The sequence below is a fragment of the Polymorphospora sp. A560 genome (genome assembly GCF_045781765.1).
GTDB classification, from domain to species: domain Bacteria; phylum Actinomycetota; class Actinomycetes; order Mycobacteriales; family Micromonosporaceae; genus Polymorphospora; species Polymorphospora lycopeni.
In genome coordinates, this window is sequence record NZ_CP122282.1 from 1,488,856 (window position 1) to 1,540,000 (window position 51,145).

At 72.8% G+C, this 51,145-nt stretch carries 47 protein-coding genes and 2 tRNA genes (2 of these 49 running past the window's edge); 31 read left to right on the forward strand and 18 right to left on the reverse strand.

What is annotated here, in order from left to right:
• A protein-coding gene (locus tag QCD66_RS06885; protein ID WP_375734657.1) for an ATP-dependent DNA ligase crosses the window boundary here: on the forward strand, positions 1–83 show its end. The gene continues 1,498 nt to the left of window position 1, outside the view; only the last 83 of its 1,581 coding nucleotides appear in the window; its start codon lies beyond the left edge, outside the window; its stop codon occupies positions 81–83.
• A gap of 14 nt (positions 84–97) precedes the next feature.
• Here QCD66_RS06885 and QCD66_RS06890 read toward each other — a convergent pair whose 3' ends face one another.
• Positions 98–925 carry an SURF1 family protein gene (locus QCD66_RS06890; protein ID WP_375734658.1) on the reverse strand — a complete coding sequence of 276 codons (828 nt, stop codon included), beginning with the start codon at positions 923–925 and terminating at the stop codon, positions 98–100.
• Between the two features lie 192 nt (positions 926–1,117).
• On the opposite strand from QCD66_RS06890, the gene QCD66_RS06895 reads away from it, so the two are divergent.
• Entirely contained in the window at positions 1,118–2,809 is a 1,692-nt protein-coding gene (locus QCD66_RS06895) for a cobyrinate a,c-diamide synthase (protein WP_375734659.1), read from the forward strand.
• Complete coding sequence (locus tag QCD66_RS06900; protein ID WP_364220633.1) at positions 2,806–3,375, forward strand: GNAT family protein; 570 nt, start codon at positions 2,806–2,808, stop codon at positions 3,373–3,375. The genes QCD66_RS06895 and QCD66_RS06900 overlap by 4 nt, the downstream gene beginning before the upstream one ends.
• Positions 3,376–3,713: 338 nt before the next feature.
• Here the strand turns inward: QCD66_RS06900 and QCD66_RS06905 are convergent, their stop codons facing one another.
• Entirely contained in the window at positions 3,714–5,873 is a 2,160-nt protein-coding gene (locus QCD66_RS06905; protein ID WP_407567045.1) for a transglycosylase domain-containing protein, read from the reverse strand.
• A 154-nt stretch (positions 5,874–6,027) separates the two neighbouring features.
• Between QCD66_RS06905 and cobC the strand changes: the two genes are divergently transcribed.
• Genes cobC through cobA form a run of 3 tightly spaced genes read left to right on the forward strand, consistent with a single transcriptional unit; the run spans position 6,028 to position 9,540 of the window.
• Positions 6,028–7,131: an Rv2231c family pyridoxal phosphate-dependent protein CobC gene (gene cobC, locus QCD66_RS06910; protein WP_375734661.1), complete on the forward strand. Its 1,104-nt coding sequence runs from the start codon at positions 6,028–6,030 to the stop codon at positions 7,129–7,131.
• Positions 7,124–8,248, forward strand: a complete 1,125-nt coding sequence (locus tag QCD66_RS06915; RefSeq protein ID WP_375734662.1) for a nicotinate-nucleotide--dimethylbenzimidazole phosphoribosyltransferase — start codon at positions 7,124–7,126, stop codon at positions 8,246–8,248. The genes cobC and QCD66_RS06915 overlap by 8 nt, the downstream gene beginning before the upstream one ends.
• Positions 8,245–9,540 carry a uroporphyrinogen-III C-methyltransferase gene (cobA, locus tag QCD66_RS06920; protein ID WP_407567046.1) on the forward strand — a complete coding sequence of 432 codons (1,296 nt, stop codon included), beginning with the start codon at positions 8,245–8,247 and terminating at the stop codon, positions 9,538–9,540. Before QCD66_RS06915 ends, cobA begins: the two co-directional genes overlap by 4 nt.
• Before the next feature lie 34 nt (positions 9,541–9,574).
• Here the strand turns inward: cobA and otsB are convergent, their stop codons facing one another.
• The gene (gene otsB / locus QCD66_RS06925; RefSeq protein ID WP_375734687.1) at positions 9,575–12,136 is read right to left on the reverse strand and encodes a trehalose-phosphatase; all 2,562 of its coding nucleotides are present in this window, start codon (positions 12,134–12,136) and stop codon (positions 9,575–9,577) included.
• A 41-nt stretch (positions 12,137–12,177) separates the two neighbouring features.
• The gene (locus tag QCD66_RS06930) at positions 12,178–13,578 is read right to left on the reverse strand and encodes a trehalose-6-phosphate synthase (RefSeq protein ID WP_357542560.1); all 1,401 of its coding nucleotides are present in this window, start codon (positions 13,576–13,578) and stop codon (positions 12,178–12,180) included.
• Positions 13,579–13,809: 231 nt separating this feature from the next.
• Between QCD66_RS06930 and QCD66_RS06935 the strand changes: the two genes are divergently transcribed.
• The 5 genes from QCD66_RS06935 to QCD66_RS06955 all read left to right on the forward strand — a co-directional run bounded on the left by QCD66_RS06935 (position 13,810) and on the right by QCD66_RS06955 (position 18,083).
• Entirely contained in the window at positions 13,810–14,436 is a 627-nt protein-coding gene (locus QCD66_RS06935) for a hypothetical protein (protein ID WP_364220619.1), read from the forward strand.
• Positions 14,437–14,535: 99 nt separating this feature from the next.
• Positions 14,536–16,212, forward strand: a complete 1,677-nt coding sequence (gene ettA, locus QCD66_RS06940) for an energy-dependent translational throttle protein EttA (RefSeq protein WP_375734664.1) — start codon at positions 14,536–14,538, stop codon at positions 16,210–16,212.
• Entirely contained in the window at positions 16,205–16,669 is a 465-nt protein-coding gene (locus tag QCD66_RS06945) for a thioesterase family protein (RefSeq protein ID WP_357542554.1), read from the forward strand. Before ettA ends, QCD66_RS06945 begins: the two co-directional genes overlap by 8 nt.
• Positions 16,669–17,367, forward strand: coding sequence for a hypothetical protein (locus QCD66_RS06950; RefSeq protein ID WP_375734666.1), 699 nt, complete (start codon positions 16,669–16,671; stop codon positions 17,365–17,367). The genes QCD66_RS06945 and QCD66_RS06950 overlap by 1 nt, the downstream gene beginning before the upstream one ends.
• Before the next feature lie 131 nt (positions 17,368–17,498).
• Positions 17,499–18,083: a YbjN domain-containing protein gene (locus tag QCD66_RS06955; protein ID WP_357542550.1), complete on the forward strand. Its 585-nt coding sequence runs from the start codon at positions 17,499–17,501 to the stop codon at positions 18,081–18,083.
• A gap of 101 nt (positions 18,084–18,184) precedes the next feature.
• Here QCD66_RS06955 and QCD66_RS06960 read toward each other — a convergent pair whose 3' ends face one another.
• The 4 genes from QCD66_RS06960 to QCD66_RS06975 form a co-directional block, all read right to left on the reverse strand.
• Positions 18,185–19,441 (reverse strand): PKD domain containing protein, encoded by a 1,257-nt coding sequence (locus tag QCD66_RS06960; RefSeq protein WP_375734667.1) that lies wholly within the window; start codon positions 19,439–19,441, stop codon positions 18,185–18,187.
• Between the two features lie 109 nt (positions 19,442–19,550).
• A complete protein-coding gene (locus QCD66_RS06965; RefSeq protein ID WP_357542546.1) occupies positions 19,551–20,003 on the reverse strand; it encodes a globin in 453 nt (150 codons plus the stop codon).
• 49 nt (positions 20,004–20,052) lie between these two features.
• Positions 20,053–21,441 carry an MFS transporter gene (locus QCD66_RS06970; protein ID WP_364220606.1) on the reverse strand — a complete coding sequence of 463 codons (1,389 nt, stop codon included), beginning with the start codon at positions 21,439–21,441 and terminating at the stop codon, positions 20,053–20,055.
• A gap of 260 nt (positions 21,442–21,701) precedes the next feature.
• Positions 21,702–22,754 (reverse strand): mechanosensitive ion channel family protein, encoded by a 1,053-nt coding sequence (locus QCD66_RS06975; protein WP_375734688.1) that lies wholly within the window; start codon positions 22,752–22,754, stop codon positions 21,702–21,704.
• A 337-nt stretch (positions 22,755–23,091) separates the two neighbouring features.
• On the opposite strand from QCD66_RS06975, the gene QCD66_RS06980 reads away from it, so the two are divergent.
• Positions 23,092–23,625, forward strand: coding sequence for an HNH endonuclease (locus QCD66_RS06980; protein ID WP_375734669.1), 534 nt, complete (start codon positions 23,092–23,094; stop codon positions 23,623–23,625).
• A gap of 48 nt (positions 23,626–23,673) precedes the next feature.
• Here the strand turns inward: QCD66_RS06980 and QCD66_RS06985 are convergent, their stop codons facing one another.
• Both QCD66_RS06985 and QCD66_RS06990 read right to left on the reverse strand, forming a co-directional pair.
• Entirely contained in the window at positions 23,674–24,495 is an 822-nt protein-coding gene (locus QCD66_RS06985; RefSeq protein ID WP_364220603.1) for a class F sortase, read from the reverse strand.
• Entirely contained in the window at positions 24,488–25,003 is a 516-nt protein-coding gene (locus QCD66_RS06990) for a hypothetical protein (protein ID WP_375734670.1), read from the reverse strand. Before QCD66_RS06990 ends, QCD66_RS06985 begins: the two co-directional genes overlap by 8 nt.
• A 330-nt stretch (positions 25,004–25,333) precedes the next feature.
• Here QCD66_RS06990 and QCD66_RS06995 point away from each other — a divergent pair, with 330 nt between their 5' ends.
• Together QCD66_RS06995 and QCD66_RS07000 are read left to right on the forward strand one after the other, a co-directional pair.
• Entirely contained in the window at positions 25,334–25,612 is a 279-nt protein-coding gene (locus QCD66_RS06995) for a hypothetical protein (protein WP_364220748.1), read from the forward strand.
• Positions 25,599–26,009, forward strand: a complete 411-nt coding sequence (locus QCD66_RS07000; protein ID WP_364220597.1) for a DUF5130 family protein — start codon at positions 25,599–25,601, stop codon at positions 26,007–26,009. The genes QCD66_RS06995 and QCD66_RS07000 overlap by 14 nt, the downstream gene beginning before the upstream one ends.
• Before the next feature lie 108 nt (positions 26,010–26,117).
• Here the strand turns inward: QCD66_RS07000 and pepN are convergent, their stop codons facing one another.
• Positions 26,118–28,664 (reverse strand): aminopeptidase N, encoded by a 2,547-nt coding sequence (gene pepN, locus QCD66_RS07005; protein ID WP_375734671.1) that lies wholly within the window; start codon positions 28,662–28,664, stop codon positions 26,118–26,120.
• Between the two features lie 221 nt (positions 28,665–28,885).
• On the opposite strand from pepN, the gene QCD66_RS07010 reads away from it, so the two are divergent.
• The 5 genes from QCD66_RS07010 (at position 28,886) to QCD66_RS07030 (ending at position 33,305) form a co-directional block, all read left to right on the forward strand.
• Positions 28,886–29,512, forward strand: coding sequence for a disulfide bond formation protein DsbA (locus QCD66_RS07010; protein WP_375734672.1), 627 nt, complete (start codon positions 28,886–28,888; stop codon positions 29,510–29,512).
• A gap of 692 nt (positions 29,513–30,204) precedes the next feature.
• A complete protein-coding gene (locus tag QCD66_RS07015; protein ID WP_375734673.1) occupies positions 30,205–30,525 on the forward strand; it encodes a hypothetical protein in 321 nt (106 codons plus the stop codon).
• 116 nt (positions 30,526–30,641) lie between these two features.
• Positions 30,642–31,862 (forward strand): DUF1015 family protein, encoded by a 1,221-nt coding sequence (locus QCD66_RS07020; RefSeq protein WP_375734674.1) that lies wholly within the window; start codon positions 30,642–30,644, stop codon positions 31,860–31,862.
• A 4-nt stretch (positions 31,863–31,866) separates the two neighbouring features.
• Positions 31,867–32,775, forward strand: coding sequence for an alpha/beta hydrolase (locus tag QCD66_RS07025; RefSeq protein WP_375734675.1), 909 nt, complete (start codon positions 31,867–31,869; stop codon positions 32,773–32,775).
• A 62-nt stretch (positions 32,776–32,837) separates the two neighbouring features.
• Positions 32,838–33,305 carry a ribose-5-phosphate isomerase gene (locus QCD66_RS07030; protein WP_375734676.1) on the forward strand — a complete coding sequence of 156 codons (468 nt, stop codon included), beginning with the start codon at positions 32,838–32,840 and terminating at the stop codon, positions 33,303–33,305.
• A gap of 11 nt (positions 33,306–33,316) precedes the next feature.
• Here QCD66_RS07030 and QCD66_RS07035 read toward each other — a convergent pair whose 3' ends face one another.
• Both QCD66_RS07035 and QCD66_RS07040 read right to left on the reverse strand, forming a co-directional pair.
• Positions 33,317–33,724, reverse strand: a complete 408-nt coding sequence (locus QCD66_RS07035) for a hypothetical protein (protein ID WP_375734689.1) — start codon at positions 33,722–33,724, stop codon at positions 33,317–33,319.
• Positions 33,725–33,924: 200 nt separating this feature from the next.
• Complete coding sequence (locus QCD66_RS07040) at positions 33,925–35,151, reverse strand: GNAT family N-acetyltransferase (protein WP_375734677.1); 1,227 nt, start codon at positions 35,149–35,151, stop codon at positions 33,925–33,927.
• A 172-nt stretch (positions 35,152–35,323) separates the two neighbouring features.
• On the opposite strand from QCD66_RS07040, the gene QCD66_RS07045 reads away from it, so the two are divergent.
• The 4 genes from QCD66_RS07045 (at position 35,324) to QCD66_RS07060 (ending at position 40,013) form a co-directional block, all read left to right on the forward strand.
• Positions 35,324–35,878, forward strand: a complete 555-nt coding sequence (locus tag QCD66_RS07045; protein WP_375734678.1) for a hypothetical protein — start codon at positions 35,324–35,326, stop codon at positions 35,876–35,878.
• Between the two features lie 89 nt (positions 35,879–35,967).
• Positions 35,968–37,029 carry a glycosyltransferase family 2 protein gene (locus QCD66_RS07050; RefSeq protein WP_364220576.1) on the forward strand — a complete coding sequence of 354 codons (1,062 nt, stop codon included), beginning with the start codon at positions 35,968–35,970 and terminating at the stop codon, positions 37,027–37,029.
• On the forward strand, positions 37,026–38,804 hold the full coding sequence (locus QCD66_RS07055; RefSeq protein WP_375734679.1) for a hypothetical protein: 1,779 nt from the start codon (positions 37,026–37,028) through the stop codon (positions 38,802–38,804). The genes QCD66_RS07050 and QCD66_RS07055 overlap by 4 nt, the downstream gene beginning before the upstream one ends.
• 177 nt (positions 38,805–38,981) lie before the next feature.
• Positions 38,982–40,013: an NAD-dependent epimerase/dehydratase family protein gene (locus QCD66_RS07060; protein ID WP_407567047.1), complete on the forward strand. Its 1,032-nt coding sequence runs from the start codon at positions 38,982–38,984 to the stop codon at positions 40,011–40,013.
• A 22-nt stretch (positions 40,014–40,035) separates the two neighbouring features.
• Here the strand turns inward: QCD66_RS07060 and QCD66_RS07065 are convergent, their stop codons facing one another.
• On the reverse strand, positions 40,036–40,824 hold the full coding sequence (locus QCD66_RS07065; RefSeq protein ID WP_375734681.1) for an AbfB domain-containing protein: 789 nt from the start codon (positions 40,822–40,824) through the stop codon (positions 40,036–40,038).
• Between QCD66_RS07065 and QCD66_RS07070 the strand changes: the two genes are divergently transcribed.
• A complete protein-coding gene (locus QCD66_RS07070) occupies positions 40,811–41,779 on the forward strand; it encodes a LacI family DNA-binding transcriptional regulator (RefSeq protein ID WP_375734682.1) in 969 nt (322 codons plus the stop codon). The two genes, QCD66_RS07065 and QCD66_RS07070, sit on opposite strands and share 14 nt — an antisense overlap.
• On the opposite strand, the gene QCD66_RS07075 is transcribed toward QCD66_RS07070, so the two are convergent.
• Positions 41,768–43,165, reverse strand: a complete 1,398-nt coding sequence (locus tag QCD66_RS07075) for an acyl-CoA synthetase (RefSeq protein ID WP_375734683.1) — start codon at positions 43,163–43,165, stop codon at positions 41,768–41,770. The two genes, QCD66_RS07070 and QCD66_RS07075, sit on opposite strands and share 12 nt — an antisense overlap.
• 236 nt (positions 43,166–43,401) lie before the next feature.
• Here QCD66_RS07075 and QCD66_RS07080 point away from each other — a divergent pair, with 236 nt between their 5' ends.
• A complete protein-coding gene (locus QCD66_RS07080; protein ID WP_375734684.1) occupies positions 43,402–44,400 on the forward strand; it encodes an Acg family FMN-binding oxidoreductase in 999 nt (332 codons plus the stop codon).
• A 151-nt stretch (positions 44,401–44,551) separates the two neighbouring features.
• Here QCD66_RS07080 and QCD66_RS07085 read toward each other — a convergent pair whose 3' ends face one another.
• Complete coding sequence (locus tag QCD66_RS07085; RefSeq protein WP_375734685.1) at positions 44,552–45,133, reverse strand: DoxX family protein; 582 nt, start codon at positions 45,131–45,133, stop codon at positions 44,552–44,554.
• A 173-nt stretch (positions 45,134–45,306) separates the two neighbouring features.
• A tRNA-Gly gene (locus QCD66_RS07090) sits at positions 45,307–45,377 on the reverse strand.
• A gap of 142 nt (positions 45,378–45,519) precedes the next feature.
• Here QCD66_RS07090 and QCD66_RS07095 point away from each other — a divergent pair.
• From QCD66_RS07095 to QCD66_RS07120, 6 genes are all read left to right on the forward strand, one after another.
• Positions 45,520–45,593, forward strand: a tRNA-Pro gene (locus QCD66_RS07095).
• A 113-nt stretch (positions 45,594–45,706) separates the two neighbouring features.
• The gene (tig, locus tag QCD66_RS07100) at positions 45,707–47,047 is read left to right on the forward strand and encodes a trigger factor (RefSeq protein ID WP_407567048.1); all 1,341 of its coding nucleotides are present in this window, start codon (positions 45,707–45,709) and stop codon (positions 47,045–47,047) included.
• A gap of 172 nt (positions 47,048–47,219) precedes the next feature.
• Positions 47,220–47,864: a ClpP family protease gene (locus QCD66_RS07105; protein WP_212821860.1), complete on the forward strand. Its 645-nt coding sequence runs from the start codon at positions 47,220–47,222 to the stop codon at positions 47,862–47,864.
• Between the two features lie 11 nt (positions 47,865–47,875).
• The gene (locus QCD66_RS07110; protein ID WP_364220551.1) at positions 47,876–48,538 is read left to right on the forward strand and encodes an ATP-dependent Clp protease proteolytic subunit; all 663 of its coding nucleotides are present in this window, start codon (positions 47,876–47,878) and stop codon (positions 48,536–48,538) included.
• Positions 48,539–48,908: 370 nt separating this feature from the next.
• A complete protein-coding gene (gene clpX, locus QCD66_RS07115; RefSeq protein WP_212821858.1) occupies positions 48,909–50,207 on the forward strand; it encodes an ATP-dependent Clp protease ATP-binding subunit ClpX in 1,299 nt (432 codons plus the stop codon).
• A gap of 46 nt (positions 50,208–50,253) precedes the next feature.
• Positions 50,254–51,048 (forward strand): carbon-nitrogen hydrolase family protein, encoded by a 795-nt coding sequence (locus QCD66_RS07120; RefSeq protein WP_357544449.1) that lies wholly within the window; start codon positions 50,254–50,256, stop codon positions 51,046–51,048.
• Between the two features lie 62 nt (positions 51,049–51,110).
• Here the strand turns inward: QCD66_RS07120 and QCD66_RS07125 are convergent, their stop codons facing one another.
• Positions 51,111–51,145 carry the final stretch of a hypothetical protein gene (locus tag QCD66_RS07125; RefSeq protein WP_375734686.1) on the reverse strand. The gene runs 181 nt beyond the window's last position, so 35 of the gene's 216 nt are visible here — the last part of the coding sequence; the start codon falls outside the window, past its right edge — the gene reads right to left on this strand; the stop codon is at positions 51,111–51,113.

A 51,145-nucleotide genomic window follows, 5' to 3' on the forward strand; every position in this document is an offset into this window, starting at 1 on the left:
CGCGGGTGGTCCGCTACCGCGACGACAAGTCCGCCGGCGAGGCCGACACCATCGACACCGTACGGGCGATCCACCGCGGCTGAGCCGGCCGGACCGCTCAGTCGCGGGAGCCGGCGACGGGCGGCGACACCGCCGCGACCTCCAGCCGGTCGCCGCGCGGCCGGCGCTTCCCGCTGCGGGTGTGCGCCTCCCGGCGGGCCACGTAGCCGTAGCCGACCAGGGCCATCCCGGCGAACAGCCACCACTGCACCACGTAGCCGCCGTTCTGCCAGTTGTTCTCGTGCCGGATCGGGATCGGGGTGAACGCCGGGTCGGCGGCCGGGGTCTGCTCGTCGACCAGCAGATAGGCGCCGTACGTCGGATGTGGCAGCTCGGCGGCCAGCTCCGGTACGCCGATGCGGCGGGTCTCGATCCGCCCGTCCCGCTGGCTGACCGAACCCGCCATGCTCTCCGACAGGTGCATTCGCCCGACGACGGTCACCTCGCCCTCCGGCGTCGGCGGCAGTTCGGGCTGCGCGGCCGCGCCACCCGGCGCGGGCGGCACCCAGCCCCGGTCGACCAGCACCGCGGTCCCGTCGGCGAGCACCAGCGGTACGACGATCTCGAACCCGACCCGGCTCTCGACGGTGCGGGACCGGACCAGGACGACGTTGGCGCTGTCGTAGCGGCCGGTGACGGTGACCCTGGTCCACGCCGCGTCGGGGTGCGGCGCCGGGCCAACCGTGCCGGCCGTGGCGGGCGGCGTGAGGACATCGGTGAGCGGGACCGGATCGAGCCGGGCGGCCGCGTCGATCCGCTCGTTGATCGCCGACCGATCCTGGTAGCGACTCAACTGCCAGTTGCCGAGCATGACCATCACCACCGACGCGGCCAGCGTCAGCGCGAGTATGCCCAGCCAGCGCGGGGTCAGCAGGAACCGGTACACAGCACGAGGTTACCCGTGTGACCCGAGCCACTACTCTGGTGCCCGGATCGGCGCCCCCGCGTCGTTGCCCCTACCCGGTATGGTCGCCCGCGGCGGGCGGTCGCGTCGATACCGGCGGCGGCCGGCAGCCGACTCCGCACCCGATCCACGACAGCCGTAGCGGGGCTGTCCGATGACCTCGAGGAGCCGACGATGACCGCCGTACCACGCGTGGTGGTGAGCGCCCCGTCATCCGGCCACGGCAAGACGGCCGTCGCCGTCGGCCTGCTCGCCGCCTGCGCCGCCCGGGGGCTGACCGCCGCCGGATTCAAGGTCGGCCCCGACTACACCGACGCCGGCTACCTCGGGCTGGCGGCCGGCCGGGTCGGCCGCAACCTCGACCCCCGGCTGGTCGGTCCGCAGCGGGTCGCCCCGCTGTTCGCACACGGCAGCACGGGCGCCGACATCGCGGTCGTCGAGGGCACCATGGGCCTGTTCGACAGCCTCGCCGGCCGGGCCGAGAGCGACTCGACCGCCGGGGTGGCGTCGGTGCTGCGGGCGCCGGTCGTGCTCGTCGTCGACGTCGCCGCGATGGGCCAGTCGGTGGCCGCCCTGGTGCACGGCTTCCGGGCGTACGACGAACTGCTCTGGCTCGGCGGCGTGATCCTCAACCGGGTCGCGTCCGACCGGCACGAGCAACTGCTGCGCGACGCGCTGGAGGACATCGGCGTGCCGGTCTTCGGCGCGCTGCGTCGCCGCGACCTGCCCGCCGTCCTGCCGTCCCGCCAGCACGGCGTGGTGCCGATCGCGCACCGCACGGTCGAGGCACTGCGGGCCGTACGCCGGCTCGGCGAGGCCATCGCCGGTGCCGTCGACCTCGACCGCCTGCTGGCCGTGGCCCGGTCGGCGCCGCGACTGTCCGGCGAGGCGTGGTCGGCCACCGCGTCGTTCGCCGACGCGCCGCCGTTGCCGGCCAACCCCGGCGGCCGCCGCCCGGTGGTCGCGGTCGCCGGCGGCTCCGCCCTGTCCTACGGATACGCCGAGACCGCCGAGCTGCTCGCCGCGGCCGGGGCGACCGTGGTGGCCGTCGACCCGCTGGTCGACGAGGCCCTGCCGGCGGGGACCGACGCGCTGGTGATCGGTGGGGCGCTGCCGGAGACCTACGCCGAGGAGCTGTCGGCCAACCGGCGGCTCTGCGCGGCCGTGGCCGAGCTGGCCCGGTCGGGTCGGCCGGTGCTCGCCGAGGGCGCCGGCCTGCTGTGGCTGGCCCGCGAGTTCGACGGCCGGCCGATGTGCGGGGTGCTGGACGCGACCGGGGTGAGCATGGACCAGATCGTGGTCGGCTACCGCGAGGCGACCGCGCGGGCGTCGACGGCGGTCGCGCCGCTGGGCGCCCGGCTGACCGGTTACAAGCACCACCGCGGGGTGGTCAACCCGCGGGCCGGCCAGGCGCCGGCGTGGACCTGGGCCGCCGGGGCACCCGAGGGGTTCGTCTGGCGGCGGGTGCACGCGTCGCAGCTGACCCTGCACTGGGCCGGCAACCCGGAGATCGCGCACCGGCTGGTCGCGGCCTCGACGCCGACGTCGCCCGTGCCGGCCCAGGGCGGCGCCCCGGCCCTGGCCCCGACCCCGGCTCCCGCCCCGGCGAACGGCGCCCCGGCGCTGGTGAAGTCCGGTCCCGCTGGTGCGGTGCCCGGCCCGGCGGTTCCGGTGTCGGGCGCCGTGGCACCCGGCCCGGCCCCGGTGTCGGGTCCGACGGCCGCGCCCGGCGCGGGCGACCCCGCCGACGAGCCGACGGCCGACATCCGCCCGCCGGCCGCCGGCCCGGACACACCCGCCGCCACCGGCACACCCGTCCCGGGCAAGGGGGCGTCGCCGGCCGGCCCGGCCGAGGAGCAGGCGTGAGCGGCCACGTCGCGGTCCGGCGGTTCCCGACGCTGACCGTGTCGGCGCCCCGGATGCACGTACGCCCCCTCGACGCCGGTGACGCCAAGGCGGTCACCGAGGTGTTCGCCGACAAGCAGACCCAGCGCTGGCTGCCGTTCCCGCGTGAGTACGGCCAGATCGAGGGCCTGGCCTGGTGCACCGAGATGGCCCAGGAGCGGCGGGACAGCGGCAGCGGCGACCACTACGGGGTGGTCCGGCGCGAGGATGACCGGCTGGTCGGCTGCCTGTGGACCAAGCGCACCGACTGGGTGGGCCGGGTGACCGAGGTGTCGTACGCGATGGCGCCGCACGCCCGCGGGTTCGGCATGGCGGCCGAGGCGGTCGACGCGCTGGCCATCGCGCTGATCCTGGAGCACGGCTTCCAGCGGATCGAGTTGCGGGTCGCGCCGGGCAACGTGGCGTCCCGGCGGGTCGCGGAGAAGGCCGGCTTCACCTACGAGGGCCTGCTCCGCAACGCGGGCCACGTGCACAGCGGCCGGGTCGACCTGGAGGTGTGGTCGTTCGTGGCGGCCGACCTGCGCTGATCGTCGCGGTCCCGCCCGTGCGGTCCCGCCCCGCCCGATCGCGGACCGACCACCCCTGGCCCGGCCGCCCTCCGTCACGTCGCGGCGGGTAGGTCGCTGTTCCGGGCCACAGCGAATTCGCTGTGGATACGCCGAATTCGCTGTGGGCCGCGACAGCAGTACGCCGTCGCGGCGGCGGGCTCCCAGGGGGAGCCGTAGAGGCCGATGTTGCGCCGCTCGGCACCGCCCGGCCGGACGCCCTGGACGGCCCGGGAGCCGGAACCGGCGCGGCTGTCCTCCTCGACGTGCCGGCCGCCGGATCAGGGCGTGGCGGCCGGCCGCGGGCAGCCGGGGCGCCGTCAGCTGATGATGGCCGACGAGGGTGGCACGAAGTCGCGTACCGGCCGGTCCTTCAGGGCCTCCCGCAGGGTCGTCGCGACCGAGTCGATCGGCTTGTTCGACTGCCAGTCACCGACCGCGTTGAACGGGTTGTCCGGATCGGCGATGAAGCTGGCGGCCGCCAGTTCCGGGGTGAAGCCGACGAACCACGCCGACCGGGTGCTGTCCGTCGTACCGGTCTTGCCGGCGACCGGGCGCCCGACCGTCCCGCGTACCGAGTCCGCGGTCGACCAGCCGCCGCAGGAGCCGGCGGCCGGGCGGTCGGCGACCGGGCAGCGGGCCGCGTCGGCCGCCGCCCGCGCGACGTCCTTGCTGACCTCCTGCCGGCACCGGGGCTTCGCCACGTCGACCTGTTCCCCCTGGGCGTTGGTGAACTTCGCCTGCGCGCCGTCGGGTCCCAGCACCGACAGCACCGGCATCGGCTCGCAGTAGAGCCCGTCACCGGCGACGGTGGCGTACGCGTTGGCCATCTCCAGCGGCGTCGCGTCGGACACCCCGAGGGTGAACGCGCCCCACCCCTTGGCCCGTTCCGGTGACGCCTGGTTGCGGTCGACGTCGGTCCGCCACCGCAGGCCGAGCCGTTCGGCCATCTTCACCACCTTGTCCGCGCCGACCGACTGTTCGAGCTGGACGAAGTAGGTGTTGACCGACTGGCCGAACCCGGACCACATGGCGTGCCGGCCGGTCATCGCGGCGCTGGCGTTCGACGGGCACCAGTAGCCGCCGCAACTCGACGGGCCGCCGTCACCCGGATAGATGGACCGGATCCGGTACGGCGAGTTGTAAGCCGTCGACAGCGGCTTGCCGGCGTCGAGGGCGGCGAGCATGGTGAACATCTTGAACGTCGAACCGGCCTGGTAGCCGGGCATGTCGCCGCCGCCGAGCAGCGGGTTGACGGTGTTCGGATAGTTGCCCTTCATCCGGGCGCGTTTCTTGGGGTCGGAGTGGCTGCCGTTCTCGCTCTGGTCCAGCGAGTAGACGCGGTTGACCGCCATCGCCTTGACGCTGCCGCTGCCCGGCTCGACCAGGACGATGCCGTGCGCGAAGCGGCTGTCGATGGACTCCCGGCCGCTGACGTTGTCCTCCGCGATCTCCTGCACCTTCGGGTCGAGCGAGGTGACGATCGTGTAGCCGCCCCGGCGCAGCTTGTCCTCGCGTTCCAGCGGGTTGCCGCCGAACGCCGGCTGGGCTCCCCACCAGTTCTTGAAGTAGTCGCAGAAGAAGCCCCAACTGTTCTGCGCCTTCGCGATGGAGGCGCAGTCGTTGGGCGGGGTGGTCAGCTTCAGCGTGATCGGTTCGGCCTTGGCCTGCGCCGCGGCGTCCGGGGAGATGTAGCCGATGGCGGTCATCCGGTCGATGACGTAGTTGCGCCGCTCGGTGGCGGCCGCCTTGTCCCGGGTGGCCGGGTCGTACTCGGACGGGGCCTTGACCAGGCCGGCGAGGGTGGCCGCCTCGATGACGGTGAGGTCCTTCGGCAGCTTGGAGAAGAAGACCTCGGCGGCGGCGTAGATGCCGTAGGCGCGGTGCCCGAAGTACGCCGAGTTGAGGTAGCGCTCCAGGATCTCGGTCTTGGAGATCTGCTTCTCGAGTTCGGTGGCGAGCCGCATCTCGCGGATCTTGCGCCCGCTGGTCTGTTCGGTCGCGGCCTGCACCTCGACCGGGCTCTGGGCGCTGTCCCGCAGCGCCATCCGGACGTACTGCATGGTCAGCGTCGAGGCGCCCTGGGAGACCGCGCCGGACTGCTGGTTGGCGACGAACGCGCGGGCGATGCCCTTGGCGTCGACGCCGTTGTGCTCGTAGAACCGCGAGTCCTCGGACGCGACGATGGCCTGCTGGATGTGCGGCGACATCTGGGAGATGGGGGTGTAGCGCCGGTGCTCCTCGTAGAACATCGTCAGCAGCGTCTTACCGTCGTTGGCGTAGACGTACGTGGTCTGTGCCGGGGGCACCGTACGCAGTTCGCGGGGCATGTTCTGGATGATCTCGGCGCCGGCCTTGGCGCCCAGCCCACCGATCGCGACCAGCGGATACGCGACCGCCGACACGACCACCCCGGCGATGAGACCGGCGCGGAGGAGGGGTGCGAGCCGTCCGAGAACATGAAGGGTGCGGTTCATCACCCTTTGAAGGTATGACAAATGCTGCTATGACCTGATTAAAAGGACCAAACAAGCCGCAGGTCAGCCGCCCCGTCGCACGGCCGGGAACACCGCCTCCCGCATGCTGTACCCCGACGGCGCCCGGCAGGGCGGAGGAAGGGGTGGAAGGCGACCGATGACCGCCGAAGATCTGGCCCACCACGGCGACGCGGAGGCCACCCCCGGACTGGTCGACCTCGCGGTCAACGTCCGACGCGACCCGATGCCGTCCTGGCTCGCCGAGCCGATCGCCGCGACCCTGCACGACCTCGCCGGCTATCCCGACGCCGGCCCCGCCACCGCCGCCGTCGCCGCCCGCCACCACCGGCCCGCCGCCGAGGTGCTGCTCACCGCCGGCGCCGCCCAGGGCTTCGTGCTGCTGGCCCAGGCGCTGCGCGACGCCCGCCGGCCGGTCGTGGTGCACCCGCAGTTCACCGAGCCCGAGGCGGCGTTACGGGCCGCCGGGCACCGGGTCGAGCGGGTCCTGCTGCCGGCCGGCACCGGCTTCCGGTTGGACCCCGCGCTCGTACCGCCCGACGCCGACCTCGTCTTCGTCGGCAACCCCACCAACCCGACCTCGGTGCTGCACCCCGCCGCCGACGTCGCCGCCCTGGCCCGGCCCGGCCGCGTCCTCGTCGTCGACGAGGCGTTCGCCGACACCACCGGGCCGGGCGAACCCGAGTCGCTCGCCAGCCGGCGCGACCTTCCCGGCCTGGTGGTGCTGCGCAGCCTCACCAAGACCTGGGGGCTGGCCGGACTGCGGATCGGCTACCTGCTCGCCGCCGCCGACCTGATCACCCGGCTGGCCGCGGCGCAGCCGCTGTGGGCGGTGTCGACCCCCGCGCTCGCCGCCGCCACCGCCTGTGCCGGACCGCGGGCGGTCGCGGCCGAGCGGGAGATCGCGGTACGCCTCGCCGCCGACCGGGACCATCTGGTCGACCGCCTGCGGGCACTGCCCGGGGTGACCGTCGCCGGCCGGCCGGCGAGCGCGTTCGTGCTGATCAACATCGCCGGCGCCGACCGGGTCCGGCTGGCGCTGCGCGAGCGCGGCTACGCCGTACGGCGCGGCGACACGTTCCCCGGTCTGGGCGCCGACTGGCTGCGCGTCGCCGTCAGGGACACTGCCACCACGGACGGCTTCGTCGCCACGCTCGCCGAGGTGCTCGCCGACACCGGCCCGGCCACCGGCGCCGGCCCCGGACGGCCCGACGGCCCCGACGGAAGGACTGAGGATGCGTGAGACCCTGGCGGCGATCCGGCCGCTGGACACCGACGCGATGGCGGCGGCCCGCGCCCTGCACGCCCGGCTGACCAAGCCGGCCGGCTCGCTCGGCACCCTGGAGGAGCTGTCGGTACGCCTCGCCGGCCTCGCCGGGACCTGCCCGCCCCCGCTGCCCGGGCCGGCCGCTGTCGGGGTCTTCGCCGGTGACCACGGCGTACACGCCCAGGGGGTCACCCCGTGGCCGCAGGAGGTGACCGCCCAGATGGTCACCAACATCCTCGCCGGCGGGGCCGTGATCAACGCGTTCGCCCGGCAGGTCGGCGCCCGGGTCACCGTCGTCGACGTCGGCGTCGCCGGCCCGCCCGCCGGAGCCACCCCCGGACCTGCCGGCGGAGCCGCCGCCGAGCCTGCCCCGGCCGGGCCGATCGGTGCCGGCCCGCCCGGGGACGCACCGGAACTGGTCCAGGCCCGGGTCCGGGCCGGCACCCGGGACATGACGGTCGAGCCGGCCCTGACCCGTGACGAGGTCGTCGCCGCCGTCGCGGTCGGCATCGACACCGCCGACCGGCTGGTCGACGCCGGTGCCGGCCTGCTCGTCACCGGCGACATGGGCATCGCCAACACCACGCCGGCCGCCGCCCTCGTGGCCGCGTTCACCGGCGCCGACCCGCTCGACGTCACCGGCCGGGGAACTGGGATCGACGACGGGACGTACGAGCGCAAGGTGGCGGTGGTGCGGGCCGCGCTCGCCCGCCACGCCCCGGACCCCGCCGACCCGGTCGGCGTCCTCGCGGCGGTCGGCGGGCTGGAGCACGCCGCCCTGGCCGGCTTCGTGCTGGCCGGCGCCGCCCGCCGGGTACCGGTGCTGGTCGACGGGGTGATCGCGGCGGCCGGGGCGCTCGCCGCGGCGGCCCTGGCCCCCGACGCGCGCGGGGCGATGGTCGCCGGGCACCGCTCGGCGGAGCCGGGCGCCACGGTCGCCCTGCGCCACCTGGGCCTCACCCCGCTGCTCGACCTCGGGATGCGGCTCGGCGAGGGCTCCGGCGCCATGCTCGCGGTGCCCGTCGTCGCCGCCGCCGTACGGGTGCTGCACGAGGTGGCCACCTTCGACTCGGCGGGGGTGTCGAGCAAGTGACCGATCCTGGCCTCTACCCGCTGGCGCTGCGCCTCGCCGGCCGTCGCGTACTGGTCGTCGGTGGCGGCGCGGTGGCCACCCGCCGGGTGCCGGCACTGCTCGACGCCGGCGCGGAGGTGCTGGTGGTGGCGCCCCGGCTGACCCCGGCCCTGCGGGCGTACGTCGACGCCGGCCGGGTGGGCTGGGCCGACCGGCGGTTCGAGCCGTCCGATGTGGACGACGTGTGGCTGGTGCAGGTGGCGGTCGACGACCCGGTGGCGGCGGCCGAGGTGAGCGCCGCCGCCGACGCCCGCCGCACCTTCTGCGTACGCGCCGACGACCGCTTCGCCGCGACCGCCTGGACGCCGGCGACCGCCCGGCACGGCAGCGTGACGGTGGCGGTGACGGCCGGCGGTGACCCGCGGCGGGCGGTGGCGATCCGGGACGCGATCCGCGACCGGCTCGCCGACGGCACGCTGCCGAGCAGCCACCTGCCGGTAGCCGGACAGGTGGCGCTGGTCGGCTCCGGGCCGGGCGACCCGGAACTGATCACCGTGAAGGGCCGGCGGCTGCTGGCCCGCGCCGACGTCGTGGTCGCCGACCGGCTGGTGCCGGGGCTGCTGCTCGACGAACTCGGCCCCGACGTCGAACTGGTCGACGCGTCCAAGATCCCGTACGGGCCGTCCCGTGCCCAGGAGGAGATCAACCGGATCATCGTCGACCGGGCACTGGCCGGCCGCTTCGTCGTCCGGCTCAAGGGCGGCGACCCGTACGTCTTCGGCCGGGGCGGCGAGGAGGTGGTGGCCTGTGCCCGGGCCGGGGTGCCGGTCGTCGTCGTACCCGGGGTCACCAGTTCCATCGCGGCGCCGGCCGGCGCCGGCATCCCGGTGACCCACCGCGGCGTCGCGCACGAGTTCACCGTCGTCTCCGGCCACGTCGGCCCGGACGATCCGGCGTCGCTGGTCGACTGGCCGGCACTGGCCCGGATGCGGGGCACCCTGGTCGTGCTGATGGGGCTGAAGAACCTGCCGGCGATCACCGCGACGCTCCAGGCACACGGCCGGTCGCCGAAGACCCCGGCGGCCGTGGTGCAGGAGGGTACGACCGGCGCCCAGCGGGTGCTGCGCTCGACGCTCGGCGAGGTGGCGCGGGCGGCGGTCGCCGAGGGCTTCCGGCCGCCGTCGGTCGTCGTCGTCGGCGACGTGGTGCACGCCCTCGACGCGGGCGGCACCGGCCCGGCCCGGGCCGGTGCCGCCGCCGGCAGCGGCATGTTCGGTGCTCCGGACGACGAAGGCGTGGGCGACGCGGGGTGACCCGCGCCGCCCACGCCTTCGCGTGGGTGTCTTCTCAGACCTTGACTTCGTCGTCCAGCAGCAGCGCGCACCGGATCAGGCCGAGGTGGCTGTATGCCTGCGGGTGGTTGCCCAGCCCGCGCTCGACCATCGGGTCGTACTGCTCCGGCAGCAGCCCGGTCGGGCCCGCCGTGTCGATCATCTGGGTGAACAGCTCCTCGGCGTCACCGCGCCGGCCGGTGCGCAGGTAGGCCTCGATCAGCCACGCCGTGCAGATGTGGAAGCCTCCCTCCCGGCCCGGCAGGCCATCGTCCCAGCGGTAGCGGTAGACGACCGGACCGCTGCGCAGGTCGGACTCGACCTTGAGCACGGTGGCGAGGAACCGCGGGTCGTCGTCGGGGAGCAGCCCGGACAGGCCGATCCACAGCGAGGACGCGTCCATCTCCTCGTCGCCGTACGCGACCGTGTAGGCGCCGGCACCGTCGTGCCAGCCGTGCTCCAGCACGTTCTGCCCGATCCGGTCCCGCAGCTCCACCCACTCCGGCCGGTCGCCGTCGCCGTGCCGCCGTACGACGTGCAGCGCCCGGTCGACGGTCATCCAGCACATGACCTTGGAGAAGACGTGGTGCCGCGGAGGGAGGCGGGCCTCCCACAGGCCGTGGTCGGGCTCGTGCCAGCGGCGTTCGACCGCCTGCACCATCGCCTCGATGACCCGCCACTCGTCCTCGCGCACCGAGCCGCGTGCGTCGGCGACGGCCGCCAGCAGGTCGGCGACCGGCCCGAACACGTCGAGCTGGAGCTGGTGGTTGGCGAGGTTGCCGACCCGGACCGGCCGGGACCCGGCGTAGCCGGGCAGGGTGTCGATGACCGCCTCGGCACCGAGTTCGTAGCCGTCGACGGTGTAGAGCGGGTGCAGCCGTTCGGGGTGGCCGCCGGTGCGCTCGATGCAGCCGTCGACCCAGCGCAGCAGCCCCTCGGCCTCCTCCAGCGAGCCGAGGTCGACCAGCGCGCGGGCGGTCATCGCCGCGTCACGCAGCCAGCAGTAGCGGTAGTCCCAGTTGCGGACCCCGCCCACCTCCTCGGGCAGCGAGGTGGTGGCGGCGGCGAGGATCGAACCGGTCGCCTCGTGGCACAGCCCGCGCAGGGTGAGCGCGCTGCGCGTCACCAGGTCGCGGGCCTGCGCCGGCAGCTTCAGGCTGGCCACCCAGTCCCGCCACGGCTGCTCGGCCGCGTGCTGCCGGTCGTGCAGGGCGATGGCGTGGTGGTCGAGGCTGTGCGAACCGAACCGCAGCTCCAGGGTGACCGAGCCGCCGGCCGACGACAGGTCGACGACGGCGCGGGCGGTGTCGTATCCGCCGTCCTCGGTGACCTCCCACTCGACGCCGGGGGAGTAGAGCGCCACCGGCTCGTTGGAGCCGAGCACCAGCAGGCCGTCGCCGACCGGCTGGAGGCGTACGGCGACCTGGCCGAACTCCGGTCGCGGGGCGAACTCGACGCGGGCCCGGCCGGAGCCGGTGAGCACCCGGATCAGGGTCGAGTCGCCGCCGGGGATGACGGTCTCGCCGGCGGCGCCGTCGGCGGCCGGGCAGTCGAGCCAGTCGGTGACGGTCAGCCCCGACCAGCGGGTCTCCACCGTCATCGTGCCGGGCCGGTAGCGCTGGCCGAGCGGCAGGCCGCCCCGGTCGGGAGCCACGCTGAAGTGACCGGCCGGGGCGCCGCCGAGCAGGTCGGCGAAGATCGCCGACGAGTCCGGCTTGGGGTGGCACAGCCAGGTGACCCGGGCCTCCGGGGTGAGCAGGGCGACGGTACGCCCGTTGGCCAGCATCGAGTGCCGCTCGATCGGCACCGCCCGCTCGCCGAAGAGCCAGTTGCGCCGGGTCTCCAGCAGCAGGCCGAGCAGCCGGGCCGCCTCGACCGGGCTGTCGACGTGGAAGTCGGCCCGGGTCTCCCCGTCGCCGATCTTGATACCGACGTCGGGCCCGTGCAGGTTGCCGAACGCGTTCTCGTCGGTGACGTCGTCACCGAGGTAGAGCACGCCGCTGGCCGAGAGCTGGGTGCGGAGCTGGTCGATGGCCAGACCCTTGTGGGTGGCGATCACCGACAGCTCGATGACCTCCTTGCCCCGGGTGACCGTGACGTCCGGCCAGTTCACCGGGCCGGCCTCGACCGCGGCGACCACCTCTTGGCGGACCTGCGGGTCGGCGCCCCGGGTGTGTACGGCGATGCTCGCCGGCTTGCTCTCCAGCCGTACGCCGGGCTTGTCGGCGACGATCCGGCGCAGTTCGGCCCGCAGCCGGGTGCGGACCTCGACCAGTTCGGGGGAGAGTCGCTCGACGAAACCGATGTCGAACTCGGAGCCGTGGCTGCCCACCAGGTGCACCTCGCTGGGCAGCCGGGAGAGCGTGGCCAGGTCACGCAGCGCCCGACCGGAGACCACGGCGACGGTGGTCTGCGGCAGGGCGGCCAGCGCCCGGATCGCGGCGACCGACTCGGGCAGCGGGACGGCCTTGCTCGGGTCGGTCACGATCGGCGCCAGGGTGCCGTCGTAGTCGCAGGCGACCAGCAGGATGGGCAGGCGGGCGATGCGGCCGATGGCGGCGCGCAGCGCCGGGTCCATCAGGTCGGCCTGGCGCGGACCCGCCTCCAGGACAGAAGTGTTCACGCCGCCTCCGTCTCGGGCACCCCGAGCTCGTTGAGGAAGGACCGGGCCCACTGGCCCACGTCGTGGGTCCGCAGGTGCCGCTGCATGATCCGCATCCGGCGGCGGGCCTCCACGTTGTCGACGTGCACGGCCCGCAGCAGCGCGTCCTTGACGCCTTCGGGGTCGTGCGGATTACAAAGAAAAGCCTGGCGCAGCTCCGTTGCCGCGCCGGCGAACTCGCTGAGCACGAGCGCGCCGCCACTGTCGGCGCGCGATGCGACGTACTCCTTGGCCACCAGATTCATTCCGTCTCGAAGCGGGGTCACCATCATGACGTCGGCGGCGCAGTAGAGCGCCGCCAGTTCACTGCGAGAGTACGACTGGTGGAGGTAATGCACAGCAGGCACGCCGACACGGCCGAATTCGCCATTAATCCGACCAACTTCGCGCTCTACCTTTACCCGTAGGGCCTGGTAGTGCTCGACCCGCTCGCGGCTCGGTGTGGCGACCTGCACCATAACCGCGTCGGGAACTGTCAGCTTTCCGTCAGAGAGCAGCTCCCGGAACGCCTTCAGCCGAAGCTCGATCCCCTTGGTGTAATCCAGCCGGTCGACGCCCAGGATCACCGTCTTCGGATCGCCCAGCTCGGCCCGGATCTGCTTGGCCCGGGCCTGGACAGCCGGGTCGGACGCCATCCGCTCCATCTCGGCGACGTCGATCGAGATCGGGAACGCGCCCGCCTTGACCGTCCGGCCGTCGACCTCGATCGTCTGCCCGGAGTAGCGCAGGCCGAGCAGGTGGCGGGCCAGCCGCACGAAGTTCTGCGCCGCCAGCCGCTGCTGGAAGCCGACCAGATCGGCGCCGAGCAGGCCGCGCAGCACCTCGGCCCGCAGCGGCATCTGCATGAACAGCTCGATCGGCGGGAACGGGATGTGCAGGAAGAAACCGATCCGCAGGTCGGGCCGCAACTCGCGGAGCATCGCCGGCACCAGTTGGAGCTGGTAGTCCTGCACCCAGACCGTGGCACCCTCGGCCGCCGCGTCCGCCGCGGCCTCCGCGAACCGCGCGTTGACCAGCCGGTACGCCTCCCGCCAGCGGCGCTTGTAGGCCGGCGTCTCCACCGCGTCGTGGTAGAGCGGCCAGATCGTGGCGTTGGACTGGCCCTCGTAGTAGCGTTCGAGTTCGTCGGCGCTCAACGGCACCGGATGCAGGTGGATGCCCTCCACCTCGAAGGGTTCCGGTGCGGCGCCCACCCCACCGGCCCAGCCGACCCAGGTCCCCTTGTGCTGGGCCAGCACCGGGTGCAGGGCGGTTACCAGACCACCCGGACTCCGCCGCCATTGCCGGCCCTCGGGTGTGTTTACCTCGTCGACGGGCAGGCGGTTGGCTACGACCACGAATGAGCTGCGAACCGTCACGCTCCGTACACCTCCGGTGATTACGGGTCTCGCGGAGAGCCTACTTCGCGCGGTTGGTCCGCCGGCGTCCCCGGTTGTCTTTGGTGCCCAGCCCGCCGCGACCGTCAAACCCGCAGGCCGTACCCCTGATTGTGGGGCCTGCGTCACCCGACGTCTGCGGTCTACGCCACGCTCCGGTGCCGGCATTCGGCACCCGCGGGGTGGATTGCCGGCGGATGGCACGCTGAGACCGTGTCAGTCTTCGATACCGACCGGCCGCGCGGAGCGTGGCTCGGCCCGCTCGCCATCGCGGTCGTCCTGCTCGCCGTGATCGGCGGCGCCGTGGGTTTCCTGTTGGCCAACACCGGCGGCGACGGAGGGCGCGGGACGGGCGCCGGCCCGGGGCCGACGGTGAGCCCGACCCTGGTCGCCGAGGCGCCCGACACCCCGACACCCGACACCCCGACATACGCCCCGGACCCGACGTACGCCACGACCCCGGCCGGGCAGCCGGTCCGCACGACGGCGGCCGGGCACGGCCGCCCGACGACCTGTCCGGCGCACACCGAGACCCTGGCCAGGGAGGCGGGCTCGGCCGGCGACCTGTCGCTCACCCTCTACCTGCGCACCCGGCACTCCGAGGTGTGGATCTGCACCGACCGGCACGGCACGCTGTTCTACCAGGGCCACTCCGGGCAGCCGGGGGAGAAGCTGGTCGAGGGTCACAACGCGCTGTTCCTCACCGACGTCTCGGCGGCCGGCGGCGGCTACCTGGCGACCAACCACACCGGCCGGGGGACCACCCGTTACCTGGTGACCGCCGACAAGCTGGTGATCGAGCACGAGGGTGGCGGGACGGAGACCCAGGCCGCGATCTGACCTGGCTGTCGGGGTGATGTGCGTCCACCGGCCCCGACCTGTCAGGATTGACGACGGCGTTCGCCGACTTTCGCAGCGATTCTGGAGGTAGGCCGCACCGTGGCCCAGTACATCTACGTCCTGGAGAAGGCCCGCAAGGCGCACGGCGACAAGGTCGTGCTCGACAACGTGACGCTCAGCTTCCTGCCGGGCGCCAAGATCGGCGTGGTCGGCCCGAACGGCGCGGGTAAGTCCAGCCTGCTCAAGATCATGGCTGGTCTGGACCGACCGAGCAACGGCGAGGCCCGGCTCATGCCCGGCTACACCGTCGGCATGCTGGCCCAGGAGCCGCCGCTCAACGAGGCCAAGACCGTCCTCGGCAACATCGAGGAGGCGGTCGCGGAGACCAAGGCCAAGCTGGAGCGGTTCAACAAGATCGCCGAGCAGATGGCGACCGACTACTCCGACGAGCTGATGGAGGAGATGGGCAAGCTCCAGGAGGAGCTCGACCACGCCGACGCGTGGGACATCGACTCCAAGCTCGAACTCGCCATGGACGCGCTGCGGTGCCCGCCGCCGGACGCCGACGTCACCCAGCTCTCCGGCGGTGAGCGCCGCCGGGTCGCGCTGTGCAAGCTCCTGCTGGAGGCGCCCGACCTGCTGCTGCTCGACGAGCCGACCAACCACCTCGACGCCGAGAGCGTGCAGTGGCTGGAGCAGCACCTGGCCAAGTACGCCGGCACCGTCATGGCGATCACCCACGACCGCTACTTCCTCGACAACGTCGCCGGCTGGATCCTCGAACTCGACCGCGGCCGGGCCATCGGCTACGAGGGCAACTACAGCACCTACCTGGACAAGAAGGCCCAGCGGCTGGCGGTGCAGGGGCGCAAGGACGCCAAGATGCAGAAGCGGCTCGCCGACGAGCTGGAGTGGGTCCGCTCCAACGCCAAGGCGCGGCAGACCAAGTCCAAGGCGCGCCTCGACCGCTACGAGGAGATGGCCAACGAGGCCGAGAAGACCCGCAAGCTGGACTTCGAGGAGATCCAGATCCCGCCGGGCCCGCGGCTGGGCAACACGGTCATCGAGGTCGACGACCTGACCAAGGGCTTCGACGGGCGGGTGCTGATCAACGACCTCAGCTTCTCGCTGCCGCGTAACGGCATCGTCGGCATCATCGGCCCCAACGGCGTCGGCAAGACCACCCTGTTCAAGACCATAGTCGGGCTGGAGCAGCCGAACGACGGCTCGGTCAAGGTCGGCGAGACCGTCAAGCTGTCGTACGTCGACCAGAACCGGTCCGGCCTCGACGGCGACAAGACGGTGTGGGAGGTCGTCTCCGACGGGCTCGACCACCTGATGGTCGGCAAGGTCGAGATGCCGTCCCGGGCCTACGTGGCCGCCTTCGGCTTCAAGGGCCCCGACCAGCAGAAGCCGACCAAGGTGCTCTCCGGCGGCGAGCGCAACCGGCTCAACCTCGCGCTGACGCTGAAGATCGGCGGCAACGTGATCCTGCTCGACGAGCCGACCAACGACCTCGACGTCGAGACGCTGTCGTCGCTGGAGAACGCGCTGTTGGAGTTCCCCGGCTGCGCCGTGGTCATCTCCCACGACCGGATGTTTCTCGACCGGGTCGCGACGCACATCCTGGCCTGGGAGGGCACCGAGGAGAACCCGTCGAACTGGTTCTGGTTCGAGGGCAACTTCGAGGCGTACGAGAAGAACAAGGTCGACCGGCTCGGCGCCGACGCCGCCCGGCCGCACCGGGTGACGTACCGGAAGTTGACGCGTGACTGACCGGTTCGTCTACCACTGCGCCCTGCGCTGGTCCGACCTCGACGCGTACGGCCACATCAACAACGCCCGGTTCCTCACCCTCTACGAGGAGGCCCGGGTCGCGCTGATGTTCATCGGCGGGCGGGCCTGGGGGGTCGGCTCGTTCGCCGACGGCGTGGTGATCGCCCGGCACGAGGTCGACTACCTGCGGCCGGTCGACTACAGCACCGCCCGGACGACCGCCGACCAGCCGCCGACGGTCCGCATCGAGCTGTGGGTGGAGGACGTCCGGGCATCCCGGTTCACCATCGCCTACGAGCTGTTCGACGGCGAGGTGCTGGCCAGCCGGGCCCGCTCCGTGCTGGTGCCGTTCGATCTCGCCGCCAAGCGGTCCCGGCGGCTGTCCGACGACGAGCGGGAGTTCCTGCGGCCGTACGTCCTCGAGCCGCCGGTGCCCACGACGTCCGGTCGGTCGTAGTGGCGGGGACGGGTCACGGGTTGGCCGCCGGCGGTGACGCGGCGGCCTTCCTGGCCCGGCTGACCCGGCTCGACCGGGCCGCCGTCGTACGGCTGCGGCCGGTCCCGGCCGGCGACGGCCCGGCGGTGACCGCGCTGTGGGGGTGGCTGCCCTGGTCGGTGCTGGTGACCCGGGTGGTTGCCGGCGCCGTCCCCGGCGACGCGACGGTTGCCGCCGCCGACCTGTTGGCCGAGCTGGGCCGTGGCGGCGGCGACCTGCCGGCCCGGTGCGACGCCCGCTGGCGGTGGCCGCTGCCGCCGCCGGCGAGCCGGGTGGTGGAGACGATGGCCGGTGCCGACGTACGGCGGGTGGCCGATGCCGCCGCCGGCACGTTGCGTGCCGCGTCGACCGCCGGGGTCGGCGGCCGGGCGGTGGGGCAGCGGGCGCTGCGTGACGCCCTGCTCGACCACGTCGCCGTGGTGGTGGAGCACGGGCCGGTCGACGGCACCGGGCCGGGCCGGGTGGAGGTGCCGCAGCGACTCGTCCAGGCGGTGGTCCGGATGGGCTTCCTCGGCACCGTCGACACCACCGTCGAAAGCCCCGTCCGGGTACGTCTCGCCGGTCGATGGATCGGCCTCGCGGCACCTTTTGGGACCGCCTGGTTGCCCCCGGTGCAGCAATTTGCGATAAGTCCGACCAGACATCGTCCGAAAGTATGAGACGGCATGGGCCGTCTGGGTTTCTGGTGTCGTTGGGGGGATGCCCTCTGTCGGCTATCCGGGTACCGTCTTGCCTCGGGCCGAACGCAAAGTAGGCGATTGGATCCGCTGGGGAGCGAGGTGCACAAGCTATGCCGTGGTGGTCATGGCGCCCCGGCCACGCCGGTGGCGTAGAGCCGGAGACCCGGAGCAGGATCGCAGAGGACGGCAACATCAGGGTAGGGCCACCGGCACAACGGGAACCCGCCCACGACCGCGCGTCCACCGAACGGACGCTCACGAAGGACATGCCCACGACCGTCGCGCCGGTGACCCTCTGCCGAATCGGTGAGGCGCTGGATCTGCTCGACATCCGCTACCTGGCCGACGGCTACGGCAGCCTGCTGGCCATGTGGGAGCGGCACGCCGTGCTCTTCGCCCTCGAAGGGCCGGAGGACGAGATCCTGGTCATGCGGGCCCGCCCGCACTCGACCGTCCCGCCCGACTGGGCCGACCGCGCCTACCGCGTGGTCAACGAATGGAACCTCGCCGGCCGGTTCGGCAAGGCGTACGTCGGTGACCCCACCGAACGCGGCCAACTGCCGGTCTACGCGGAGATCCAGGTACCGCTGCGCGCCGGCGCCCACGACGCGCTGCTGGTCGAGATGGTCGACTCCGGGCAGACCATGTCGGCCGCGTTCGTCGACTGGCTGCACGACGAGGGTGCCCTGCTCTGATCTGACCCTCGACCCCCTCGTGGCACCGGCCGGCCGCCCACCCCCGCCGGGCGACCGACCGGCCACGAGGGCGGGGGTGCCGGCCTCGGCCGGCCGCTCGCTCACGGCATGGGGAACATGCCGATCCGGCCGTGGTACTCCCGGCCCAGCTGGTCGGTGTCCGAGCCGACCCAGAGCCCTTTCGGTGTGGCGAGGAACGCGCGCACCCCGACACCACGGCTACGGGTCGGGTTCCACGGCAGTGCCTTGCCCGAACGCGGGTCGATCGCGCCGATACCCGGCCGGGACACCGCACCCGGACCGGCCGACTTGTCGCCGTACGGGTTGTCCAGCCAGCGCTGGTGACCGCCGACGTACACGGCACTGCCGGTGACGGCGACCGAGTAGAGCGTGTTGCCGCCGGTGTGATTGATCCACGTCGGGTTGTGCCGGCCGGTGCCGGTGGTCTCGAAGCGGGCGGCGGTGTTGCACAGCCGGCCCGGACCGGAGTCGTGGCCGGTGGTCACCACCACCAGGTAGGAGCCGTCCGGCGCGAAGTCGACGCCGCGCAGGTAGGTGGCGTAGTCGCCGTCGCAGGTCTGCCGGTAGGCGTCGGTGTACCAGTTGGCGAGCACCGCGTTCGGGCCGCCGGTCTCCAGCATGACCAGTTGCGGGCGGGCCACTCCGCGTACGTGGGTGATCGCACCGGCCAGGACGAGCCGGTTCCCGTCGGGGGAGAGGGCGAAGTCCTCGACCCGTACCCGGGGCAGGCCCTGCCCGGTGAGCGCGGCGTCGAAGCCGGCGTCGACGGCGCCGGTGGCCGCGTCGAGGCGGGCCAGCGCGGTCCGGTTCACCCCGCTGACCTGGCTGAAGGTGCCGCCGGCGTAGAGCCGGGCACCGGAGACGGCCAGGGCGCGTACGTCACCCCAGTTGATGCTCGCGGCGAACCCCGGGACGCGGGCGCCGTCGGCCAGCGACAGCCGGGCCAGCCCGCGCTGGTGGACCCCGTTGACCGTACGGAAGGCGCCGCCCGCGTAGATGGTTCCGTCGGCGCCGGGGGCGAGGGCGTACACCGGGCCGTCGAGGCGGGGTGCGAAGGACCGCACGGTGCCGTCGCCGGCGTCGAAGGCGAGGAGGTACTGGCGGCGCTGGGGATTGCGGCGGTCGCTGTCGGTCACGGCGGTGAAGTCGCCGCCGACGACGACGGTGTCACCGACCACCGTGATGGCCCGGACGGTTCCGTCGAGGATGTGCGGCGTCCAGTCGACCGGGTCGTCGGACACGACGGCGGGGTGTGCCATGTCGGCGACGGCGGGCAGTACGCCGGCGAGGCCGGAGACGGCCAGCACGGTGGCGGCTGCGATGAGGCGGCGGCGCATGGTGTGGGGGACTCCTCGGCGGCAGAGTGGCCGGGAGTCGGCGCCCCCGGTCGTTGACTACGTGCGGATCAACGACCGAGGACGGCGGGCGACGCGTTATGGGGTGGTTCTAGCCGTTTCCCGATGGAATGTCGTCCATCGTGTTCACCATGAAGTACGCGGCCCGTTCCAGGTAGTCCCACAGGGTAGCGGCCTGGTCGGGCGGCAGGTCGATGCTGTCGACGGCCTGCCGCATGTGGCCCAGCCAGGCGTCGCGCTCGGCCGGGCCGATCCGGAACGGGGCGTGCCGCATCCGCAGCCGGGGATGGCCGCGCTGCTGCGAATAGGTGTTGGGACCGCCCCAGTACTGCATCAGGAACAGCGTCATGCGCTCGGTGGCCGGTCCGAGATCGGCCTCCGGGTACATCGGGCGCAGTACGGGATCGGCGGCGATGCCCCGATAGAACTCGGCGACCAGCTTGCGGAAGGTCGGCTCGCCGCCGATCAGCGCGAAGAAGGTCTCGGGCGAGGTCTGGTCAGCCGACGGCTGGCCCTGTGCTGGCTCCGCTGCTGGATTCACCATTCCATCCTGCCAGGCGTTCCGGGGGACGGATCGGTGGCCCGACCCGGGGTCACAGGGCGCCGACGCCCGGCTTGGAGGCGGCCGGGCGGGGCTGGGACGGTACGGCGGTGCGGTCCGGGCCGTCGGGTTGCGCCGGTCCGGCGGGGTCGGGGTCGGCCTGCTCGCGGCCCTGGCGGCTGGCCTTCGCGATCGCCTCGTTGAAGCGCTCGGCGCTGGGCCAGTGCGCCGCGGTCAGGAGCATGAGCAGCACGCCGGCCGCGCTCCACACCCCCACCACGGTCGGGATCGAGAAGCGGGAGGCGAGCAGGCCGGTCAGCAGCACCGCGCCGCCCTGGGTGACCTGCATGCCGGTCTGCATCACACCGAACGCCCGGGCCCGGTAGCCGTGCGGCAGCGCCTGCACGAAGAGGCCGTTGGCGACCGGGAGCAGGCCGGCGATGGCCACCCCGGAGACCGCCGCCAGCAGCGCGACCACCGTCGGCGAGGGATTGAGCAGGGCCGGCACCAGCGCCAGCGGGGCCAGTACGGCGAACGGCCGGATCAGCGCGCGGCGGATGTCGGGCCGGATGGCGCGGCCGACGACCAGGCTGCCCAGGATGAAGCCCACCGGTCCGGCCGCCATGATCAGCGCCTGGGACAGGCCCCGGCGGCTCTCGTCGTCGCCGAGCGGGCGCTCGGCGGCCCAGGCCGCGGCCAGCCCTTCCGGCACGATCGCGAACAGCATTGCGGCGAAGACCATCACGGCGGTGGCCCGGAGGACCGGGGTGCCGAAGACGATCTGGAAGCCCTCGCCCGTCTCCCGGAACAGGTTGCTGCGGTGCGCCGAGGTCATCGCCGGCGGCCGCTTGCGTACGCCGAGTCGCAGGATCAGCGCCGAGGCGGCGAACGCGGCGGCGTTGATCACCAGGGCGATGCGCGGGTTGACGGCGGCGATCGCGGCACCGGCGACGTAGCCGCCCACCTGGGCGGCCTGGCTGGTGCTGGTGGTGACCGACAGGCCCACCACGAGCCGGTCGCCCTTGAGCAGGACCGGCATCAGCGCGGACCGGGCGGCCTGGCTCGGCGGGTTGGCCAACGTCATCAGGAACAGCAGCCCGATCGTCGCCCAGACCGGCAGGAACGGCAGTGCGACCAGCGCGATCAGCACCATCCGGATCAGGTCGGCGGTGACCATGACCGTCCGGTAGGGGTGCCGCTCGGCGACGGTGGCCAGCAGGGGGCCGCCGATGATCCAGGGCAGGAAACTCACCGCGAACGCGGCGGCCGACATCGCGACCGATCGGGTCTCGTTGTAGACCATCACCGTGATCGCGGCCTTGGCCAGGTAGTCACCGATCCACGTGAGTGTGGTGGCCGAGTAGAGCGCCCGGAACTCGGCCTGGGCGAAGACCTCACGGAAGGTGGCGGGTCTCAGGGGGGCTTGGGTCTCCTCGGACACCGGGGGCCTCCATACGTTCCGTGACCGTGACCATTTGTGATGGAAGTCGGGAACGCCTGCCAGACGTAGGGGTGGGTGACATCTTCGTGACGCTCTGAAAGCGAGCTTGTCACGGATTCTGCCCGATCGTCCGACGCCTGGCTAGTGCGAATGGTCAATGCGTCGGTAGTGCGACTGAACGAACGGACGATATCGGACCGCCCACCCGGCGCGCGACCCCGTCCGGTGGCCGCGCGACCCGGGTTGTCCTGGTTATCCGATCAGGTGGCGCCACCCTGTCCGGTTCCGCCCTCGTCGGCCGTCGCGGCCGGTTGGGCGTACATCCTGGAGGCCGCCAGCCGTGCCGTGATGCCGGAATTCTCCAGTGCCTCCGCCAGTCGACGGCGCAATTCCCGGCCGACCGCGAACTGTCCTTCCGCGGTCGTCTTGGCAATTGTCCGGATTACCGTGCCATCGACCGTCACCGTCTCCACCCCCAGCACCTCCGGCGGCTCGACGATGTGTTCGACCAGGTCGGGATCGGCGGCGACCGCGGCGGCGGCGACCCGCATGATCTCGGTCGCCTTCTCGGTGCCGCCGAATCCGATCGGCATGTCGACGATGACCATCGCCCAGCCCTGGCTCTTGTTGCCGACCCGGATGATCTCGCCGTTCCGGATGTACCAGAGGACCCCGCGGCCGTCACGGATCGTGGTGATCCGCAGGCCGACCGCCTCCACGACACCGGTGGCGTCGCCCAGGTCGACCGTGTCGCCCACGCCGTACTGGTCCTCCAGCAGCATGAAGAGGCCGGCGATCAGATCCTTGACCAGCGACTGCGCGCCGAAGCCGAGCGCGACGCCGACGATGCCGGCGCTGGCCAGCAACGGCGCCAGGTTGAAGCTCAGCTCGCTGAGCACCAGCAGGGCCGCGATCGAGAAGACCACCGCGGTGACCGTGCTGCGCAGCACCGACCCGATCGCCTCGGCACGCTGCCGTCGTCGCTCGGGGAAGACCGCCGTGGGGTCGCTGGCCGCGGTGGGGATGCGTTCCCGCAGGGGCCGCAGGATGGTCGGCACCTCCGTGGTCGACGTACGGCGGACCAACTGGTTGATCCCGCGGTGCAGCAGGTAGCGGATGATGACCGCGACCACCACGATGAGCACGATGCGCAGCGGCTTGACCAGGATGTAGTAGCTGCCCTCGGCGAACCAGGGCAGCCCGGTCCACTCGAAGAGCTGGTTGCACAGCAGGTCGCCCGCGCAGGTCGCACTCGGCTCCGGGGTCTCCTCGGGTGCCGGCGAGACCGGACCCGGCGGGGTCGGCTGGGCCAGCACGATCGAAGAAATGTCGGATTTTGAGATGCCGGTCGTCACGACTGTCTTCGTACCGCACCCGCCGGACGGGCTCCACGCCGCCCCCGTACGGCCGTGAGGGACAGCGCCGTTCGGCCCAACCAAACGCTACGGAACCGGTCATCTTGCCACGGGACACGAAAGCTTCATGCGGGACCCCCCGATTAGTACGTGCAATTGGTCGGGTCATCGGGGACTATTGGCGCACGGACGCCGGTGACCAGCCGGCGTCGGTCGCGGTCCGGGCTGGCCGGACTGCGCTGTGCACGCGGGTGACTACGGAACGGGTGAGACCGAAAACCGAGAGGTGAGCGCGATGCCTGACATACGACCCACGGTGGGCTCCGGAGCGTTGGTGCTCAACGCAAGCTACGAGCCGCTGTGTGTCGTATCGGTACGTCGGGCCGCGATCCTCGTCCTGTCGGCCAAGGCCGTCTGTGTCGCCGACGGCGAGGGCGTCCTGCACAGTGCCCGGCACGCGCTGCCGGTGCCGTCGGTCGTCCGGCTGACCCGCTTCGTCCGGGTGCCCTACCGCTCGCACGTCGGCCTGTCCCGCCGGGCCATCTTCGCCCGCGACGGCTGGCGCTGCGCCTACTGCCGCGGCCCGGCCGAGACCATCGACCACGTCTTCCCGCGCAGCCGCGGCGGCGGGCACGCCTGGGAGAACGTCGTCGCCGCCTGCGCGAAGTGCAACCACACCAAGGGCGACAAGACCCCGGCCGAGCTGGGCTGGCGGCTGCACAGCGCCCCGGCCGCCCCGAAGGGCACGGCGTGGCGGGTGCTGGGCCACCGGGCACCGGATCCGCGTTGGGCCGGCTGGCTCGACCTGCCGGAGACCGAGGCCGCCTGACCGACCACGGTCAGCGCCGCCGGCACCGCCCGGGCGGTGCCGGCGGCCTCAGCGCGTGCGGGCCTTGACCAGCGAGGCGAAGACGATCACGTTGTCGGCGTATCCGGTGGTGCCGCCGACCCACTGGCCGCCGCAGGTGATCAGCCGCAGGCCGGGGCGGCTGAAGTCGTCGAAGACCCGGTCGACCGGAAAGTTGCCCTTGTCGAAGCGCTCGACGGAGTTGACCTCGAAGACGGCCACCGACTTGTCCTTGCGGGCGATCTCGATCCGCGTACCCGCGTGCAGGTTGGTCAACCGGTGGAACACCGACGGGCCGGTGGGTCCGTCGACGTGCCCGACGATCACGGCGGGGCCGAACTCGCCCGGCGTCGGCCCCTGCTCGTACCAGCCGGCCTCGTTGCGGCGTTCGAGCCCCGGCACCTCGATGGTGCCGTCGGCGCCGATCCCCACGTCGTGCACCGGCGTCCTGACCCCGATGTCCTTGATCGTGACCCGGACCGGCCGGCTCGCTTCCATGACCGGGAACTCCCGGGGCGGCGGTTTGCTGCCCGGCCGGAAGGTCACCAGGTCGAGACCGCCGAGCTGGCCCAGCCCGAGACCGGTGACGAAGATGCCGACGAGCAGCATGACCACCGACATCGAGCCGGTGCCGCGCCGGTTGCGCGGCGGCGCGGCGATCAGCGACCCCTCCGGTGCCGGGCTGACCCCGCGTACGGTGGCGCGCCCGACCGCCCGGTCCGGCCCGGCCTGACCCGACCAGGGGCCGGTGACCCACCCGCCGCCCGATCCGTTGGTCGGCCTCGGCCCGGTGACCCGGGCGGTGCCGGTGGCCCGGCGCCGCCCGGTGGTGCCGGTGCCCGGCTCAGGCACGGGCGCCGTCGCGGCGCCGTCGCGCCGTCGCCAGCGCCAGCCCGGCGCCCAGGGCGAGCGTGGCGAGCCCGCCGATCAGCACCGTACGGCCGTCCAGGCCGCCCGCCATGCCGCCGCCTCCGGCGGCCGGGCCCTGGGTCGGCCGGGTCTGGTTGATGACGTTGAGGTTGGTGTCGGCCGTGCTCCCGTTGGCACAGGTGAGATGCACGTTGTAGTTGCCCGGTGCCTTGCTGCCGGGCACCGTCACCGCGCCGGTCAGCACACCGTTCTCGGGCTGGAGAATGACCTGGCCGAAGGCGTCCGACTCGACCCGCGCCTGGTTGAGGTTGTCCCCGCAGTTGGCGGTGATCCCGACCCGGTTGCCGGCCTGGACGGTGGGCGGATTGAGGTCGATCCGGACCGTCTGGGCGAGTGCGGCCGGTGCGCCGAGCAGTAGTACGGCGCATACCGTGGCGACCGTCACGGCCAGTGCGGTGCGGGTACGGCTGACAAGTCTGCGGATCCCCATGCTGGCCCCTTCCTGGCACGGCTGGACCGCTCTTCTGTCCCCGTCATCGTCGCACTGGTAACGGGGCAAAATCCTTCGAATCAGGCAGTCCGACGGGGTGCGATAGTGGTGAAACGGGCATCAGGGACGACCGTACGAACATCGCCGCCACCTCGACCGTGGACTGCCGAACCGGCCGTCGAAACCGCCGTACCGGCACCCGGAAAACTGCCGTACGATGCCCTCCGCTACCGTGAATCACCTGAGTCGGGGCTGGCCAACTGGCCGACCGGCCGGTGACCCTGGTCCGCTTTCCCGCCTGGGGGCGTTGAGTTGTCTGTTACCAACACGGTGCTCATCTACGTCGGCATCCCGGCCCTCATCGTGCTCGTGATCGCCGGCCTCGGCATGGTCGGCGGCGGTGGCCGGGGCACGCCGCGCTACCGGCCCGGTCGACCCTTCGACTTCACGCCGGTGTGGTTCCTGTCCTCGCCCGAGCAGGTGTCGCCGGGGGCCGAGGCCGCCGCGCTGCCCGCGGGCGGGCAGCGGCGCGAACTGACCGGTGGCACCGAGAACGAGGGCACGCCGGTCGCGGCGCGCGGGACTGGAGGCGCAAGTGACCGCTGGTGAGTTGACGGCCCCCAGCCTGAGCGGGCGGCCGGAGGTGCTCGACGGGCCGTTCTCCACCCGCCAACTGCTGCGGATCGACGAGGCGCTGCGGCTGGCCGACGAGTCGACCGACTACATCTTCAGCATCTACGTCGGCGACCTCGAGGAGCCGGTACGCGAGCACGCCGAGCGGCTGCACGGCCAGATCACCGAGCCCGACCGGGCGGTGCTGATCGCGGTCTCGCCCAACCAGCGCCGGCTCGAGGTGGTCACCGGCGCCGAGGTGCGCAAGCGCATCCCGGACCGCGACGCCAAGCTGGCCGCGCTGTCGATGGTGGCGTCCTTCGGCGGCGGTGACCTCGCCGGTGGCCTCGTCACCGGGCTCGACCAGCTTGCCAGCCGGGCCCGCAAGGGGTGACCCCGCGAGCCGGTCTTCCGGCTCCACCACGAACGGCGAAGGTTCCACCACGAACGACGAAGAAGGCCCCGGGCTCGACCAGCCCGGGGCCTCTTCACGTCCGGTCGCTCAGCCGGCGGCCGCGTCCTTCGCCCGGGCCTGCTGGGCGCGTACGACCCCGTCGCGGCCCTCGCCGACCAGCCGGCGCAGCGGCGCCGGGTGCCCGTCCTGCGCCAGCCACGCGTCGGTGGCGGCCACCGTCTCCTCGCTGACCTGGAAGGCCGGGTAGGCGTGGAGTACGAACTCCTGTGCCGGCTCGCTGTCCCGGCTGGCCCACACCTGGCCGACCGCCTCGAAGAAGCGGGTGGTGTAGCCGGCGGTCAGCTCGACCTGCGCCGGGTGGTGGAAGCCGCGCAGCAGCGCGCGGTTCTGCCAGTTCGGCAGGGCCTCGCCACCGGTGAGCCGGGCCCACACCGCTTCCTTGTTGGCGACGGTCGGCACCAGCGCGTGGGCCAGCGCCGCCTCCCGCTCACCGCTGGCCGTACGGTCCCGGCCGAGTTCGGCGTCGATCTCGTCGGCGCCGGCCGCGCCGTTGGCGACCAGTGCCTGCAACAGCGCCCAGCGCAGCTCGGTGTCGATGGTCAGACCCGCCGGGACGTCGGCGCCGTCGAGCCAGCCGCGCAGCACCGCCAGGTCCTCGGCCGACCGGGCGGCGGTCGCGAAGGCCCGCGCCCACGCGAGTTGCAGCCCGCTGCCCGCCTGCGCGGCGGCCAGCGCGGCGCGCGCGGTCCGGGCGTATTCCGCCCAGCCCTGCGGCGCCCACGTCGGGTCGGCGTAGTTGGCCAGCGTGCTGGCGCCCTGCCGCAGCGTCTGGGTGACCAGGTTGATGTCGCCCTCGCTGGGCAGCCCGGCCAGCACCAGCGCCACGTAGTCGCGGGCCGCCAGTTCGGCGTCGCGGACCATGTCCCAGGCCGCCGACCAGCACAGCGCGCGGGACAGCGACGATTCGAACTTGCCGATGTGCTGCACGACGGCGGCCATCGACCGCTCGTCGAGCCGCAGCTTCGCGTACGTCAGGTCCTCGTCGTTGAGCAGCAGCACGTCGGCCGCCCGAACCCCGGCGAGCCGCTCGACCACGGTGCGTTCCCCGGTGACGTCGATCTCGATCAGGTCGCGCCGGACCAGACGCTCGCCGTCGAGGTCGTAGAGGCCGACCCCGATCCGGTGGGTGCGCAACGTCGGGTAGTCGGCGGGCGCCTCCTGCAGCACGGTCACCCGCTCGTAGGTGCCGTCGGCGCCGATCGACACCTCGGGGCGCAGCGTGTTGACCTGTGCGGTCTCCAGCCACTGGGCGGCGAACTTGCGCAGCTCGCGGCCGGAGGCGGCCTCCAGCTCCGACAGCAGGTCGTCGAAGGTGGCGTTGCCCCACGCGTGCTTGCCGAAGTATGCCCGCAGCCCGGCCAGGAACGGCTCCAGCCCGACGTAGGCGACCAACTGCTTGATCACGCTGGCGCCCTTGGCGTAGGTGATCCCGTCGAAGTTGACCTCGACGGCCTCCAGGTCCGGCATCTCGCAGTAGACCGGGTGCGTGGAGGAGAGCTGGTCCTGCCGGTAGCCCCAGTTCTTGCGGACCGACAGGAACGTCGTCCACGCGTCGGTGAACCGGGTGGCGTGGGTGTTGGCCCAGTGGCTGGCCCACTCCGCGAAGGACTCGTTGAGCCACAGGTCGTTCCACCAGCGCATGGTGACCAGGTCGCCGAACCACATGTGCGCCAGCTCGTGCAGGATCGTGTTGGCCCGCTGCTCGTGCTCGAAGTCGGTGACCTGGGAGCGGAAGAGGTAGTGCGCCTCGGAGTGGGTGACGCAGGCGAAGTTCTCCATCGCGCCGGCGTTGAAGTCGGGCACCCAGAGCTGGTCGTACTTCGGCAGCGGGTAGCGCACGCCGAACTGCTCGTGGAAGAAGTCGAAGCCCTGCGTGGTGATCAGGTGCAGGTTGTCGGTGTCGAGGTGCTCGGCCATGCTCGCCCGGCAGAAGTAGCCCAGGTCGATGCCGTCGTGGGTGCGCCGTACCTCGTGGTAGGGGCCGGCGCACAGGGCCGTGATGTAGGAGCTCATCCGCGCCGACGTGGCGAAGTGGACGGTCTTGGTGTCGTCGCCCGGCTCGACACGGTCCACCGTGGAGTTCGAGACGACCGTCCAGTGTGCCGGCACGGTGGCGTGCCAGGTGTAGACGCTCTTCAGGTCGGGCTGGTCGAAGCAGGCGAAGACCCGCTGCGCGTCGGCGGTCTCGAACTGGCTGTAGAGATAGGTCTCGCCGTCGACCGGGTCGACGCTGCGGTGCAGGCCCTGCCCGCTGGCCGAGTACGCGAAATCGGCGTCGACGACGAGGACGTTGTCGGCCGCCAGGCCGGGCAGCGTCAGCCCCTTCTCCGCCGACCACCCGGAGAGATCCAGCGACGTGCCGTTGAGCGTCGCGGACCGTACCGTCTCGGCGGCGACCTCGATGAACGTCGACGCCCCGGGCTCCGCGCAGGTGAACCGGACCTCGGTCACCGACCGGAAGGTGCGGTTGTCCGCGGCCCGCCCGGCCGAGGAGAGGTCCAGGTTGATGTCATAGCCGGTCACGTCGAGCAGGCGGGCCCGCTCGGTCGCCTCGACCTGGTTCAGATTGCGCACTCCGGGCACTATCAGTTCTCCATCCGCGTCTTACCCGCTGTCCCCGTTGACAGGAACGGGCCACGACGATGATGGCCCGCGTCGAGTCTTCCATGTCGAAAAACAACTGGCGGGGGTGGTCCAGGTCACGTTCTGGTAATGGTGCCGTCACGGCCTTCGTGGGGGAAGGATTCGGCGCAGGGGCGCGACATCCCGCGCCGACCATGGGAAAGGACAGCATCGTGGCTGAGCGCGAGACCGTCGACATGTGGTTCGACCCCATCTGCCCCTGGGCCTGGGTCACCTCCCGCTGGCTGCTCGAGGTCGAGAAGGTACGCGAACTCGACATGCGGTTCCACGTCATGAGCCTGTCGGTGCTCAACTCCGGCCGGGACGTCCCGGAGCAGTACGCCAAGCTGCTGGAGGCCGGCTGGGGGCCGGTACGGGTCTGCATCGCCGCCGAGCGCGAGCACGGCGCCGCCGTGCTGCGTGACCTCTACACCGCGCTCGGCACCCGGATCCACCTGGGCCGGCAGGAACTGGGCCGGCAGCTCTACGTCGACGCGCTCACCGACGTCGGCCTCGATCCGGCGCTGGCCGACGCCGCCGACTCCACCGAGTTCGACGAGGCGCTGGTGGCCAGCCACAACGCCGGCATGAAGCCGGTCGGCACCGACGTCGGCACCCCGGTCATCCACGCGCCCGGCCCGGTCCCCGGCCAGCCGGTCGCGTTCTTCGGGCCGGTCGTCACCCCCGCGCCGAAGGGCGAGGCCGCCGGTCGGCTCTGGGACGGGGTCGTGCTGGTCGCGGGCACGCCGGGCTTCTACGAGCTCAAGCGGTCCCGCGACGAGGACCCGTCCTTCGGCTGACTGTGAGCATGGCGGGGTCGGCGTCGGCCTGGCCCAGGACTGCGTCGACGGGGTCGGTTCACCAGTGGTGAGCTGATGCTGGTGGTAGTGGGCGTGACCCTTCGTCTGGCCGGCGTCGTGCCTTCGACACGACCTGTCCGCCCGCTACCGCCGGCGCCGGCCCGGCGGGAGACGTTTGGCCTGGTCAGGAGCTTGACTGCCAGTCAGCGGCTGGCGTGTCCCGGCACCGTACCGAACTGCTCGCCGTGGCCGGGCAGCGCTCAGGGCGGTGGGTGCCGGCCCGGTCCACCGGCCCACCCGGAGGCCCGATACCACTGCCACGCCCTACAGCGAATTCGCTGTACGTACGCCGAATTCGCTGTGGACCGCAACACCTGAGGGGTCCTTCCCCGGCAGGCGCGGGCGCCGGGACGAGGTGGTGGTGGCCACCGCCAGGGCATCCGTGATCATCTGCTGCCCAGCAGTTCGACACGCCGTACCTGCAACGGCGGGACAACTGACGATCACCACCCGCCGCCCCGCCACGAAGGGCACGGGGGCGGCGGCCGGCGGGAAACGGCCCGGCCGGCGGCGGTATCCGCCTATCGTGGGGCTGACGGCGCCGTGACAAGTGGTCGACAGCCTCGTTGCGCAGGGTGTTCATCACGGCGACCCGGAACGGGTCGTGCTATCGCCGCAGCGGAGGCATTTCGATGGTCGAGACCCGCGAACCAGCCGCGGAGCCCGCAGAGCCCGCCGAGGTCGCGCAATGTCTGGGCGGCCGCTGGGCGGTCGAGGTCGGCCGGTGGAGTGACCGGCTTCCACCCGGATGTGCCGACCTGCTGGCGCCGCCCGTGGTGGTGTCGGTGCTGGCGGCCACCGGAGCACCGCAGGCTGCGGTGCCGGCGGCGGCAGCGGTGCCGGTGCGCAGGGCGGCCCCGACCCGCCGCCGCCGGATGGCGGTCGTCGGGTCCGGCACCCCGCGCGACAATCCGGTCCGGCCCGCCGTCCGCCGCCCGGCCCGCGCCGCCTGACCCGACCCCCCGGACCAGCCGGTACGTCCGGACGGCCGCCGCGGCCCCGCCCATCAGGCGGTGAACCGCCGGGGTATCGGGCGTCACACCGGGGTGCGACGGTAGCGTCACCGAACATGACGGTCGTGCATCCGATCGCCCGGGCCTGGATCACCACTGGCGGCACCGGCGCGCAAAACTACGACGAGTTCGCCGACGACGCGGAGATCACCGCGATCATCGGGGCCAACCCGCACAGCGCCCTGGCGATCGAGATGCCGCACAAGGCACCCGACGCCGAGGGCCGCTCCTTCCTCGACAGCCTGCCCGCCGCCGTCGCCCGGCTGGCCGAGGCGAAGGCCGACGGCAGCTACACCCCGGCCGAGCGGGTCGTGGTGCTCTACCGGATCTCCGAGCCGGCCAGCGACGGCGCCGCGTACGGGCTCTTCGCCGCCGTCGACACCGACCAGATCTCGACCAGCGCCGACGAACCGGGGCTGGTGATCCGCAACGAGGACGTGTTCATCGAGAAGGTCCGCGAGCGGGTCGCGCTGGCCGAGGAGACCGGGCACCTGCTGTCGCCCGTACTGCTGTTGCAGACCGGGCGGGGCGAGGAACTGCACACGGCGCTGGCCGCGGCGACCGAGCGGGCCGGCGCACCGGCGGCGACCGATGTCGACCAGTCGGGGCGTACGCACGCGATCTGGCTCGTCGGGCCCGGCCCCGAGCAGGACGAGCTGACCGCGCTGGCCGGGGGCGGCGAACTCGTCGTCGCCGACGGCAACCACCGCAGCCTGGCGGCGCAGACCGGCGGCCTGCGCCGCTTCCTGGCCGTGGTGACCACCCCGGCGTCGGTCGCCATCCAGCCCTACAACCGGCTGGTCGCCGAGCTGACCGTGACTCCCGACGAACTGGTCGCCGAGCTGACCGCCGCCGGCGCCACGGTCGAACCGGTCGCCGGTCCGGCCACCGTGCCGACCGGTGGCGGGGTCGTCCACCTCTACACCGCCGGCCGCACCCTGGCGGTCAAGCTGCCGGCCACCGCCGGTGGCGGCGTCGTCGACAATCTCGACCACGCCCTGGTCGAGCGGGTGCTGCTGCGCGGCGTCCTCGGCCTCGACCCGGGCGACAAGCGGATCACGTACGTCGGCGGCGACTACCCCGCCGAATGGCTGACCGGTGAGGTCGACGCCGGACGGGCGGAGCTGGCCGTGCTGATCGCCCCGGTGACCGTCGACGACTTCGTGGCGGTCAACCTGGCCCGCCAGAAGCTGCCCCGCAAGAGCACCTGGTTCACCCCGAAGGCCCGCGCCGGCCTCGTCCTCGCCCAGCTCGGCGACGACGGGGCAGGGGCGTGAGCGCGTGACCCTTCACCCGCAGGTGGTGGCCGCGCTCGCGGTACGGCCACGGCCGGCGTCCGAGGTGGTCGACGCCGATCCGCTCGCGGCGCTGGCGGCCGGCCGGGCGGCCATGCTCGCCGCGGTGCCGGCGGAGTGCGGACCTCCGGTTCCGGTCGCTTCTGTGTCCGATGTGGACGCCGACGGGGTGCCGTGCCGGCTCTACGCGCCCGCTCCCGGCGTACCGGTGCTCGTCTACGTGCACGGCGGCGGCTGGGCGATGGGCAACGTGGAGATCGTCGACGCGTTCTGCCGGCGGGTCGCCGACCGGTCCGGCTGCGCGGTGCTCTCGGTCGACTACCGGCTCGCGCCCGAGCACCCGTACCCGGCGGGGGTCGACGACGTCGAGACCGCGCTGACCTGGCTGCGCCGCGAAGGTCTCGGGCTGGACGTGAGCCGGGTGGCGATCGGCGGCGACAGCGCCGGCGGCCATCTGGCCACCGTCGTCGCCCGCCGGCAGCGCGACGCCGGCCGGCCGCTGGCCCACCAGGTGCTGATCTATCCGGTCATCGACCCGGCGATGGCCTCGGACTCCTACCGCGACCTCGGTGGGGCCGGCCTCGACCGGGCGACCATGGCCCGGTTCTGGGACCTGTTCGTGCCCGACCCCGCCGACCGGGCCGCGCCGGACGTGGCACCGCTCGCGGCGCCGCTGGCCGGCATGCCGCCCACCCTGCTGATCACTGCCGAGTACGACGTCCTGCGCGACGAGGGCGAGCGGTACGGCGTCGAACTGCTCGCCGCCGGCGTGCCCGTGGTGACCGTCCGCTACCAGGGCGTCAACCACGGCTTCGTCCGCAAGCTCGCCATCTTCGACGCCGCCGCGGTGGCCACCGACCAGATCGCGGCGGCGCTGCGCGCGGCGCTGGTGTGACCGATCGCCCGGCGCCGTGTCCCGGCGCCGGGCTCCGGCCGGCGGCTGACAGACTGCCGGTCATGCGCGTATACCTGGGAGCCGACCACGCCGGCTTCGAGCTCAAGGCACACCTGGCCAACCACCTCGCCAAGCAGGGCTACGACCTGGTCGACGTCGGCCCGCACCACTACGACCCCGACGACGACTATCCGGTGTTCTGCCTGCACGCCGGGGCCCGCGTGGTCGCCGACGAGGGCAGCCTCGGCATCGTCATCGGCGGGTCCGGCAACGGCGAGCAGATCGCGGCCAACAAGGTCGACGGGGTACGGGCGGCGCTGGCGTGGAACATCGACACCGCGCAGCTCGCCCGCCAGCACAACGACGCCAACGTGGTCGCGATCGGCGCCCGCCAGCACACCCTCGACGAGGCGACCGCGATCGTCGAGGCGTTCCTGGCCACCCCGTTCTCCGGCAACGACCGGCACGCGCGCCGGATCGCGACGATCACCGGGTACGAGGCGACGACCGAACTGCCCCCGCTGCCGTAGCCGGGCGGCCGTCAGCGGTTGCGCGGCAGGTCTTCGCGGGGCACCCAGTTGCGGCGTACGACCACCAGCCGATCCTCGGCTTCGGCCAGGTCGGCGGCGGTCGGCCGGGACGCGTCCCGGGCCCGCAGTGCGGCGCGTACGTCGACCTGCGAGGTCCCGGAGCCGATCAGCCCGCGCAGCCCCCGTTCGGCTTCCCGGTCGTCGGCCGGCGGGCCGCCGTTGCCGCGCCTGCCGTCGCCGCGCCCGTTGCCCCGCCCACCGGCACCGCGACCACCACCGGTGGCCGGAGCTCCAGCGGCCGGTCCGTCACCGGCGGCGGTCGTTCCGCCGCCGGTGGGGCCGGTGCCGCGGCGGGAGTCGGTGGGCCGGCCGGTGTCGCGCCGCCGGGGCGCCGACGGCTCCGGCCGTGGGTCGTGCACCTGTGCGGTCGACGCCGACGGCCCGTCCGGCCGCCCGGAGTCGTCCGGCCACGCGGCCGGCCGGGCGGGTCCGTCCGGTCCGGCCCCGCCCTCGGCCGGGTCGTCGGGGTTGACCGGGACGCGTCCGGCCTTGGTGTGCCGCAGCCGGCGCCGCCGGCGTTCGGGATCCGCCATGTGCCGACGGTACCGGCCCGGCCCGGTCAGAACACCTCCAGCGACGCCGGAGCCCGGTCCCAGCCGAACGCGGCGGCGGTACGCGCCACCGCGCCGGGAACCAGCTCGCCGACCCGGCCGGCGGCGGCGAGGGCGTTCAGGTCCGGCCCGCCCAGGTAGACCGCGCCCAGGTCACGGACGTCGCAGGTGAGATCGGCCGGGCCGCCGGTGCGTTCGCAGTGGGCGCCGGTACGGTCGCCGGTCAGCCGCCACCGGCCGGTGTTGTCCGGCAGCAGTGGATCGGTGACGTCGACCACCACGTCGACCGGGGTCCGGTAGCGGCGGGCGGCCAGCGCGGCACCGACGTCGAGCAGCCGTACCCAGAGCGCGTCGGCGACCCTGGGGACCAGTTGCCTCGGCTCGGCGACCAGGTGCTGCAACGGCTCGTCGAGCGACCCGAACGGATAGGTCGCGGTCCGGGTCAGGTCGATCGACAGCAGGAACCGCCACAGCTGGCGGTAGGCGTCCGGGGTCGCCGCGACGACCTCCTGGACGCGTACCTCGCCGGTGGGTCCGCCCGGGGTCCAGCCGCCCTTGGTACGCCACAGCGCGTAGCCCTCGACGCCGTCCGCGCCCTCGTACAGCACGGCCCGGCGTTCCGTGGCGCCGTCGCGCTGACCGGGGAAGTCGCCGAGCAGGTGGTCCCACCAGCGGCCGGGGCGGCTGGACCAGCCGGGCCGGTCCGGCAACAGCCGGTCGTACAGGTCGGCCAGTTCGGTCCGGAACGTGTCCGGCGGGCCGGTCCGCAGCCGGCCCCCGGCGGCCTCGGGCAGGCCGGCCTCCAGGGCCGTGACGTCGAGGACGAGGCGCTGGCTGGCGAGGCCGTAGCCGAACCTCGGGTAGATCCGGCCCTCGCTGGCCCACAGCACCGCGACCGGCTCGCGGCCGGCGTCGCGGGCCTCGCCGAGCTGCCGCTCCATGAGCCGGGTCAGCAGCCGGCGGCGCCGGTGGGTGGGCGCGACCCCGACCATGGTCACGTGCGTCGCCGGCACCACCGCTCCGGGGACGGTGAGGTCGCGGGTGAACGCCGCGGCGTGCGCGACGACGCGTCCCTCGTCGCGGACCACCAGTGACCGGTCGGGTTCGAAGACCAGCCGTTCACTCTCGTGGACGTCGGACTCCAGGGCATGGTGGAACGAGGCGGCCATCAGGGCGCCGACCTCGTCCCAGTCGTCGGGGGTGGCCGGCTGGATCGGCAGTTCGGCTTCGGTCATGTTGCGTGTCTAGCCGATCGGCGCACGGTGGGCGACCGTTTTGTCGGCTCGGTACCCTCGTATGCGAACGGTGGCCGGCGCTCGAAGGGGCAGGGGCGGTCGATCCCGGTGCGGATCGACCAGGGTCCGACGGATCGGCGCCGGGTCGATGCGCCACCGACGGGGAGGAAGCATGGCAGACCAGCCGAACCAGAGCCAGCCGTGGGAGCGCACCGTCGAGGTGCCCCGGCAGGAGGTGCCGCTCGGGCCGGCACCGTTCCGGCGCGGGGTGGCCCAGGTCGGCCCGCGTCCCGCCCCCACCGAGTCGTTTCCCGCCGCCCACGAGCACGAGCCCACCGGCACCGGCTGGCCCGGGGCGCCGGACCCGCACCAGCCCCGGATGCCGCTCAGCTACCACATGCGCCAGTTGCGGCTGGGCAGCGAGTGGAGCATCGTCGGCGGCCTCTTCGCCTTCGTCTGCTGGGGAATCTGGGCCATCTCGGCCCGCGGCGACCTCACCAGCCCGGTCGTCACGTTCGTCCTGACCCTCTTCGTCGCCGCCGGTGTCTTCGGGCTGTCCCGGCTGCTCGGCCGGGTCGTGCTGGAGCGCCAGCTCGGCCGGGTCCGGCGCACCGCGAAGGGCGCCCACCTGGCGACCGGCGTGTTCCTGGTCGGCGTCGGCATCGCCTACCTGCGCCAGACCGAGTGGGTGATGGGGATCTGGAACTGGTTCGCCGCGCTGTTCTGAGCGGCCGGGGCGCGGGCCGTGGAATTTGACGGCGTGCGACCCGGCTGCCGCATAATTGCTCCGCCCGACGGACGGAGAGGTCGACCCAGGTGGCGTTGCTCAGTGTGATCGTGCCGGTCTACCGGGTCGAGGAATACCTGGCCGAGTGTCTGGACTCCATCCTCGGGCAGTCGTTCGGTGACGTCGAGGTGGTCGCCGTCGACGACGCGTCCGACGACGGGTGCGCCGAGATCCTGGCCGGTCACGCCGCCCGTGAGCCGCGCCTGAAGGTCGTCACGCTGAGCCGCAACAGCGGGCTGGGCGCCGCCCGCAACGCCGGTCTCGCGGCAGCGACCGGCCGTTACGTCTGGTTCGTCGACAGCGACGACTGGCTGCCCGAGGGCACCCTCGAAGCCGTCGCCGCGCGGCTCGCCGACACCGAACCGGACCTGCTGGTGGTCGGCTACGCGCGGGTCTACCCCGACGGCACCCGGCGGTACGAGTCGCTGGCCAAGGTGACCGGCGGCCGGCCGATGCCGGACACCTTCACGCTGGCCGGGCAGCCGAGCATGCTCAACGTCCTGCACATCGCCTGCAACAAGATCGTACGGCGGGACTTCCTCGCCGAGACCGGCATCGGGTTCGGCCCCGGCTGGTACGAGGACGTGTCGTTCAGCCTCCCGCTGATGCTGGCCGCCGACCGGATCGCGCTGCTGGACCGCGACTGCTACGCCTACCGCCAGCGGCAGGCCGGCGCGATCACCCAGACGGTCAGCGACCGGCATTTCGAGGTCTTCCCGCACTGGGAGCGGGTCTTCGCCTTCATGGACGAGCACCCCGCCGAGACCGGGTCCGTGCGACCGCTCATTTTCCAGCGGATGATCTGGCACTATCTCAGTGTGTTGGGGCACTCACACAGGGTGCCCAAGATGCGGCGGAAGGAGTTCTTCACCCGCATGGCACAGCACTACCGGAGATATCTGCCACCGGCCGGCTACCCGATGCCGGGCGGCGCCGCCGGGCTCAAGCACCGGCTCGTCGGCCGGGGCGCCTACCGCCTCTTCGAGGCGCTGCGCGCGGTCAAGAAGGGCCGCCTCGACACGGCCACCCGGACGCCGCAACCCCGTGCCGCCACACCCGAGCTGACCGACGGGCGCGGACTGGCCCGATGACCGGCGCCGGGACCGCGGGCATCACCTGGCGGCTCACCGGAGCCCTGCCGGTGTCCCGTTCGGAACGGATCAGCCGCGCGGTCGGCACCCATGTCGTACCGACCGGGATCGGATCGGTCGCGGTGCTGGCCGGCTCCGTCGACCGGCTGCGGCACCTGGTCACCGCCCCGTCGACGCTGCGCACCGTCACCAGCGCCGTGATCACCGTCGGCTGGTGGCGCAGCCCCCGGCACGGCTGGTCGGGCCGGGTCGGCTGGCTCGACCACCTGGTCGGCCACCGGGTGACGCTGCCCCGGGGCGGGCGCGGGCCGGCCGTCGTACGGGTCACGCTGCGCCGGCCGACGCAGTTGCGCCTCGTCGTCGGCGCGGCGCTGGAAGCCCTCAGCCCCACCCGGCCGCTGCCCCGCCCGGCCGGCGCCCGGCTGACCGCCCGGGACACCCTGCCCGGCTTCCTGCCGATCCGCCCACCGGCCACCGTCGTCACCGGCGACCCGGCCGGCCAGGACGACGTACGCGCCCACGACCTGCTGCTGTGCCCGCCCGGCGGCGCACCGGACCAACCCGACCGGTACGCGGCGACGGCCGGCGCCACCCCGTACGGGCTGCGCACGGCCGGACGCACCACCATCCTGGTCGACGCCCAGCGGGTCAACCCGCGCGGGCGCACCGCCGGCGCGTACGCCCCCGACGCCCCCCGTGTACGCCTGGACTTCCGTCCGTCCGGCGCAGCCGTCGACGGGCGCGGCCCCGACCCGGCGACCCTCGCCGCCCTGCGCGGGGTCGGTGTCGTCGAGTGCCCGCGGGTCCCGGTCAACGACCCGGTCGCCGTCGCCGGCACGTTCGTGCAGCTGGCGATGACCGGCGCGGTGCTGTACGTACCCCACCTGCCGCCGACCGTCGGCGACCTGCTCGGCGCGGAACTGCGCCGCCTGGTCACCACCGTTGTCGACGGCACCGAACCGCTCGCCCTGGAGGTACGCAGCGTCGCCCAGCGCCGGGCCGCGATGCGCGACCACGGGACCGCCTTCGCGCTGCCGGCGGCGACCGGCGCGGCGTTTCCGGGCCTGCGCCGTCCACCGGCGGTCAGCGCGCTGCTGGTCACCCGCCGCCTCGACATGGTGCCGGGCGCGCTGCGGGCGATCGCCGCGCAGACCTACCCGGAGCTGGAGATCGTGCTGTGCCTGCACGGCGTCGAGGCGCCGGAGCCGCTGCGGGCCAGCCTGCCCGGCTACGACCGGCCGATCGAACTGGTCGAGGTCCCGGCAGGGGTCAGCTTCGGCGAGGCGCTGGGGCTGGCCACCGCCCGGGCCCGGGGCAGCCTGGTGACCAAGTTCGACGACGACGACACGTACGGCGCCGAGCACGTCTGGGATCTGGTGCTGGCCCGGCAGTTCTCGGGCGCGGCCCTGGTCGGCAAGGGCGCCGAGTTCGTGTTCCTGGAGTCGAAGGGGATCACCGTACGGCGGTCCGCCGGCGCGGCCGAGTCGGACGCGCAGGTGATCGCCGGCGGGACGATGATGATGGGCCGGGGCGACCTGGAGGAGGTCGGCGGCTGGCGCCCGGTGCCCGGCTCGGTCGACCTCGGGCTGATCGACCGGGTCAAGCGCCACGGCGGCCTGATCTTCCGCACCCACCCGCTCGGCTACGTCTACCACCGCCGAGCCACCGGCCACACCTGGGACCCCGGCGCCGCCTACTTCCAGAAGAACCTCTCCGCGAGCTGGCCCGCGCTGCCGCCCTACGAGGAGTTCGGCACCCTGCTGACCCCCTCATGATCCGCGTGATCAGGGACTGAATCGCGCGTGTCGTCGGCGTGCCGCGCCACAGACTCCCTGATCACCCGGATCTTGACCGGCGGGCCGGGCCGGACGCGCGGGCCGGGAGCCGGTCGCGTCCCGGAGCCGGCCGGGCCGGGAGGCGGTCGCGCCCGGGAGCGCGGGTAGGTTGGCCGGATGCCCCGTGCCCTGATCATCGGCGGGACCGGCCTGATCGGCCGGGCCACCGCACACCGCCTGCTCGCCGCCGGCTGGCGGGTCGACGTCACCGGACGGAATCCGGCCAACCTGCCGGCCGACCTCGCCGCCGCCGGCGCCCGCTTCGTCGCCGCCGACCGGGCCGACCCGGCCGCGCTGCGTACGGCCCTCGGCACCGGCGCCGACCTGCTCGTCGACTGCGTCTGCTACACCGCGCGGGACGCCGAGGCGCTGCTGCCGCTGGCCGGCGACGCCGGCTCGACGGTCATGATCTCCAGCAAGGCCGTCTACGTCGACGCCGACGGCAACCACTCCAACTCCGACGCGCCGCCCCGGTTCGCCGGCCCGGTCCGCGAGACCCAACCGACCCTGGCGCCCGGCGACGGCGACCACCAGACCCGGGAGGGCTACGGCCCGAACAAGGTCGCGGCCGAGCGGGTGCTGCTCGACAGCGGCGCCCCGGTCACCGTGCTCCGTCCCTCCAAGGTGCACGGTACGGGCGCCGTCCGGCCGCGCGAGTGGGTCTTCGTCAAGCGGGTCCTCGACCGGCGGCCCGCCGTGTTCCTCGCGGACCGGGGCGAGGGCACCGACCACACGACCGCCGCCGCCAACATCGCCGCCCTGGTCGAGGTGGTGGCGGCCCGGCCGGGGCGGCGGATCCTGAACAGCGCCGACCCGGACGCGCCGAGCGCGCTGGAGATCGCCCGTACGGTCGCCCGCCACCTCGGCCACGAGTGGGCGGAGGTGTTGCTCGACGGGGACGCCGACCCGGCGCTGGGGCAGCACCCGTGGCCGGCGCCGTACCCGATCGTGCTGGACATGACCGCGGCGCTGGACCTGGGCTACGTCCCGGCCGGCGACTTCGCCGCCACGGTCGCCGCCGAGATCGACTGGCTGGTCGAGGCCACCACGCGCGGGGCCGGCGTCCCGGCCGGGGTCGACACGGACTGGTTCGCCCCGATGTTCGACTACCCGGCCGAGGACGCCTACCTGGCCGGCCGCCGGTCCTGACCCGCGGGTCAGGACCGGCCGGTCACGGCGCCCAGGGGCCGGTGACGTTCCAGGTCACGTCGGCCAGCCACGACGCCGGCGAGTTGTACGCCGGTCCGCCGGCGCCGTTGCTCAGCCACACCTCCGCGCCGTGGTGCCGCAGGTAGGACCCCCGGAAGTTGTACGACTCGAACGACACCCCGCCGCCGGTCAGCCCGGTACGGGCACACCAGGTGGCGTCGGCGCGCAGCAGCGCCGACCCGTCGTCGGGGGAGTTGCGGACCCGGGAATCGACGTGCCGCAGGAACTGGCCGGGGAAGTTGACCGACTCGAACGAGTAGCAGCCCGTGCCGGCGAGCCCGGGCCGGACCGTGTACGTCGCGTCCTGCCTGAGCACCGTCGGGCTGCCCGCGTCGACCACCTCGGTGTACGCCAGGCCGTTCATGTGCCGCAGGTAGCGGTTGGTGAAGCCGGGGGTGGTCACCTGCAACGACCGTCGGGTGTGGACGGGCAGGGTGACCGGGCCGGAGCTGCCGAGCGCCTTCGACGCCGCGATCAGCGCCTGGTTGGCGGCGCGTACCCGGTTCTGGTCCATCTTGACCACCTGCCGGTCGTACGTGAGAAAGCCGTCCATATCGCCGTTGCCGGGGTTGCCGAGCGACTGGCAGCAGTTGTGTCCGCTGTGGGTGTTGACCAGGCGGGTCGGGTCCTGGTTCTTGACGTTCTGGCCGACCCGACGGGTGTCGGCCAGCGCCCGCTCGCCCCAGCCCTCGTTGTAGACGACGTACGCGACGACCGACGGCGAGCTGCGGGCCGGAGTGTCACTGGCCACCGTCTCCAACGTCGTCAACGGCTACCGCCCGGTCGGCGAACAGACCCGGCGGCGGGTGCAGCGGGCGATCGACGAACTCGGGTACGCGCCCAACCTCGGCGCCCGGCACCTGCGCCGCGGCCGGACCGGTCTCATCGCCCTGGCCATTCCCGAACTCAACAACCCGTACTTCGCCGAACTCGCCGGCTCCGCCATCCGCGAGGCGGCCAGCCTCGGCTACACCCTCGTCCTGGAGGACACCGCCGCCGACCGGGACCGGGAACTGGCCCTCACCGACGGCTCCCGCCGACCCGTCATCGACGGCCTCATCTTCAGCCCGGTGCGGATCGGCCGCGACGAGATCCTCGCCCGCACCGACCCGACCCCGCTGGTGCTCATCGGCGAAGGCGTCCACGACGTACCACACGACCACATCGCCATCGACAACATCGCCGCCAGCCACGCCGCCGTCCAGCACCTGGTGTCCATCGGCCGGCACCGGATCGCCTTCGTCGGCGCGCAGGCCGACGACCGCCAATCCGCCCACCTGCGGCTACGCGGCTACCGCGAGGCCCTGACCGGCGCCGGGCTGCCGTTCGAGCCCACCCTCGTCGCGGCCACCACGCAGTTCCGCCGCGTCGACGGGCTGCGCGCGATGCGCGACCTGCTCGCCCTCGACGAGCCGCCGGACGCGGTCTTCGGCTACAACGACCTGATCGCGATCGGCGCCATGCGCGCCATCGGCGAGGCCGGCCGGCGGATCCCCGACGACATCGCCGTCATCGGCTTCGACGACATCGAGGAGGGCCGGTTCAGCAACCCGACCCTGACCACGATCTCGCCCGACAAGGAGCGGATCGGCCGGCTGGCCGTACGGTCACTGGTCGCCCGGATCGAGGGCAGACCGGTCCATCCCCCGTACGACGTGCGGCCGCCGTTCCACCTCGTGCCCCGGGAGAGCACGCTAGCCCAGTAGCTTCTTCTGCACCTTGCCGAGCGCGTTACGGGGCAGCGCGTCGAGCAGGTGCACCGCCCGCGGCCGCTTGTGCACGGCCAGGTTGCGGGCCACGAACTCGACCAGCTCCGGGCCGGTGACCCCGTCGGCCACCACGTACGCCGTCACCCGCTGCCCCAGGTCCGGATCCGGTACGCCGATCACGGCCGCCTCCCGAACACCGGGGTGGGCCAGCAGCGCGTCCTCGACCTCGCCGGCCCCGATCCGGTAACCGCCGCTCTTGATCAGATCGGTGGAGGCCCGGCCGACGATCCGGTGCACCCCGTCCGGCCCGATCGTGGCGACGTCGCCGGTGCGGAACCAGCCGTCCCCGGCGGTGCTGGCCGCGTCCGCGTCCGGCCGGTTCAGGTAGCCGCTGAACAGCGTCGGCCCGGCCACCAGCAGCTCGCCCATCGCCTCGCCGTCGGCCGGCACCGGCCCGCCCCGCTCGTCGGCGAGCCGGGTCCGTACCCCCGGCAGCGGCGTCCCGACCGTGCCCGGCCGGCGTGCACCGTCCGCCCGCGCGCTCACCGTGATCAGCGTCTCGGTCATCCCGTACCGCTCCACGATCCGGTGCCCGGTCAGCTCCCGCAGGTCGGCGAAGACCGCCGCCGGCAGCGCCGCGCTGCCGGACACCAGCAGCCGCGCACCCCGCAGCGCCCGCGCCGAATCCGGGTCCGCGGCCACCCGCGACCACACCGTCGGCACCCCGAAATAGAGGGTGCCGCCCGCCGCCGCGTACCGCCGCGGCTGCGGGCGTCCGACGTGGTCCAGCCGGCTGCCGTGCCGCAACGGCCCGAGCACCCCGAGCACCAACCCGTGTACGTGGAACAGCGGCAACCCGTGCACCAGCAGGTCGTCGGGCGTCCACGCCCACGCGTCGGCGAGCCCGTCGAGACAGGCCGCGATCGACCGCCGGGAGACGACCACGCCCTTCGGCGCCCCGGTGGTGCCACTGGTGTAGAGGATCACCGCGGCCCGCTCCGGCTCCGGCTCCGGCCACGTCCGGTCGGACCGCTGGGCCAGATCCACCGGTACGACCGGCGGCCCGCCCGGCGCCACGTCGCTGCCCCTGGCCGCCAGCAGTGCCGCCACACCCGAGTCGGCGAACATGTGCCGGCGCTCCATCGCCCCGGCGTCGGCCGGTACGGGCACCACGGCCACCCCGGCGAGCAGCGCCCCGACGACGCCGACCACCGTCTCCATCGTCGGGGTCGCCTCGACCGCCACCCGCTCCAGCCCGTGCACCCGGTCGGCGACCGCGGCCGCGCACCGCAGCAGTTCGGCGCCGGACAGCGCGCTGCCGGCGACCCGGACCGCGTCCGGCCGCTCGTCCGGCGACTCTGACAACCGCTTCAGCAGCGACACGGCGGCGACGCCCTCCTCGAACGGGGACGGCGGTCCCCGGCGACCCTGGCCGCCCGACCGTAGCCGCACCACCCCCGGGTCGCCACCCGTGTCCGTACGGCGGGTCGGTCCACCCCGGCGACACCCGGACGGCGCGCGGGCGACGCCGGCTCCGGCGGGTAGCCGGGGTTCCGGACCGGCGCTGCTGGGATACTGACCGAAGCAGGGATCCGATCCGAGACTGAGGCGGGACGGCTGTGACCCAGACCGACAAGGCGGCGGAGGCTCTGGCCCGGGCCGCCGCGATGGCGGGGCACGCCCCGTCGGTGCACAACACGCAACCGTGGCGGTGGACGGTCCATCCGGACCGGCTCGAGCTGTCCGCCGTACGCGACCGGCAGCTCGCCGCGACCGACCCGGAGGGGCGGCTGCTGATGATCAGTTGCGGCGCCGCGCTGCACCATGCCCGGACGGCGCTCGCCGCCGACGGCTGGGACTGCGCGGTGCGGCGGCTGTCCGACCCCGACCGCCCCGACCTGCTGGCCGTGCTCACCCCCGGCGGGCACCGTACGCCCGACCAGGCCGCGGTGCGCCTGGTCCAGACCATGTCGGTACGGCACACCGACCGGCGCCCGCTCAGCGACGAGGTGCTGACCGACGACGTCCTGAAGACGATCTCGGAGGCGGTCCGCGCGGAGGGGCCGCACCTGCATGTGCTCACCGGCGAGCAGGTCTACGACCTGGCGTCCGCGGCCGACCGGGCGGGCACCGCCGAGCGGGAGGACCCGGCGGTCCAGGAGGAGCTGGCGTACTGGATCGGGCGCGGCGACGGGCTCGGCGTCCCGGCCCACGCCCTGCCCGAGGTCCAGCCGGCGACGACCGTGCCGGGGCGGGACTTCGGTCAGCCGGGCACCCTGCCGATCGCGCCGGGCCACGACCGGGCGGCGTTCTACGGCCTGCTGTACGGCGACGGCGACGAGCCGCTGTGGTGGCTGCGGGCCGGTGAGGCGCTCTCCGCGGCCTGGCTGACCGCCACCCGGCTCGGCGCCTCGGTGCTGCCGCTGAGCGCGGTGGTCGAGGTGACCGCGACCCGGGCGGCGCTGCGCCGGCTGGTCGCCGAGTTGGGCTGGCCCTACCTGGTGATCCGCCTGGGGGTGGCCGACCCCGAGCACGCCGGCCCGGCCCACACCCCCCGCCTGCCGACCCCCCAGACGGTCGACACCTCCCCGACCACCAACCCCCCAAGATCCGCGTGATCAGGGACTGAGTCGAGCGTGTCGCCGGCGCGTCTGCCGGTGAACTCCCTGATCACCGGGATCTTGCAGGTGGCGGTGACACACGGAACTCGCCGGCGGGTCGAGCCGCCGGCGAGTTCGTGTTCGGGTCATTACCTGAGGATCCGGGTCGCTACCTGAGGAAGGGAAGGCGCTTGACGATCGGGACGCGGGCCCAGAGCCGGCCCAGGCCGAGCGTGTCACCGGCCGCGGTCAGCGCCAGGACCAGGAGCACACCCGCGTAGATCAGGTGGTCGTCCATGAAGGGGTTGTTCGCCGGGGGCAGGACGGCGGTCCACATCAGCACCATCATCAGGCCACCGGCCGCGGCGGCCACCCGCATGCCCACGCCCAGGATGAGCGCGGTGCCGATGGCGGCGAGCCCGATCATGAAGAGCCAGTCGGCCCAGGCCGCCCCGGCGAAGCCGCGGTAGAAGTCGGCGAACGGACCGGCCACGGCGTTGCCGAGGAAGCCCCTGGTGGGGCTGCCGCCGTTGACCCAGGCCTGCTCCGCGGCGGTCCTCTGGCCGAGGCCGAAGAGCTTGTCGAGGAACGCCCAGAGGAAGATCCAGCCGAGCGCCAGCCGCAGCCCGGCGAGGGTGTAGCGGGTGGCCTTGCGGCCGGTGGTCTCGGCCGGGCGGATGGCTCCGGTGACCGGCGGGATCACCGCGTTGGTGGTCACCCGGTGGTTGGCGGTGCGTTCGATCGTCGTCATGGCCGTTCACGCCTTCCTGACTCTCGCTGACGAATCAATTCGACCACCGGGAGAGGGGCTGCGATCAGTGCCGGGAGACCGCTCCTGACGGGACCTTCGGCACGGTCGCGCAGGGACCATCGGCGAGCGGGTGTCACGGGGGAAGACCCTGGACGGTACGAGACGAGACGCGGAGCGGGCGACGAGAATCGAACTCGCGTAATCAGTTTGGAAGACTGAGGCTCTACCATTGAGCTACGCCCGCATGCACCTCGATCACCCGAGGTACGGCCACAGCATAGCGGGTCCGGCAACCCGGTTCCCAGTGCGTTCCCGGCCCCGGCCCGCCCGGAGACGGATACCAGGCGGCGCGCCCGGCCGCCGACGTCATACACTTCTCTCCGCCACGGGGTGTGGCGCAGCTTGGTAGCGCACTCGCTTTGGGAGCGAGGGGCCGTGGGTTCAAATCCCGCCACCCCGACTGTGATCCACCAGCGGTGTCGGGTGCCCGCCGGGCCGGCCGACCGGCTCGCCTACACTCGATGGGCTGAATCACGCCCAGACCAAGACTGAGATCCGTCAAGGAGTACGCCTGTGAAGAGCACCGTCGAGACTCTGAGCCCGACGCGCGTCCGGCTCGCCATCGAGGTGCCGTTCGTCGAGCTCGAGCCGAGCCTCAGGAAGGCGTACCGGGAGATCGGCCAGCAGGTCAACATCCCGGGCTTCCGCCGGGGCAAGGTGCCGTCCGCCGTCATCGACCAGCGGGTGGGCCGCGGCACGGTGCTCAACGAGGCCGTCCAGGAGGCGATCCCGGAGAACATCCTCGCGGCCGTGCGCGAGCACGACGTCAAGACGCTCGGCCGCCCCGAGGTGGAGATCACCGAGTTCACCGACGGCGAGCCGCTGAAGTTCACCGCCGAGGTCGACGTCCGGCCCGAGATCGCCATTCCCGACCTGGCCGGCATCGAGGTCACCGTCGACGAACTCCAGGTCGGCGAGAACGAGATCGACGAGCAGCTCAACGGGCTGCGGGAGCGGTTCGCGACGCTGAAGACGGTCGAGCGGGCGGCCGCCGACGGCGACTACGTCCAGATCGACCTCGCGGCGACCGTCGACGGTGTCGAGGTGCCCGGCGGTTCCGCCAGCAACATCTCCCACGAGGTGGGCAGCAAGCAGCTCCTGCCCGGCCTGGACGAGGTGCTGGTCGGCATGTCGGCCGGTGACGAGGCGACCTTCGTCACCCAGCTCGTCGGTGGCGACTTCGCCGGCCGTGACGCCGACGTGGCGGTGACCGTCCGCACGGTCAAGGAGAAGCAGCTTCCGCCGCTCGACGACGAGTTCGCCCAGCTCGCCAGCGAGTTCGACACGCTGGAGGAGCTGCGCGGCGACCTGAGCGAGCGGGTCACCCGGGTCAAGAAGGTCGAGCAGATCTACGCCGCGCGGGACAAGGCGCTGGAGCAGATCGTGGCGGCCGCCGACGTACCGGCGCCGGAGGGCGTGGTCCGCGACGAGGTCGAGCACCGCAAGCAGGCCATGATCGACCAACTCGAGCGGATCGGCGCCTCGATGGAGGACTACCTCACGTCGGAGGAGAAGACCGAGGAGCAGGTCGACGAGGAGCTCAACGCCGCCGCGACCGAGGGCGTCAAGATCCAGCTCCTGCTCGACACGCTCGCCGACGCCGAGGACGTGCAGGTCAGCGACGACGAGTTCGGCCACGAGATCGTGCACCGCGCACAGCGGGCCGGCGTCGCCCCCCAGCAGTACTACGACCAGCTCGTCCGGTCCGGCACGGCCGGCGCCGTCTTCGGCGACGTACGGCGGGGCAAGGCGCTGACCGCCGTCCTGGAGCGGGTGAAGATCACCGACACCGCGGGCAACGCGCTGAGCATCGACGAGCTGCGGGCTGCCAGCGAGCACAACCACGAGCACTGAGTCGTTCGACGGGCGGCCGTCGCACGTCCTCGGACGTACGGCGGCCGAATCCCTTTCTGTGGGCCGGCTCCGGCCCACTGCGCTGAGAGCGAACACTGTGCGCGGAAGGAAGCTGCGACCCCCGGCAGCGGTTAGTGTCGGGCGTAAGACGCACGGAGAGCGAAGGGCTGCCATGACCGAACTGCACATCCCAGCGGTGCCGTCGCGGGCGATCGTCGCCCGTGGTGGGGACTCCCTCAGTGGCAACCTCGACGACACGGTTTACAACCGGTTGCTCAAGGAACGGATCATCTTCCTGGGCAGCGAGGTGACCGACCAGGTCGCCAACCGGATCTGCGCGCAGCTGCTCCTGCTCGCCGCCGAAGACCCGGAGAGCGACATCAACCTCTACATCAACTCGCCCGGCGGCTCGGTCTACTCCGGCATGGCGATCTACGACACCATGCAGTACGTCACGAACGACGTGGCGACCATCGCGATGGGCATGGCGGCGTCGATGGGGCAGCTGCTGCTCTGCGCCGGCACCAAGGGCAAGCGCTACGCCCTGCCGCACGCGCGGATCATGATGCACCAGCCGTCCGGCGGCATGGGGGGCACCGCGTCCGACATCGCCATCCAGGCCGAGCAGATGCTGTACACGAAGCGGATGTTCCAGGAGCGGGTCGCCCACCACACCGGTCAGGACCCGGCCCAGATCGAGGCCGACTCCGACCGTGACCGCTGGTTCACGGCCGCCGAGGCACGCGACTACGGCTTCATCGACCAAGTGATCACCGGAGCGACGCAGGTCCCGACCGGCGCCGGCACCCGCAACTGAGGAAGGCGACCATGAGCGACCTGACCCTGCCGCCGCAGCTCGCCGCGGTGCACAACCGCTACGTCCTCCCGTCCTTCGTCGAGAAGACCTCGTACGGGATCAAGGAGTCCAACCCGTACAACAAGCTGTTCGAGGACCGGATCATCTTCCTCGGGGTCCAGGTGGACGACGCGTCGGCCAACGACGTGATGGCGCAGTTGCTGACGCTCGAGGGCACCGACCCCGACCGCGACATCACCATGTACATCAACTCGCCCGGTGGCTCGTTCACCGCCATGACGGCGATCTACGACACCATGCAGTACGTCCGTCCGGACATCCTCACCGTGTGCCTCGGGCAGGCGGCCAGCGCGGCGGCGGTGCTGCTCGCGGCCGGCACCCCGGGCAAGCGGATGGCGCTGCCCAATTCGCGGATCATCATTCACCAGCCGGCCACCGAGGGCGGCTACGGCCAGGGCTCGGACATTGAGATCCAGGCCCGGGAGATCCTGCGGATGCGTACCCAGCTCGAGGAGATGCTGTCGCGGCACTGCGACCGGCCGCTCGACCAGGTCCGTAAGGACATCGACCGTGACAAGATCATGACGGCTGAGGAGGCGCGCGAGTACGGCCTCGTCGACACCATCCTCACCAGCCGCAAGAAGGGCCTGCTCGCCGCCAACGCGGCGGGCTGATCCGACCCGGGTCAGGGGCCGGCCGGCCCGCGAAAGCCGGCCGGCCCCTGACACACCCGTTTCGGGGGTCGGAGAAATCCCCGGCAGCGGGTAACGTCGAGACTGCACCGTTCGGCCGGCCCGACCGGCGGAACGATCGGGAAGCGCGGCAACACCACGGCGGCAAGCCGGGGCAACAACGCGAACCACAGACCGACGTGATCGACAGACCGGCATCAACGACCAGGGCTGATGACTGCGATCGACAGCGATCGTGGATGATCGAGCCGGACGTGCAGGACCGGGACGACGACGATCGGAGCGACGGGGCACCCCGTCCTCAGGCCAGGGCCGGTGAGCGAACCGGCCGATGAGCGCAGGGAGAACGTAGGTGGCACGGATCGGTGACGGTGGCGACCTACTCAAGTGCTCCTTCTGCGGTAAGTCGCAGAAGCAGGTCAAGAAGCTCATCGCGGGCCCAGGGGTCTACATCTGCGACGAGTGCATCGACCTCTGCAACGAGATCATCGAAGAGGAGTTGGCCGAGTCCGGCGAGGTGAAGTGGGAAGAGCTTCCCAAGCCGATGGAGATCTGCCAGTTCCTCGACTCGTACGTGGTCGGCCAGGACCAGGCGAAGAAGGCACTCGCGGTCGCGGTCTACAACCACTACAAGCGCATCCAGGCCGAGGCCGCCGGGGCGCCGGGGTCGGGCAACGACGCCGTCGAGGTGGCGAAGTCCAACATCATGCTGATCGGCCCGACCGGCTGCGGCAAGACACACCTGGCCCAGACGCTGGCCCGGATGCTCAACGTCCCGTTCGCCATAGCCGACGCGACAGCCCTCACCGAGGCCGGCTACGTCGGTGAGGACGTCGAGAACATCCTGCTCAAGCTGATCCAGGCGGCCGACTACGACATCAAGCGGGCCGAGACGGGCATCATCTACATCGACGAGGTCGACAAGATCGCCCGCAAGTCGGAGAACCCGTCGATCACCCGCGACGTGTCCGGCGAGGGCGTCCAGCAGGCACTGCTGAAGATCCTGGAGGGCACGGTCGCCAACGTGCCGCCACAGGGCGGGCGCAAGCACCCCCACCAGGAGTTCATCCAGATCGACACCACCAACGTGCTCTTCATCGTCGGTGGTGCGTTCGCCGGCCTCGACCGGATCATCGAGTCCCGCACCGGCCAGGGTGGCACCGGCTTCGGCGCCCGCCTGCGGGCCGTGTCGGAGCGGTCGACCGACGACATCTTCAGCCAGGTGATGCCCGAGGACATGCTGAAGTTCGGCCTGATCCCGGAGTTCATCGGCCGGCTTCCCGTGATCACCAACGTCCGCAGTCTCGACCGCGAGGCGCTGGTCCGCATCCTCACCGAGCCGCGCAACGCACTCGTACGGCAGTACCAGCGCCTGTTCGAGCTCGACGGCGTCGAGCTGGAGTTCGACGCGCCCGCCCTCGAAGCGATCGCCGACCAGGCGATGCTGCGGGGCACCGGGGCCCGCGGCCTACGCGCGATCATGGAGGAGGTGCTGCTCTCGGTGATGTACGAGGTGCCCAGCAACCCCGACGCCGCGCGTGTGGTCATCACCCGTGAGGTGGTGCTGGAGAACGTCAACCCGACCATCGTGCCGCGTGAGTTCACCGGCCGGCGGGGTCGTCGCGACCAGCGTGAGGAAAAGTCGGCCTGAGCCGTCGCCTCTGGCCGGCTCGTCACCCGGCCCGTAGGCTGCCAGCATGCGTGTCGCCGTGTGCCAGCTCAACGCCCGTGACGAGCCGCAGGAGAACCTGAAGACCGCCCACGACCTGCTGCGCCGGGCCGCCGCGGCCGGTGCCGACCTCGCCGTGCTTCCCGAGTACGTCGACTACCTCGGCCCCTCGGCCAAGCAGCCCGAACCGCAGCCCGTCGACGGGGAGTTCGGCGCCTTCTTCGCCGACGCGGCCCGGGAACTCGGGATGTGGGTGCTGGCCGGCTCCTTCCACGAGGCCGGCCCGGACCCGGAGCACACGTACAACACGTCGCTGGTCTTCGACCGGGCCGGCAGTCTCGCCGGCACCTACCGGAAGATCCACCTGTACGACGTCGAGATCCCCGGCCGGGTCTCCTACCTGGAGTCGGCCGGGGTGGCGCCGGGCACCGAACCCGTCGTGGTCGACGTCGAGGGCGTGCCGGTGGGCCTGTCCATCTGCTACGACCTGAGGTTCCCCGAGCTCTACCGCCGGCTGGCGGTCGCCGGCGCCGAGATCCTGGTGGTGCCCGCGGCGTTCATGCTGCACACCGGGCGCGACCACTGGGAGATCCTGCTGCGGGCCCGGGCGATCGAGAACCAGTGCTTCGTGGTCGCCGCCGGCCAGATCGGTGACCACGACCCCGGCCGTACCTGTTTCGGCCGCAGCATGGTCGTCGACCCGTGGGGGACGGTGCTCGGCCAGGCGCCGGACGTCGTCGGGGTGACGGTGGTCGACCTCGACCTCGAGCGGCTGCACCGGATCCGGCAAGAGCTGCCCAGCCTGGCGAACCGCCGCCTCTGATCCGCCGCCCTGATCCGCTGTCCGGGTGGGCCGGGCGGCCTGCCCCCGGTTCGGGGGAGTGGTCAGCCCTGCAGGAGGACGCCGAGCACGGCCAGCC

Excerpts from the sequence above, each read along its gene's own strand:
- QCD66_RS07055 (WP_375734679.1), top strand. The coding sequence starts at position 37,026 with ATGACCGGCGCCGGGACCGCGGGCATCACCTGGCGGCTCACCGGAGCC.
- QCD66_RS06960 (WP_375734667.1), bottom strand. The coding sequence starts at position 19,441 with ATGCGCCGCCGCCTCATCGCAGCCGCCACCGTGCTGGCCGTCTCCGGC.
- QCD66_RS06990 (WP_375734670.1), bottom strand. The coding sequence starts at position 25,003 with ATGGGGATCCGCAGACTTGTCAGCCGTACCCGCACCGCACTGGCCGTG.
- otsB (WP_375734687.1), bottom strand. The coding sequence starts at position 12,136 with ATGGACCCGGCGCTGCGCGCCGCCATCGGCCGCATCGCCCGCCTGCCC.
- QCD66_RS07120 (WP_357544449.1), top strand. The coding sequence starts at position 50,254 with ATGCGTGTCGCCGTGTGCCAGCTCAACGCCCGTGACGAGCCGCAGGAG.
- QCD66_RS06895 (WP_375734659.1), top strand. The coding sequence starts at position 1,118 with ATGACCGCCGTACCACGCGTGGTGGTGAGCGCCCCGTCATCCGGCCAC.
- QCD66_RS07085 (WP_375734685.1), bottom strand. The coding sequence starts at position 45,133 with ATGACGACGATCGAACGCACCGCCAACCACCGGGTGACCACCAACGCG.
- QCD66_RS07040 (WP_375734677.1), bottom strand. The coding sequence starts at position 35,151 with ATGACCGAAGCCGAACTGCCGATCCAGCCGGCCACCCCCGACGACTGG.
- QCD66_RS06980 (WP_375734669.1), top strand. The coding sequence starts at position 23,092 with ATGCCTGACATACGACCCACGGTGGGCTCCGGAGCGTTGGTGCTCAAC.
- QCD66_RS07060 (WP_407567047.1), top strand. The coding sequence starts at position 38,982 with ATGCCCCGTGCCCTGATCATCGGCGGGACCGGCCTGATCGGCCGGGCC.
- QCD66_RS07030 (WP_375734676.1), top strand. The coding sequence starts at position 32,838 with ATGCGCGTATACCTGGGAGCCGACCACGCCGGCTTCGAGCTCAAGGCA.
- QCD66_RS06955 (WP_357542550.1), top strand. The coding sequence starts at position 17,499 with ATGCCGTGGTGGTCATGGCGCCCCGGCCACGCCGGTGGCGTAGAGCCG.
- QCD66_RS07105 (WP_212821860.1), top strand. The coding sequence starts at position 47,220 with ATGACCGAACTGCACATCCCAGCGGTGCCGTCGCGGGCGATCGTCGCC.
- QCD66_RS07110 (WP_364220551.1), top strand. The coding sequence starts at position 47,876 with ATGAGCGACCTGACCCTGCCGCCGCAGCTCGCCGCGGTGCACAACCGC.
- QCD66_RS07020 (WP_375734674.1), top strand. The coding sequence starts at position 30,642 with ATGACGGTCGTGCATCCGATCGCCCGGGCCTGGATCACCACTGGCGGC.
- cobC (WP_375734661.1), top strand. The coding sequence starts at position 6,028 with ATGACCGCCGAAGATCTGGCCCACCACGGCGACGCGGAGGCCACCCCC.
- QCD66_RS07015 (WP_375734673.1), top strand. The coding sequence starts at position 30,205 with ATGGTCGAGACCCGCGAACCAGCCGCGGAGCCCGCAGAGCCCGCCGAG.
- QCD66_RS06915 (WP_375734662.1), top strand. The coding sequence starts at position 7,124 with ATGCGTGAGACCCTGGCGGCGATCCGGCCGCTGGACACCGACGCGATG.
- QCD66_RS07045 (WP_375734678.1), top strand. The coding sequence starts at position 35,324 with ATGGCAGACCAGCCGAACCAGAGCCAGCCGTGGGAGCGCACCGTCGAG.
- QCD66_RS06965 (WP_357542546.1), bottom strand. The coding sequence starts at position 20,003 with ATGGTGAATCCAGCAGCGGAGCCAGCACAGGGCCAGCCGTCGGCTGAC.